General features: G+C 39.0%; 57 protein-coding genes, 2 tRNA genes and 1 pseudogene. 8 read left to right on the top strand and 52 right to left on the bottom strand.

Annotated features, from left to right (window positions below):
* Positions 1-571 precede the first annotated feature (571 nt).
* The 14 genes from secF to EO114_RS07325 form a co-directional block, all read right to left on the bottom strand.
* Positions 572-1468: a protein translocase subunit SecF gene (secF, locus tag EO114_RS07390; protein WP_127062423.1), complete on the bottom strand. Its 897-nt coding sequence runs from the start codon at positions 1466-1468 to the stop codon at positions 572-574.
* On the bottom strand, positions 1465-2727 hold the full coding sequence (gene secD / locus EO114_RS07385; RefSeq protein WP_062401737.1) for a protein translocase subunit SecD: 1263 nt from the start codon (positions 2725-2727) through the stop codon (positions 1465-1467). Before secD ends, secF begins: the two co-directional genes overlap by 4 nt.
* Positions 2724-3308 (bottom strand): 5-formyltetrahydrofolate cyclo-ligase, encoded by a 585-nt coding sequence (locus EO114_RS07380; RefSeq protein WP_127062420.1) that lies wholly within the window; start codon positions 3306-3308, stop codon positions 2724-2726. Before EO114_RS07380 ends, secD begins: the two co-directional genes overlap by 4 nt.
* The gene (gene yajC, locus EO114_RS07375; protein ID WP_009353379.1) at positions 3308-3601 is read right to left on the bottom strand and encodes a preprotein translocase subunit YajC; all 294 of its coding nucleotides are present in this window, start codon (positions 3599-3601) and stop codon (positions 3308-3310) included. Before yajC ends, EO114_RS07380 begins: the two co-directional genes overlap by 1 nt.
* An 8-nt stretch (positions 3602-3609) precedes the next feature.
* Positions 3610-4719, bottom strand: coding sequence for a tRNA guanosine(34) transglycosylase Tgt (gene tgt / locus EO114_RS07370; RefSeq protein ID WP_009353303.1), 1110 nt, complete (start codon positions 4717-4719; stop codon positions 3610-3612).
* Between the two features lie 45 nt (positions 4720-4764).
* Positions 4765-5790, bottom strand: a complete 1026-nt coding sequence (gene queA, locus EO114_RS07365; protein WP_127062418.1) for a tRNA preQ1(34) S-adenosylmethionine ribosyltransferase-isomerase QueA — start codon at positions 5788-5790, stop codon at positions 4765-4767.
* A gap of 11 nt (positions 5791-5801) precedes the next feature.
* Positions 5802-7274 carry a SpoIID/LytB domain-containing protein gene (locus EO114_RS07360; protein ID WP_240629076.1) on the bottom strand — a complete coding sequence of 491 codons (1473 nt, stop codon included), beginning with the start codon at positions 7272-7274 and terminating at the stop codon, positions 5802-5804.
* Positions 7271-8278: a Holliday junction branch migration DNA helicase RuvB gene (ruvB, locus tag EO114_RS07355; RefSeq protein ID WP_009353399.1), complete on the bottom strand. Its 1008-nt coding sequence runs from the start codon at positions 8276-8278 to the stop codon at positions 7271-7273. The genes EO114_RS07360 and ruvB overlap by 4 nt, the downstream gene beginning before the upstream one ends.
* Positions 8279-8280: 2 nt before the next feature.
* The gene (gene ruvA / locus EO114_RS07350) at positions 8281-8892 is read right to left on the bottom strand and encodes a Holliday junction branch migration protein RuvA (RefSeq protein WP_062401725.1); all 612 of its coding nucleotides are present in this window, start codon (positions 8890-8892) and stop codon (positions 8281-8283) included.
* A gap of 7 nt (positions 8893-8899) precedes the next feature.
* Positions 8900-9400, bottom strand: a complete 501-nt coding sequence (gene ruvC / locus EO114_RS07345; RefSeq protein ID WP_009353415.1) for a crossover junction endodeoxyribonuclease RuvC — start codon at positions 9398-9400, stop codon at positions 8900-8902.
* A gap of 69 nt (positions 9401-9469) precedes the next feature.
* Positions 9470-10144 carry a DNA repair protein RadC gene (gene radC, locus EO114_RS07340; protein ID WP_009353338.1) on the bottom strand — a complete coding sequence of 225 codons (675 nt, stop codon included), beginning with the start codon at positions 10142-10144 and terminating at the stop codon, positions 9470-9472.
* Between the two features lie 263 nt (positions 10145-10407).
* A complete protein-coding gene (locus EO114_RS07335) occupies positions 10408-11034 on the bottom strand; it encodes a hypothetical protein (RefSeq protein WP_127062415.1) in 627 nt (208 codons plus the stop codon).
* Positions 11035-11153: 119 nt separating this feature from the next.
* Positions 11154-12368, bottom strand: a complete 1215-nt coding sequence (locus EO114_RS07330) for an acetate/propionate family kinase (RefSeq protein WP_062401717.1) — start codon at positions 12366-12368, stop codon at positions 11154-11156.
* A gap of 3 nt (positions 12369-12371) precedes the next feature.
* Positions 12372-12938 (bottom strand): hypothetical protein, encoded by a 567-nt coding sequence (locus EO114_RS07325; RefSeq protein WP_009353283.1) that lies wholly within the window; start codon positions 12936-12938, stop codon positions 12372-12374.
* Between the two features lie 175 nt (positions 12939-13113).
* Here EO114_RS07325 and EO114_RS07320 point away from each other — a divergent pair, with 175 nt between their 5' ends.
* The gene (locus EO114_RS07320) at positions 13114-14481 is read left to right on the top strand and encodes a nucleotidyltransferase family protein (RefSeq protein ID WP_127062413.1); all 1368 of its coding nucleotides are present in this window, start codon (positions 13114-13116) and stop codon (positions 14479-14481) included.
* 60 nt (positions 14482-14541) lie between these two features.
* On the opposite strand, the gene rimM is transcribed toward EO114_RS07320, so the two are convergent.
* The 7 genes from rimM to EO114_RS07285 form a co-directional block, all read right to left on the bottom strand.
* Complete coding sequence (rimM, locus tag EO114_RS07315; protein WP_062401703.1) at positions 14542-15039, bottom strand: ribosome maturation factor RimM; 498 nt, start codon at positions 15037-15039, stop codon at positions 14542-14544.
* A complete protein-coding gene (locus tag EO114_RS07310; protein WP_127062411.1) occupies positions 15039-15446 on the bottom strand; it encodes a YlqD family protein in 408 nt (135 codons plus the stop codon). Before EO114_RS07310 ends, rimM begins: the two co-directional genes overlap by 1 nt.
* 12 nt (positions 15447-15458) lie before the next feature.
* Positions 15459-15686 carry a KH domain-containing protein gene (locus tag EO114_RS07305; RefSeq protein ID WP_127062408.1) on the bottom strand — a complete coding sequence of 76 codons (228 nt, stop codon included), beginning with the start codon at positions 15684-15686 and terminating at the stop codon, positions 15459-15461.
* A gap of 21 nt (positions 15687-15707) precedes the next feature.
* Positions 15708-15971, bottom strand: a complete 264-nt coding sequence (gene rpsP, locus EO114_RS07300; RefSeq protein ID WP_009353289.1) for a 30S ribosomal protein S16 — start codon at positions 15969-15971, stop codon at positions 15708-15710.
* Between the two features lie 27 nt (positions 15972-15998).
* Positions 15999-17348 carry a signal recognition particle protein gene (gene ffh, locus EO114_RS07295; protein WP_009353265.1) on the bottom strand — a complete coding sequence of 450 codons (1350 nt, stop codon included), beginning with the start codon at positions 17346-17348 and terminating at the stop codon, positions 15999-16001.
* A 1-nt stretch (position 17349) separates the two neighbouring features.
* Positions 17350-17673, bottom strand: coding sequence for a YlxM family DNA-binding protein (gene ylxM / locus EO114_RS07290; protein WP_062401698.1), 324 nt, complete (start codon positions 17671-17673; stop codon positions 17350-17352).
* A gap of 221 nt (positions 17674-17894) precedes the next feature.
* Complete coding sequence (locus EO114_RS07285; RefSeq protein WP_164723800.1) at positions 17895-18716, bottom strand: MerR family transcriptional regulator; 822 nt, start codon at positions 18714-18716, stop codon at positions 17895-17897.
* 528 nt (positions 18717-19244) lie between these two features.
* On the opposite strand from EO114_RS07285, the gene EO114_RS07280 reads away from it, so the two are divergent.
* Positions 19245-19433, top strand: a complete 189-nt coding sequence (locus tag EO114_RS07280; protein WP_009353434.1) for a hypothetical protein — start codon at positions 19245-19247, stop codon at positions 19431-19433.
* Positions 19434-19759: 326 nt separating this feature from the next.
* Here the strand turns inward: EO114_RS07280 and EO114_RS07275 are convergent, their stop codons facing one another.
* The gene (locus EO114_RS07275; RefSeq protein ID WP_127062403.1) at positions 19760-21913 is read right to left on the bottom strand and encodes a cation-translocating P-type ATPase; all 2154 of its coding nucleotides are present in this window, start codon (positions 21911-21913) and stop codon (positions 19760-19762) included.
* A 347-nt stretch (positions 21914-22260) separates the two neighbouring features.
* On the opposite strand from EO114_RS07275, the gene EO114_RS07270 reads away from it, so the two are divergent.
* Positions 22261-22920 carry a YigZ family protein gene (locus tag EO114_RS07270; RefSeq protein WP_127062400.1) on the top strand — a complete coding sequence of 220 codons (660 nt, stop codon included), beginning with the start codon at positions 22261-22263 and terminating at the stop codon, positions 22918-22920.
* 178 nt (positions 22921-23098) lie between these two features.
* Here the strand turns inward: EO114_RS07270 and EO114_RS07885 are convergent, their stop codons facing one another.
* From EO114_RS07885 to rpmG, 13 genes are all read right to left on the bottom strand, one after another.
* On the bottom strand, positions 23099-23269 hold the full coding sequence (locus EO114_RS07885; protein ID WP_156439335.1) for a hypothetical protein: 171 nt from the start codon (positions 23267-23269) through the stop codon (positions 23099-23101).
* A gap of 280 nt (positions 23270-23549) precedes the next feature.
* Positions 23550-23640, bottom strand: a tRNA-Ser gene (locus tag EO114_RS07265).
* A gap of 50 nt (positions 23641-23690) precedes the next feature.
* Positions 23691-24257 carry a carbonic anhydrase gene (locus EO114_RS07260; RefSeq protein WP_127062398.1) on the bottom strand — a complete coding sequence of 189 codons (567 nt, stop codon included), beginning with the start codon at positions 24255-24257 and terminating at the stop codon, positions 23691-23693.
* A gap of 18 nt (positions 24258-24275) precedes the next feature.
* Positions 24276-25388, bottom strand: coding sequence for a [FeFe] hydrogenase H-cluster radical SAM maturase HydE (gene hydE, locus EO114_RS07255; protein WP_127062396.1), 1113 nt, complete (start codon positions 25386-25388; stop codon positions 24276-24278).
* An 87-nt stretch (positions 25389-25475) separates the two neighbouring features.
* Positions 25476-26198 carry a YaaA family protein gene (locus EO114_RS07250; RefSeq protein WP_127062394.1) on the bottom strand — a complete coding sequence of 241 codons (723 nt, stop codon included), beginning with the start codon at positions 26196-26198 and terminating at the stop codon, positions 25476-25478.
* A 256-nt stretch (positions 26199-26454) separates the two neighbouring features.
* Positions 26455-26814, bottom strand: coding sequence for a hypothetical protein (locus EO114_RS07245; protein ID WP_127062392.1), 360 nt, complete (start codon positions 26812-26814; stop codon positions 26455-26457).
* Between the two features lie 112 nt (positions 26815-26926).
* The gene (gene rplL, locus EO114_RS07240) at positions 26927-27298 is read right to left on the bottom strand and encodes a 50S ribosomal protein L7/L12 (RefSeq protein WP_009353354.1); all 372 of its coding nucleotides are present in this window, start codon (positions 27296-27298) and stop codon (positions 26927-26929) included.
* Positions 27299-27350: 52 nt separating this feature from the next.
* A complete protein-coding gene (gene rplJ / locus EO114_RS07235) occupies positions 27351-27854 on the bottom strand; it encodes a 50S ribosomal protein L10 (RefSeq protein ID WP_009353339.1) in 504 nt (167 codons plus the stop codon).
* Positions 27855-28035: 181 nt separating this feature from the next.
* Positions 28036-28746: a 50S ribosomal protein L1 gene (gene rplA, locus EO114_RS07230; protein WP_009353433.1), complete on the bottom strand. Its 711-nt coding sequence runs from the start codon at positions 28744-28746 to the stop codon at positions 28036-28038.
* Between the two features lie 71 nt (positions 28747-28817).
* Complete coding sequence (gene rplK / locus EO114_RS07225) at positions 28818-29243, bottom strand: 50S ribosomal protein L11 (RefSeq protein WP_062401677.1); 426 nt, start codon at positions 29241-29243, stop codon at positions 28818-28820.
* A 105-nt stretch (positions 29244-29348) separates the two neighbouring features.
* Positions 29349-29885: a transcription termination/antitermination protein NusG gene (gene nusG / locus EO114_RS07220; RefSeq protein WP_009353394.1), complete on the bottom strand. Its 537-nt coding sequence runs from the start codon at positions 29883-29885 to the stop codon at positions 29349-29351.
* 12 nt (positions 29886-29897) lie between these two features.
* The gene (secE, locus tag EO114_RS07215) at positions 29898-30122 is read right to left on the bottom strand and encodes a preprotein translocase subunit SecE (protein WP_009353261.1); all 225 of its coding nucleotides are present in this window, start codon (positions 30120-30122) and stop codon (positions 29898-29900) included.
* Between the two features lie 35 nt (positions 30123-30157).
* Positions 30158-30307 (bottom strand): 50S ribosomal protein L33, encoded by a 150-nt coding sequence (rpmG, locus tag EO114_RS07210; protein ID WP_062401675.1) that lies wholly within the window; start codon positions 30305-30307, stop codon positions 30158-30160.
* Positions 30308-30547: 240 nt separating this feature from the next.
* Here rpmG and EO114_RS07205 point away from each other — a divergent pair.
* Positions 30548-30623: transfer RNA gene (locus EO114_RS07205), tRNA-Lys, on the top strand.
* Positions 30624-30678: 55 nt separating this feature from the next.
* Here EO114_RS07205 and EO114_RS07200 read toward each other — a convergent pair.
* The 9 genes from EO114_RS07200 to thiT form a co-directional block, all read right to left on the bottom strand.
* Positions 30679-31980: a Na+/H+ antiporter family protein gene (locus EO114_RS07200; protein ID WP_127062389.1), complete on the bottom strand. Its 1302-nt coding sequence runs from the start codon at positions 31978-31980 to the stop codon at positions 30679-30681.
* Positions 31981-32006: 26 nt separating this feature from the next.
* Positions 32007-35012, bottom strand: coding sequence for an AAA family ATPase (locus tag EO114_RS07195; protein ID WP_127062387.1), 3006 nt, complete (start codon positions 35010-35012; stop codon positions 32007-32009).
* Between the two features lie 30 nt (positions 35013-35042).
* A complete protein-coding gene (locus EO114_RS07190) occupies positions 35043-35666 on the bottom strand; it encodes a cyclodeaminase/cyclohydrolase family protein (protein ID WP_240629075.1) in 624 nt (207 codons plus the stop codon).
* A gap of 5 nt (positions 35667-35671) precedes the next feature.
* A complete protein-coding gene (locus tag EO114_RS07185; RefSeq protein WP_127062384.1) occupies positions 35672-37342 on the bottom strand; it encodes a formate--tetrahydrofolate ligase in 1671 nt (556 codons plus the stop codon).
* A gap of 255 nt (positions 37343-37597) precedes the next feature.
* Positions 37598-38905 carry a dicarboxylate/amino acid:cation symporter gene (locus tag EO114_RS07180; protein WP_009353362.1) on the bottom strand — a complete coding sequence of 436 codons (1308 nt, stop codon included), beginning with the start codon at positions 38903-38905 and terminating at the stop codon, positions 37598-37600.
* 670 nt (positions 38906-39575) lie between these two features.
* A complete protein-coding gene (locus tag EO114_RS07175; protein ID WP_009353408.1) occupies positions 39576-40889 on the bottom strand; it encodes a dicarboxylate/amino acid:cation symporter in 1314 nt (437 codons plus the stop codon).
* 194 nt (positions 40890-41083) lie between these two features.
* Positions 41084-42322 carry a molybdopterin molybdotransferase MoeA gene (locus EO114_RS07170; protein ID WP_009353284.1) on the bottom strand — a complete coding sequence of 413 codons (1239 nt, stop codon included), beginning with the start codon at positions 42320-42322 and terminating at the stop codon, positions 41084-41086.
* Positions 42322-43467: a molybdopterin-guanine dinucleotide biosynthesis protein MobB gene (locus EO114_RS07165; RefSeq protein WP_127062382.1), complete on the bottom strand. Its 1146-nt coding sequence runs from the start codon at positions 43465-43467 to the stop codon at positions 42322-42324. Before EO114_RS07165 ends, EO114_RS07170 begins: the two co-directional genes overlap by 1 nt.
* 25 nt (positions 43468-43492) lie before the next feature.
* Positions 43493-44047 (bottom strand): energy-coupled thiamine transporter ThiT, encoded by a 555-nt coding sequence (gene thiT, locus EO114_RS07160; RefSeq protein ID WP_009353306.1) that lies wholly within the window; start codon positions 44045-44047, stop codon positions 43493-43495.
* A 257-nt stretch (positions 44048-44304) separates the two neighbouring features.
* Here thiT and guaC point away from each other — a divergent pair, with 257 nt between their 5' ends.
* Positions 44305-45291, top strand: a complete 987-nt coding sequence (guaC, locus tag EO114_RS07155; protein WP_062401653.1) for a GMP reductase — start codon at positions 44305-44307, stop codon at positions 45289-45291.
* A 183-nt stretch (positions 45292-45474) separates the two neighbouring features.
* On the opposite strand, the gene EO114_RS07150 is transcribed toward guaC, so the two are convergent.
* The 6 genes and pseudogenes from EO114_RS07150 to istB form a co-directional block, all read right to left on the bottom strand.
* Positions 45475-46260, bottom strand: coding sequence for an enoyl-CoA hydratase (locus EO114_RS07150; RefSeq protein WP_009353363.1), 786 nt, complete (start codon positions 46258-46260; stop codon positions 45475-45477).
* Positions 46261-46267: 7 nt separating this feature from the next.
* Positions 46268-46951: a PepSY domain-containing protein gene (locus EO114_RS07145; RefSeq protein WP_009353293.1), complete on the bottom strand. Its 684-nt coding sequence runs from the start codon at positions 46949-46951 to the stop codon at positions 46268-46270.
* Between the two features lie 181 nt (positions 46952-47132).
* Positions 47133-48674 carry a nitrite/sulfite reductase gene (locus EO114_RS07140; RefSeq protein ID WP_164723799.1) on the bottom strand — a complete coding sequence of 514 codons (1542 nt, stop codon included), beginning with the start codon at positions 48672-48674 and terminating at the stop codon, positions 47133-47135.
* A gap of 156 nt (positions 48675-48830) precedes the next feature.
* Positions 48831-49319, bottom strand: coding sequence for a DnaA ATPase domain-containing protein (locus EO114_RS07135; protein ID WP_127062376.1), 489 nt, complete (start codon positions 49317-49319; stop codon positions 48831-48833).
* A 9-nt stretch (positions 49320-49328) separates the two neighbouring features.
* Positions 49329-50051, bottom strand: coding sequence for a class I SAM-dependent methyltransferase (locus EO114_RS07130; protein WP_164723798.1), 723 nt, complete (start codon positions 50049-50051; stop codon positions 49329-49331).
* Positions 50052-50353: 302 nt separating this feature from the next.
* Positions 50354-50923, bottom strand: a pseudogene (istB, locus tag EO114_RS07125) (IS21-like element helper ATPase IstB); the annotation flags it as partial.
* 1605 nt (positions 50924-52528) lie between these two features.
* On the opposite strand from istB, the gene EO114_RS07115 reads away from it, so the two are divergent.
* The gene (locus EO114_RS07115; protein WP_127062371.1) at positions 52529-53089 is read left to right on the top strand and encodes a hypothetical protein; all 561 of its coding nucleotides are present in this window, start codon (positions 52529-52531) and stop codon (positions 53087-53089) included.
* Here EO114_RS07115 and EO114_RS07110 read toward each other — a convergent pair.
* Positions 53082-53435: a hypothetical protein gene (locus EO114_RS07110; RefSeq protein ID WP_127062369.1), complete on the bottom strand. Its 354-nt coding sequence runs from the start codon at positions 53433-53435 to the stop codon at positions 53082-53084. The genes EO114_RS07115 and EO114_RS07110 overlap by 8 nt on opposite strands.
* Before the next feature lie 803 nt (positions 53436-54238).
* Here EO114_RS07110 and EO114_RS07105 point away from each other — a divergent pair.
* Both EO114_RS07105 and EO114_RS07100 read left to right on the top strand, forming a co-directional pair.
* Complete coding sequence (locus EO114_RS07105; protein WP_127062367.1) at positions 54239-54472, top strand: hypothetical protein; 234 nt, start codon at positions 54239-54241, stop codon at positions 54470-54472.
* A 266-nt stretch (positions 54473-54738) separates the two neighbouring features.
* Positions 54739-54957, top strand: coding sequence for a DUF2513 domain-containing protein (locus EO114_RS07100; RefSeq protein WP_127062365.1), 219 nt, complete (start codon positions 54739-54741; stop codon positions 54955-54957).
* Between the two features lie 101 nt (positions 54958-55058).
* On the opposite strand, the gene EO114_RS07095 is transcribed toward EO114_RS07100, so the two are convergent.
* Complete coding sequence (locus EO114_RS07095) at positions 55059-55277, bottom strand: hypothetical protein (protein ID WP_127062363.1); 219 nt, start codon at positions 55275-55277, stop codon at positions 55059-55061.
* Between the last annotated feature and the right edge of the window lie 203 nt (positions 55278-55480).

Raw genomic sequence — 55480 nt, 5'->3', positions numbered from 1 at the left:
CAACACTGTGTTGTGGCGACTAGATTATAATAACAGATTCACAATATCGTGTCAACAGTTATTTTTAATCTTTTTTATTTTCTTAGTTACTAAGCTGTAAGAAAATTAAAAGTGCTTGTGTCTCAAGCACTGAATGTATTATATGATATTTTTAAACATTTTGCAACCCCTTTCCCAATATTTTTTAAACAAGCATAACCACCGTATAGCTTGAGAAAAAATATATTGCTCGTTTCTAATGACACCACCAAGGAACGCCATCTTTGCGTAGAACGTTTTGCTATATCCTTATTACCTAAATGTCGAAACGCAGAAACGAGCAACATGCTCCAGAGCAAACCTAACCACTGTATCAGTTCGGGAAGGAATATGTTACTTGTTTCCAATGACACCACCAAGGAACGCCATCTTTGCGTAGAACGTTTTGCTATATCCTTATTACCTAAATGCCGAAATGCAGAAACGAGCAACATGTTCCTGAACAAGCATAACCACTGTATAGCTTGAGAAGGAATATGTTGCTCGTTTCCCTTTCACCAATCAAGCATTCTAGCAAAACAGAATAGCTTTATTAGAGACGATTTCGTGCATCTTTTTTATTATTGGATTTCCAAATTGCCCACAAAGATGTAGCTACACAAATGGATGAGTACGCACCACTGACGAAACCTACGATCATACATAGAGCAAAGTTCTTTGTTGTGTCCCCACCAAAGAAGTACAAGGAACAACATGCGAACAATACTGTGGATAATGTATAGCAGGAACGATGGATACTTTGATGGATACTTGCATTCGCAAGATCTGCAAATGTATCGGTACGCTTATGAGTGTGTGTATTTTCACGAATACGGTCAAAGATTACGACAGATTCATTCATAGAGTAACCGATAACTGTCAAAATCGCCGCCAAAAAGGAGGAATCAATTTCTAAATGGAAGAAAGAGAATATCCCCAATACCATGATAAGGTCATGGAAGATAGCTGCCAAACATGACAAGGCCACACGATACTCAAAACGATATGTAATATACAAAGCTAACGCTACGAAAGCAATTAATAAATTCGTCAATGCATGTTCTGTTACTTCGGATCCAATAACAGCGCCTACTGATTCAATACGCTTTACTGTTCCTTCCGCTAGATTTTTATTTAATGCTGCTACCACAGCTTGACTTTCACTAGCCTCAATGTTACGAGTACGAATCATTACCGTTTTACCTTCTGATTCAGTAGCATCTGCACCAGATAATTGGATAACTGCATTTTCTAATTCAAAGGCTTTCAAATTTTCCCGTACAGCAGACACCTGTACTGGTTTGCTAAATTCCACTTCTACAATGGTACCGCCTGTAAAATCGATACCAAAGTTAAATCCATACATAAACATGGAAATAATACTTAGAATAACCGCAATGGAGGAGATACTAAACCACCAACGATGACGTTTTATTACATCAAATGTCATTTTTTCTTATCTCCTTTCTTAAATGCTTCAATTGTAACAGATGGAGATATGTTAGAACCATACCAGAATGGACGATTCGTAATTTGTGCTGCAATAAGCATATGCATTAAGGTACGGCTCATGGATACAGCTGTAAACATAGATACAATAACTCCTAATGCCAAGTTGATGGCAAAACCTTTTACAGGGCCACTACCAAGAACAATGAGGATCACTGCTGTAATCATAACGGATGTATTCGCATCAAAGATTGTATCAAAAGCACGACGGAAACCAGATTCCATGGACATACGCAATGTTTTACCTTCCACCACTTCTTCTTTGAACCGTTCAAAGATTAGGATGTTCGCATCCACGGCAACCCCCATACTGAGGATAATACCAGCTACACCCGGCAAGGTCATGGTCGCATTCAAAGCATGCGGCCCTAAGATTGCTACCAAAATTAACACAAACACCAATAAAGCGATAGTTGCTACGAATCCAGACAATCTGTATAAAACAAGCATAAATACAATGATTAAGGCAATACCAACACCAAAAGCTACGACAGATTTATCTTTAGAGTCTTGACCTAAGGTAGGACCAACGGTACGCACTTCCATAACTTCTACTTTTACAGGCAATGCACCAGAACGTAGTAAAATAGCTAAGCTTTTCGCTTCTTCCAAGTCACGGCTACCAGTAATACGAGCACTACCACCAGTAATTGGTTCGTTGACCACTGGATTTGTCAATTGCTCACCATCCAAATAAATGCCGATGTGACGACCAATATTAGCTGTTGTTAAGGCGCCGAATTTTTTCGCCCCTTCATCTGTTAATTGGATATTAACGGATGCTTGTTTACCTTCTAATTGTTCTTTTGCATCTTTTAAGTCATTACCATCTAAATGGACTTTTCCATTTTCATCACGGAACTCAAGAACCGCCGTTTTACCAACTGTTTCGATGGCTTTTTGCGGATCTTTTTCACCAGGTAATTCGATAATGATACGTTTTTTACCTTCTCGTTGAATGATAGGCTCAGTTAAACCCATTTCATTAATACGACGGCCTAAGATTTGAATAACCCGTTCTACTGCATCATCTGTAACCACGTTAGGGCCAGAATCTTGCGCTTCTAATACAATGTGAGTACCACCTTGTAAATCCAACCCTTGTTTAATGGAGTTAGCAAGTGGTCCAATGAGCCAAATAAATAGGCCTAAAATCACTGCTACTACGCCGAAAAAGCGTAAAGCTGCTTTTGTGTTCAATGGATTCCCTCCTTTTCTTTATAACAATGGATACTCTCTGATGGGGTCACAATGGTATGCATCCACTCATCATGAGGTGCCATGGGTAACATTTCTTCTGAAATTTGATTATCCCAGGCTATACCGATTCGTTTCTCTACAGCAATCTGTTGTAAGTATCGGTCATAATATCCAGCTCCCATTCCCATGCGACCGCCTCTACGATCAAAGGCTAGACCAGGAACGAGAATACAATCCAATATTTGAGGTTCTACAACTACATACGGTTCTTTGGGAATCCGTATTCCCAAAGCTCCCCTATCAAGGTCCTCTAAACTCTGTATGCGAACTCCTACCATATCTGTCTTCGTCACACACACAGGCACATATACATATTTACCCTGTTGCAACGCTTCTGTAATAAACATATCTACATTGGCTTCTTTAGGCATAGCCAAGTACGCCATAATATGTTCTGCACCAGATATTGTAGGAATAGACCAAAGTCGATCATCTAATTGTTGAGACCAAATTGCAACCTCTTGAACTTGTACATTGCGACGACGTTCTAAAAACTTCTTACGCAATGCCGTTTTATCCATTACTTCTGTTCCTTTCCAAGAACTTGAGCTATGGCTGTACGAGCAAATTTCATTTCCACTTTTTCAGACACTTGTAACACTAATGTATCTTCTGTTAAGGAAACAATTTCACCATAAATACCACCAACAGTCAATACTTTTTGACCTTTTTTAAGGCTGTTCAATAACACTTGACGTTGTTTTTGTTGTTTCTTTTGCGGACGATATAACAAGAAGTAAAAAATTACGACCATAATCAACAATGGTAAAATCGCTTGCCCTGTTTGTCCTTGGAAAAATTCTAAGAAATCCATAAGTCCTCCTATTTAGTAAAATACTGCCAGAACTCTTCGCGGAATGCTACAAAGCGATCCTCTAGGATAGCTTTACGCATTTGACGCATAAATTCTAGTAAAAAATATAAATTATGATACGACACCAATCGGAAAGCCAAAATTTCTTCTGCCTTATATAGATGTCGAATATAAGCTCTTGAATAGTTTTGGCATGCATAACAGCCGCAACCTTCTTCAATCGGACCCCAGTCACGCATGAAAGAAGCATTGCGTAAATTCAATCGCCCTTTCCATGTCATGGCCATACCATTCCGCGCTACTCGTGTTGGATATACACAGTCAAACATATCTACTCCACGAGCTACCCCTTCCACTAAGCAGTCAGCAGTACCAACACCCATCAAATAACGAGCTTTATTAGTAGGCAACAATGGTGTTGTATATTCTAGTACTTCATACATCAAATCATGTGGTTCCCCTACCGAAAGGCCACCAATGCTATAGCCTTCAAAGTCCATATCCACTAACTCTTTAGCACTTCTTTCACGAAGGTCTTTATACATACCACCTTGAACGATACCAAACATGCCTTGATTCTTAGAACGACGTGCTTCTTGGCAACGTTCTGCCCAACGTGTGGTCCGTGCTGTTGATGCATCAGCATATCGATGATCCGCAGGGTATGGAATACACTCATCGAATGCCATCATAATATCAGAACCTAATTGTTCTTGTACCTTAGTGGCCACTTCAGGAGAGAGAAATTTTTTCGACCCATCTAAATGGGATCTAAAATTAACTCCTTCTTCAGTAATCTTGCGCAGCTTTCCTAAACTGAACACTTGGAACCCGCCACTATCAGTTAAGATGGCTTGGTCCCAGTTCATGAACTTATGCAATCCGCCCGCTTCTTCCACTAGGTCAGCGCCTGGACGCAAGAATAAATGATAGGTATTACTCAAGATAACTTGAGAGCCCATCGCTTTCAGCTCCTCTGGGGCCAATGTTTTTACCGTTGCCTGTGTCCCTACGGGCATAAACATCGGTGTTTCATAGGTTCCATGAGGAGTATGCAATAACCCTGCCCGTGCACCTGTGTGGGGACATTGTTTTTGCAATTCATATCTAATCGCCATATACACACTCCTTTATTACTTCTGTATTATAACACAACTTTCAACTTATCGAATGAACATTGCGTCACCGAAGCTGAAAAATCTATACTTTTCTCGGACTGCCTCTTCATAGGCGGTCAAACAATGCTCTCTACCAGCGAGGGCACTAATAAGCATGAGTAAGGTAGACTGTGGCAGATGAAAGTTGGTAATCAATGCATCTACCACCTTGTACTCATAGCCAGGATAAATAAAGATTTGAGTCCAATCGGATCCACTCCTTACATGACCTACCTTAGTCGCTGCTGATTCTAATGTACGCACCGATGTAGTTCCTACGGCAATCACTCTTCGTCCTTCCGCTTTGGCACGATTCACCAGCTCTGCAGTTTCTTCCGACACGTGATAAAACTCTTTATGCATATCATGGTCTTCAATGGATTCTGCCGACACAGGGCGGAATGTACCTAACCCTACATGCAATGTAACAAATCCAACTTGTACCCCTTTGCGCTGAATTTCATCCAATAATTCCGGTGTAAAATGTAAGCCTGCTGTGGGGGCTGCTGCGGATCCTTTTTCTTTGGCATATACCGTTTGGTATCTATCTTTGTCTTCTAGTTTTTCATGGATATACGGAGGTAATGGCATTTCCCCAATATCATTAATAATCTCATCAAAATTACCGTTCGGCTTAAATTGAATCAGTCGACCGCCAAAATCTGTATGGTCTATAACCTCAGCCTCTAGATTAGGACCAAAGGATAAGAGTTGCCCCTTTAGACATTTTTTCCCTGGCTTTACCAGACACTCCCAAAGATGTTCTCCTTTGGGCGTTAACAGTAGTACTTCTACCTTACCACCTGTCCCTTTACGTTCTCCATACAAACGAGCAGGGATAACCTTAGTGTTATTAAAGATTAACACATCCCCTTCAGATAGTTCATCTAGAATGGAGTGAAAGGATGCTTTATGGCATATCTCTCCACTTACCTTGTCTAAGGTCATCAATCGCGACGTATCCCGTGGTTCTACCGGATGTTGTGCAATGAGTTCCTCAGGTAAATCATAATTAAAATCAGATACTTTCATACTATTCCTCATTAATTGTACAGTTTCGTAAGTGCCGTACCTTGGTAATAATGTTGTAAAATCACTTTATAATAATCAGGCTGACTTGCCTCTTTTCGGCTAGCCATTTCCGCCGCTCCCCACTGTGAAAGTCCCAAACCATGTCCCCAACCATATCCATGAATTGTCACAGTCTGATTCGCTTTACTAAACGTATGGTTAGCTTTTACAGAAGACCCCTGAATCCGACTCGGCGGTGTTTGTCCTACATAAAAATCAAATAAGGTGGACTTTAAGCCAAATATCCCTTGCACCTGTTCTCCTGTAAGCGATATAGAGCCCTTTTCACCTACAAATTTCATTGTTTTTACACGTCCTGAAACCCCTCGATCTTGTACTTTCATAGGTCGATCTGCCAATGGAGATAATTCAATTTTCTGTAAGTACCCTACCGATTTGCTAGCTGCTGCTAATTTTTGTTCTATACTTTGACGGCTGGTAATGACATTCCATACGGTTGTACCCTCATGATTCGAGTAATCTTGCACCCCTTTTAAGTAGGGCAAATCATTACCCCATAGGTTCACGCTATCCTCTGTATAGCCACCTCCATCGGAATGAAAAAGAGCATTAATCGGTTGGCCCTGATACGTGAGAACCATGCCATGTGTACGCTTTACCGCTGTATTTGTGCTTACAAACTCACTACTTTTCCCTCCATATACTTGGTCAGCTGTAGTAGTTCCAATATCATACATACTATTTTGTTTGCTCTTCATGGAGTGCAAGGCATAGGTCCTAGCTGCCACTGCTTGTGCTTCTAAGGCCGGCGTAGGCCAACTAGGTACCACTTCTTCTGGTACTACACCTTGTACATATTGTTCTAACCCCAGTACATTAATAACACTCATGGATCCTGATGTATTAGCATGTACTGTCACAGCGCCTCGATAGGTTTTTCCTAATGTTTGCAATTCAGATCCATATCTACCTTGTGTATTTTGAATAGTAATTGACTTATCAATACTATGTCCATTTATATGTACTGAACCGCCTCCACTCGAAACTGTCACAGTCTGATTTTCTTTGATAGTTTGCACTTGATGTCCACGGCTATCTAGAACAACCATAGGCATAGCACTACTAATGGAAAAAGATTGTGATCTATGCCCAAGCAACACTCGTATCACAGGCTCTCCACTAGAACCTTTCTTGACCTCTTGTACAACATTAGATACTCTTGCTTGTTTGTCAGTATTTTCTTGCACTCTGATTGTTTCTTGAGGTGTTGTTTTCGTCGCTTTCGTCACTTTAATAGCAGGCTTAAAAACCACCCGTTTTGATGCTGCCGAATCTTTTCTTTCATTCGGTTTCACAAAAGTAGCTTTCACTGTTGTACGTTTCGGCACTTCCTTTTGCGATGCTGCTGCGCCTACAAAAGGTGCACTTCCTAATACAGCTGTTATAACCGCTATCGCCACATAGCGATATCCTACCTTTCTCATGCATCCACCTTTCTAGGGATTCCCAAGTGGTCATAGGCAGCAGGAGTAACGATACGTCCACGATTTGTGCGCGCCAACAAACCAAGTTGCATCAAATATGGTTCATACACATCTTCAACACTTTCACGTTCCTCACTCACAGAGGCTGCAATTGTATCCACCCCTACAGGCCCACCATCGAATTTTTCAATGATAGTGCTTAAAATGCGTCTATCTATACGGTCTAGACCTAGCTTATCAATATCTAATCGCTGTAAGGCCTGATCTGCAATTTCTTTTGTAATCACACCATCACCCAATACTTGTGCTACATCACGGACACGTTTCAACAAGCGATTCGCGATACGAGGGGTTCCTCTAGAACGACGAGCGATTTCACTAGCCCCTTCTGGATCCATATGAATATCTAAAATATCAGCAGAACGGCTCACAATAAACTCTAGCTCATTTTGCTTGTAATATTCTAAACGGCTAATCACACCAAAGCGATCACGTAGCGGTGCCGCCAAAGACCCCGCTCGTGTTGTGGCACCAATCAGCGTGAATTTAGGCAATTCAATGCGCACTGATCTAGCACTCGGACCTTTACCAATAATGATATCTAAAGCATAATCTTCCATAGCAGAATATAGCACTTCTTCTACAGAGCGAGATAAACGATGGATTTCATCGATAAACAATACATCTCCCGGTTGCAAATTGCTCAATAAAGCTGCCAAATCGCCAGCTCGTTCTATGGCTGGTCCAGAGGTAACTCGGAAGTTTACTCCCAATTCATTGGCTACGATTCCTGCCAAAGTGGTTTTCCCTAACCCTGGAGGTCCATAGAGTAAAACATGGTCCAAGGTATCTCCTCGCAGCTTGGCCGCTTCAATAAAAATATGAAGATTCTCCTTTGCCTGTGTTTGTCCAATATATTCTTTTAAATAGCGAGGACGAAGACTAAATTGCCAATTGTCTTCCTCCCGTTCTTGCATGGTTACAATTCGATTTTCTTGATCCATTCTTATCGCCCTTTACCCAATGCCGCTAATACTTGTTTTAATAAGACTGGTACTTCTTGTGTGCCATCGTAAACTTCTTGGATTACCGGCTGCACTTCTTGTGCGCTGTATCCTAATGCCATAAGTGCTTCTAGCACTTCTTCGGTAGTACCTACAGGCACTTGTTCTACTGGTGAAATTCTTCCCGTTGGTGTGAAAGTTCCTGCAATACCGAGGCTTTCAATTTTATCTTTTAACTCTAGCACCAATCGCTCTGCTGATTTTTTACCAATACCCGGCAATTTCTGAAGACCTTTTGTATCACCACTAATGATGAGTCCTACAAAATGTTCTGGACTTATGGCCGATAAAATGCCAAGACCCAATTTAGGTCCCACTCCTGATACGGAGATGAGCAGTAAAAACAACTCATAATCTTCCATCGTCAAAAAGCCATATAACTGAATAGCATCTTCACGAACATTAGTATACGTGAATAAACAAGTTTCTTCACCTACTTGCAACTGACTTTGCACTGAACTAGGTACGTACACACGATAGCCCACATCATGGACATTCACGTACACCGAATCTAGCAATCGATGGGTGACAACCCCTTTTATATATGCAATCATAAACTCCTCACAATTGTAAAATTTGCTTCAATGTATCTGTATGGGAACTATGGGCTGTACATATAGCAATCGCTAAGGCATCAGCCGCATCATCAGGCTTAATTTTTTCACGAATCCCCAATAAGTTCATTGTCATATACGTGACCTGCTCTTTTGTAGCTTTTCCATAGCCCACCACAGATTGTTTCACCTGCAATGGTGTATATTCGTAAATTGGTAAGTCTTGTTGACTCGCCGCCAATAAGGTAACACCTCTTGCTTGTGCTACGCCGATACCCGTCGTTACATTGCGGGCAAAGTACAATTTTTCTATACCAAACTTTTGAGGGCGAAATTCTTCTAAAATATCGCTTAGTTCATTAAATATAATTTCTAACCGGCTTGCTTCTGGCGTTTTTGCCTCTGTGGTTATCACTCCATAGGTAACAGGTTTTAAAGAGCTTCCTATGACATCGATGATACCATATCCACAAATCGCATAGCCTGGATCTATTCCAATAATTCGCACGCTATAACCTCTGATTTCTTTTCATTGTTCCAATCATTTAATTATAGCAAATTTATAGAACATCTGCACCTATAGTATCCCTTTTTCTAATAAGCTTACATAGATGCCATCACCAATAATGATATGATCCAACACAGGGATACCCATCACTTCTCCAGCTCTAGCAAAAATTTTAGTCACCCGTACATCATCACTACTCTCGGTAGGATCTCCTGATGGGTGATTATGCATCAAAATAATAGCCGCCGCATTGGCATCGATAGCTTGACGGAATACTGCTCGTTGCTCCGCCGTACTACTAGTTAACCCTCCTTTAGAAATCAGAACAGGCTTAATCAATTTATTTTTTACCGTCAATAATAAGACATAAAAGTGTTCTTCTGTTTTATGACGAAGACGTTCCATCATGTAATTAGCTGCCGCCTCCGGAGTGCTAAAATCTTCCCAATCTCGTTTCACTTTCATCTGTCCTAGACGTCTGCCCAGTTCGATAGCCGCACAAATAGTCACCGCCTTGTCTTGCCCAATGCCATCAATTTCTCGCAAAGCATCTATCGTAACATTGTTCAAGCCTCCTACCAATCCTTCCATGCGTTTCACCACTTCATGAGCCACTTCTAAGACGGTGGAACCTTTGCATCCTGTACGCAATAAAATGGCTAATAATTCTTCCAATTCTAACGCTTCAGCTCCTAAGGCAATGAATTTTTCTCGTGGCATTTGATATGATTGTAAATCCAACATAATTCCTCCAACATTTGAAAGTACATCCTTTAGCCCTATAAACGACAACACGCCACACTCCAAAGAGTGTGACGCATCACTATGTACCCATCGTGGGCACTTATATATCTTTCTTTATACTATAAATTCGCTATAGATTAGAAAAATCCTTTTATTTTGTTCAAACTTTATCCAACTTCTCCCACAGATTCCACCTCAGTCGAGGTCTAATGATAACAATCTGCTTAGGGTAAACTCCCTTTCTAACCTATACTAAGAAAAGCTTATTCTTTCACATCCTCTGCACCCGCTTGACCTTGCCCATATACATTGGCTGCATAGATCGCAAAATCTTCTCCATGTTTGAAAGCATCTTCTCTTAGATACGCATGAAAGACAACTTGGTCTTCTTTCACCTGTATCAAATTCGGTACATGCTGCGCTAAAGCATCAAACAACTCTTGTTCTGCTTTTAATAACACACGGCCATGTTTTAACTTTTTCCCTTCTACCACTGAGTAAGCTAAGGCCCATACAGGGCGATCATCAGTGGACGATAATTTACGATATTTATAGCGAAATTTCAATGGGGGCATCATGGATTGTTTAAATTGGTAGACCCCGTTGATCATTGCATACGGAATGATCATTCGTTTCTTTCCTAATAAGCCTACCTCATCAATGATGAGATCCGATTCGGTCAACCTAAATGTATAGGTCCCCACTGCCTGCGATACAAGGACAAATAGAATCATTCCTTCTATTAATATTTCCGCTAAGGCTATACTACCTAACTCCACATAGCGCCATACACTATATGCCAACGCACCCAATGCTATCACAATAAATACAGTAACTAATGCAATGCCAGCTTTGGATCGTTTCGATTGTTCTTGATATTGTATAGACATGATCTCATCCTTTCATCAACAGTATCATCATCCTACTGTTAGAATAACAACCGATGAAAGCATTTGTCAACAAAAAAGAGCCCCCTCATAGAGGAGACTCTTTCACAAGTAATCAAAGATTACCAGTTTTTCATCACTAATGGAGCTGTAATACGTTTTGTATCACGAGCGATCATGATTTCTTCATTTGTAGGGATTGCAAAGATTTTAACTTTGGAACCTTCTGCACTGATTTCCGCTTCTTTACCACGAACATTGTTGCGTTCAGGGTCAATACGAGTACCTAAGTATTCTAAACCATTGCAGATTGCGTCACGGTTGCCAATACCATTTTCACCGATACCAGCTGTGAATACGATAGCATCAACGCCACCCATAACAGCCACGTAAGCACCGATTGTAGCACGTACTTTGTAATGGAACATATCCAATGCTAATTGCGCACGTTTATTGCCTTCTTCAGCAGCTTCTTCGATAACGCGGAAGTCATTGGAAACGCCAGAAATACCAAATACACCAGATTTTTTATTCATGATAGCATCGATTTCATGGTATGTCATATCCCATTTTTCCATCAAGTAAGGTACGATAGCTGGGTCAATATCACCACAACGAGTACCCATGATTAAACCGGACAATGGAGTGAAACCCATGGAAGTATCGATGGAACGACCACCTTTGATTGCAGTAACAGAAGAACCATTACCTAAGTGACAGGATACGATACGAAGATCGGACATGTGTTTACCCATCAATTCAGCTACACGTTGTGCCACATATTTGTGGGAAGTACCATGGAAACCATAACGGCGAACACCTAAATCAGTGTATGCTTCGTATGGAAGACCATATAAGAATGCCTCAGCTGGCATTGTTTGATGGAATGCTGTATCAAATACACCAACTTGTGGTACATTTGGCATAATTTTTTGGCATGCTTCGATACCTTGGATATTTGGAGGATTGTGAAGTGGAGCGATTTTTGCGCATTCTTCCAAAGCTTCCATCACTGCTGGTGTAATTAATACGGAATCAGCAAATTTTTCAGCACCATGTACTACACGATGACCTACAGCGTCGATTTCATCCATGGAACCAATCACGCCATGTTCTGGATCAACTAAAATATCCAATAAGACTTGTAACGCCACTTTGTGGTCAGCTACTGGTTCGATGCGTTCTAATTTGTCAGCATCTGGACGGCGATGAGTGAAAATAGCATCATCGGAACCGATTTTTTCAAATTGACCTTTCGCCAATACAACTTCATGCTCCATATCAATTAATTGATACTTCAAGGAGGAGCTACCGCAGTTTACAACTAAAACGTTCATGTCTTATCCCTCTTTCTTAGTAACTTGAATGTGCCCATTCACACGTTGATTGATTTCTTCTCCTTGTGGGGAACTATCACTGTATGAATAGCGTATATTCCACAGTACACCTTTATTAATGAAAGTATACTGAGTAAACCTAATTTTTTGTCCATTAGCACCTGCTAGCATCGTAGATTTCACAGCCTGTACGCCGTCCACCTGCACTTGCTCTTGGTCCCATGGTATATTAGCACCCGTTTGGCCTAATTCTTTCACCAAAGCTTGTTGTCCTAATTTTGCGCCCTCTTCTAGCGTTGGCAATGGTGCTCCTGTAGAAGCCTGTGTAGCACTTACATAGACACCATAATTTTTATCTAGTCCTGCATAGATGGTCAAAGGTTGTCCCTTTTCATTAGCTGTAATTCTATCCAACTGACCGAAGTCAAAAGGAGAATCCACAATCACTTCAGATTGACCTACATTGATAACTTTCTGACCAAAACTATAGGTATCGATGGCTTGTTGACTACCACAGCCACCCAAGAACAACACCATCCCTAAACCAAGGGCTATGATATATTGTTTCATATAATTACCTCTAATAGACACATTTTCTACACCCAATTATAACATTAAATTCACGTTTTTTTCTACCCTTTTTTACGACTTCTTCCATGCATAGCACTTCTATCGCATATAACTATTGCGCATATCAATCAAATAGATAGTCTGTTATACTATACATAAGAGGAGGTACTAAACCATGAATACCATCGGAATTATTGCAGAATATAATCCCTTTCATAAAGGACATGCACACCAACTAGAAGGTTTACGACAAAAGTATCCAGAAGCAACTTTACTCGTTGTGATGAGTGGCGACTTTGTGCAACGGGGGACACCTGCCATATTTTCTAAATTTCACCGCGCCCAATGGGCTGTTATGGGCGGTGCTGATATCGTCTTTGAACTACCTTCTATGTTCGCCGTTAGTTCTGCAGAATATTTTGCATCCAGTGGTGTCAGATTATTACATGCCCTAGGGTGTGACGCTATCTCATTTGGTGCCAACCATACACAAGTAGAGGAACTTGTATCCATCGCCAAAGCTCTCGATCATCCTAGCACGCAAAAATCGTTGGGTACTCTTTTAGGGCAAGGGTACTCTTATGGCACAGCTCTTCGTAAAGCAGTGCAAGGACTTCACTTAGAAATCAATGGATTAGAAACCTCAAACGATATGTCTATATTAGACTCTGACCCTAATACTATCCTAGGTATTGAATACATACGCGCCTTACATCGCTATCACATCGAGTTAGACATCATTCCCGTGAAACGGACTAGTTCCCATCACAATCCAACCTTAGATGATTCGTTTCCATCTGGCACAGCCTTACGAAACGCTATTTATTCCTCTAAGCAAACCTCTTCTAGTCTATTCCGTTCTCAGGACAAGCAGCAAGTATTGGATACTGCCTACCCACCTTATGCCTCATTAGGAATTGATTCATCTATCTCATTAGATGAATTAGGTATCGATACCTCTTCTTTAGAAGAAGACACTTTCAAGTGGCATCACTACTTGCCCCCTATGGTAGCACCTCTCGCTATGGACATTGTAGAATCCAACTATTACACTAACTTAGAGCGCTATTATGACATGATTCATTTCGCTAGCCGTGTATCAAGCAAAGAAGATTTGCAAACTCTACAGGATATGAGCGACGGTTTAGAGGAGGCATGGCTCACTGCGAGTGCCCTCGCCTCTTGGGAGCAAGCCCGTGAAAGTTTAAAATCAAAACGCTACACCTATGCTCGTCTCGATCGCATCGCTACCTACAGCCTCTTCCGCCGCACCAAAAAGATGTTCCAAGAGTGCCATCAACAAGGACCTACCTATGGACGGCTGCTCGCTTTCAACGACAGAGGCCGTCAATACTTAAAAGAAAAACGTTCCTCCATTCCAGTCGTCCAAAAATGGGCTCCTTTTTGCCAAAGTGCAACAGGTACTACTAAAGTACTGTGTGAGCAAGATCAACTAGCTAGTAAACTATGGCGAATGACTGTAGATAATCCTAATTATCGAGGTAGTCATTATGATTTCACCACCAGTCCCATATATGTATAAAACCACAAAAAGTCCCCTGTACTGAATGCATCATTGCACTCAGTACAAGGGACTTTTCTATTACAACCATTCTGGAGGATCTACGATCATCTTACCACCTTCAATATCAATGGTTAATACCACTGTTTTCAAAGCTGGTAATAATAAATCTGGCTCCCCCTCTTTAGCGACTACGTACACATCGTTTGCACCAGGTTGTAGTACTTCTTTTACAATGCCTAAATCATTACCTTCTGTATCTTCTACGGCAAGGCCTTCGATTTCAAAGATATAATATCTATCTTCTGGCAATTCCACCAAATCTTTTCTTGGCACTTTAATTTCTTGCTTACCTAAACGCTCCACAGCTGTGCGATCAGGTAACTCTTTAAAGGTAGCCAAGATAAACTGTTTATGAAATTTTGCAGATGTAATATGGTATAGTTGACCATTGATGTAGCATTCATCCATTTTCATAAACCGCTCAGGAAAATCTGTTCTCGGTAATATACGAACATCGCCCCGCACACCGTGCGGAGCGACGATCACACCGATGGTAATCAGTTCTTGTGTATCCATTATTGACGGAATGCCACAACTTTGCCATCTTCTAGCAAAATTTCAGATCCCATAAGAGCATCTAAATTATCACCGATTTTCACAGTAATAGTTTGCTCCATTTGACCTTGGGCAATTTCAGAACCAATTTCAAGCTTTTCTGCTTCTTTCAAACGCTCTGCTACTTGAGTTTTGAAAGCTACGCGTTGTTGCTTTTCTTCCTCGATTTGTTGACGCAATTGGATTAAACCTTGTGCATCAATTTTTGCTTGTTCACTTAACAAACGTTTAGCTTGGAATTCGATTTGTTGTAAATCTTGATCTACCATATCCATTTGTTGTTGTAAATCAGCAATAATTTTGTTTTTTAAAGTGTCCGTAACCTTAGACTTAATTGCCACGGGTACGCGTAATGTCATTTCTTCCATGTTACCACCCTTTTAGACAATATCAACGGATATCTTCTTGTTCTCTTTAATAGCCGCTGCTTTAGCCACAGCGCGAATCGCTTTCGCAATCTTACCTTGCTTTCCAATTACTTTACCCATATCATCAGGAGCGACACGGATTTCATAGACTTCCACTTGAGCGCGAACTTCCATAGTAACAGAAACGGCTTCAGGTTGCTTAACTAATGATTGAACAATTAATGTAATTAATTCTTGCATCACAGTACGCCTCTCTATTAATTATTTTTTAGCGTCAGCAAATTTTTGCATAACACCATGTTTTTTGAACAAGGAGCGAACAGTATCAGTAGGTTGTGCACCTTTACCCAACCATTCTAATGCTTTCTCTTCGTCAATATTAACGATTGCTGGGTTTTTAGTAGCATCGTATTGACCTACTGTATCAACTGGACGACCTTCGCGTGGAGCGCGGGAGTCAGCAACAACGATACGATAGAAAGGAGCTTTTTTAGCACCTAAACGAGTTAAACGGATTTTTAACATTCTTCTTTCACCTCCTTAAATAGAATATTATCCCATGAACGGTAATTTAGGGAACATCCCCTTCTTACCTTTGCTCATAGACTGCATCTGCTTCATAAACTTACGAGCATCCTCGAACTGTTTAATCAGTTGATTTACTCGCTGCACTGTAGTGCCAGATCCTGCCGCAATACGTTTGCGCCGAGATCCATTCAATATATTAGGATTCGTACGTTCTGCCATCGTCATAGATTTGATGATAGCTTCAATTTGACGCACTTCTTTATTATCTAAATCAAAACCTGCTAATTGGTCCTTCAATTTCCCCATACCTGGTAACATGCCTAAGATATTTTGCAAGGGCCCCAATTTGCGTATTTGGTTCATTTGCGCTAAGAAATCATCTAAAGTAAAGCTATTTTTGGCCATTTTCTCTGCCATTTTTTTCGCTTCTTCTTCATCGATAGAACTTTGCACATTTTCAATCAACGTTTTGAAATCGCCTAAATCAAGAATACGAGATGCCATACGATCTGGATGGAATACTTCTAAACCATCCATTTTTTCGCTAGTACCGGTAAACTTAATTGGCGTACCTGTGACAGCTTTAATAGAAAGTGCTGCACCACCACGGGCATCGCCATCCATTTTTGTTAGAATGACACCATCAAGGCCTAGGTAATTATTAAATGCTTCGGCTGTGCCTACTGCATCTTGCCCAATCATGGCATCCACCACTAGCAAGATTTCATGCGGTTTTACTTCACCCTTGATATTAGCTAGTTCATCCATCAAGGTTTCATCAATGGCTAAGCGACCTGCTGTATCGATGATAACAATGTCTTTGAATAAGCGTTTTGCCTCTTCAATACCCGCTTTAGCAATCTCCACAGGATTCGCACCTGGCGTTTCATTCGCAAATACAGGAACATCGATTTGAGCTCCCACTACTTGCAATTGCTTAATCGCTGCTGGACGATACACATCGGCTGCTACTAGCATTGGATTCTTACCTTGTTTACGAAGATGTACAGACAACTTACCAGCCGTAGTCGTTTTACCTGCCCCTTGTAAACCTACCAACATAATGATTGTGGGAGGTTTCGGAGAAATCATAATACGACTTTCAGTGCCACCTAATAACTCGGTTAATTCGTCATTCACAATTTTAATGACCGTTTGTGCTGGGTTCAAGGAACCAAACACTTCCTCACCCAAGGCTTTATCCTTGATACGGGCAATGAAATCTTTCGCTACTCCAAAGTTTACGTCAGCTTCTAACAAAGCAAACCGAACTTGTCGTAACGCTAGGTTAACATCTTCTTCAGAAATTTTACCTTTTCCTTTTAAGGATGCAAAGGCTTCTTGTAATTTATGTGTTAAATTTTCAAAAGCCATACTAGCCCTCCAATTGTGTTAATAATGATTGAATCGATTCAGATGTAATGGCAGCAGATACCAGCTCTTCTCTAATCTGTTTCACAATCTTTCGCCGTAGTAAATATTGTTCAATGAGGTGTAACTTTTGTTCATACCCCTCCATACTAGCTTTTGCTCGTTCAATATTATCATGAACAGCTTGCCTAGAGATATGCATTTCTTCTGCAATTTCACCTAGCGACATATCATCTTCATGATGTAAGGCATAACACTCTCGTTGTCGCTCCGTCAGCAAGGATCCATAAAAATCTAACAACAAACTAATTGTCATTCGTTCTTCCATGGTTCCTCCTTCTAAGCGTTTTGAAAGCATTATCTGTCAAGCAAAAAATATTTACACCCTATATTACCAATATTTACCTAACTTGTCAATAGTTGTAAAGTGAATTGCCTTTACACACAAAATAATCTATACCACAACATCTTATATTTTGTATTGCATCGCGTCTTATGGTAACTCATTTTTTATATTCTGTTTCCAATTTTCCAGCATACATGTTTCACCTATTCCTCAACAGGTACTGTAATTTTAGATAAATAGTCTTCACGTTTTGTCTCTGTCCAATAATTCCGTACTGGTTCTATATATACAGAACCTGCAATTTGTAATCCCTCATAAGATAAATAATTACTTACTTTATCGTACATCCACTGAGCCTGTTCTTCATAAAGACCCGTATAAAACATTTCTAGATACATCCCTCTAGGACGAGTAACAATCTCCATGTCTCCTTCATAATCAAACCCTACATCTGTACAATAATGGCTGTACTTGATGATATCTCCCTGTTCATAGTCTTCTCCATCGATAGCCATACCAATTTGAATAGCTTTAAAAGGCACTTCCTCTATAAGCCTAGCTTGATGTTCTAATAAAGTAAACAACTTTTTCTTTCCTTTTTCTGTTGCATCATAAGGAGTTAGTGCATAGAAAGATTCTTCTTTCATACCAAAGAACAATCGATTTTTAGGTATTTTTAAATATCGTTCTAAGTTAAATAAGGTTCTCTCTAAATTCATTTTATTTGTATATAAATCATTAATCTCTCGATCAAAGCCATAGCGTGCATCTTCTAATAAAGTTTTCAACATATGTGAACCTCGATGTTCCACATAATCTTGAATATCTTTCAAGGATAGATTTAGTTTTTTTAGGGTCAAAATAATCTCTAATCGATAGCACTCTTCTAATGTGTAATAGCGGTATCCATTATCTTCAATTTTTGCTGGCAGAAATAGTCCTAATTTTTCATAGTATAAGATCGTTTGTTTTGATATGCCATAAATTTTCGACACATCTCCAATCGTCATATAAATATTTCGCATAGATACTATCCTTTCTACTGTATTTCCAAGAGGCATTTAGGTCTTCTAACAGATTTAATACATGTAACGCCTTTAATCCTCTTAATACTTGTATTGCTTATAATACATTTACAATATTTGCAATCTCTGTATTATCTGTAATCTTTATAATACTTCTTTTATTTCATTTCCTGTAATACATAAGTATTTTGCCAAAACTAAACTATGGGTATATAGTTTTAACTACACCTATACTATAGCATAACTATGGGCTTTTTAATATATTGAGTTTCATTCATATATTTTCATCTATTATTAAATTAACTCTCATAAAAAAGTCTAGTCCAGAACCTTTTAAGTTCTATAAACCTTATGCTATCAATGGTTGATGATAGATATGAAAAATTTTAAAAATAATTCTTTTTATTTGTTGACTCTACCACAACCATATACTTTATTATAATAACAGAGGACAGGTACTAGATGTACAGGAGTTCTCAATGAGCAAGTTAATAAGTATAAACTATATTGTAAAAGGAGGCTATCCCTATGGCATGTGGACACAAAGGTCGTGAATTTTACGCGAACGATCCAGAAAAATTAGCACGCTACGATATGGCAATGCGTCATATTGAAGCAGCTCGTGAAGAAGGTCAATCTTCCGAGGAAATCCATGCTATGTTCAACCGCATTATGAGCGGCAACACGGCTGGTAAATGTAAGCACAAAAAAGGTTGATTCAAATACGTACGCCCATACTATTAGAATATACCCCAACCTTTGAGTGAAATAGATAGGACGATGTCCGAAACAAAACCCCAACTCTTCTTCCCTTGAGTTGGGGTTCTATTTTTGTGTTAAAACTATTACTGACCACTCTTATATACATGATTCCAGCATTTTGTATAACATCCACAAAAAGGACTATAGCAAATCGTACCTAGTTCGTATTTGTTATAGTCCTTTTCTATTGTATGGCATACGGTGAATGTTCATGTAAGCCCTATTACATAGATATTACAATAAAGTTATGAACTTCTCCGGATCATCATATAGGCCGATGATTACACTTTTGCACGTTTTAACCGCAATGCATTACTTACCACAGTAACAGAGCTAAATGCCATGGCGGTTCCGGCAATGATAGGGCTCAAATACCCTATGGCTGCCAATGGAATACCAATGCAGTTAAAGATCAATGCCCAGAATAAATTTTGTTTAATATTTGTCATCGTTTTACGACTAATCGTCACGGCTTGTACTAAGGTGCGCAAATCATTTCGCACTAATACGATATCTGCCGCCTCAATGGCTACGTCCGTACCATGACCGATACCAAATCCAATATCTGCTAGCGCTAAAGCTGGCGCATCATTGATACCATCTCCCACCATGCCAACGGATTTTCCTTGACTTTGTAATGTGGCGATGGTATTTGCTTTATCTTGTGGCAGCACTTCCGCTACTACGTGAGTAATTCCTGCTTGGGCAGCTATATAGTTCGCTGTACGCGCATTGTCTCCTGTGACCATCCACACATCGATGCCTTGCTCTTGTAAAGCCTTTACAACCTCAGGAGTTTCTGGACGCAATGTATCTGCTACAGCCCAAATACCGTGTACTGTGCCGTCTACTAACAAGACGGATACAGAATTGCCTTGTTCTTCCAGACTGTGGATCTCCGCTTGCCATGGCGTGATATCAATACCTAGTTCTTGCATCCAGCGAGTATGACCAACCCGAATCAATTTATCCGCTATACGTCCTTCCAATCCTTTTCCTGGAATATCTTGGAAGTCTTTCACGATCATTTGTGGCACGCCTTTGCTAGCACCGTATTTAGCAATGGCTTGTGCAATAGGGTGAGTAGAACCTTTTTCAAGATTCACTGTGAAAGCTAAGTTATACATTTCATCACCTGCTGTATATATCACTTTCGTAACAGATAGCTTTCCTTCTGTTAAAGTCCCAGTTTTATCCATAATGATCGCATTGATATGACCTGCTTTTTCTAAAAATTCTGCGCTTTTAATAAGCACACCATGTTCTGCCCCAAGGCCTGAACCTACCATGATGGATGTGGGTGTCGCCAAGCCCAAGGCGCACGGGCAGGCAATTACAAGCACAGCTGTGCCATATAATAAAGCTTCTCCTACCGTAGATCCTAATGCAAAATACCAAATAATCATGGTAAGAATAGCAATACCGATGACTACCGGCACAAAATAGGATGCTACCACATCCGCGATACGCTGAATGCTCGCTTTAGATGCTTGCGCTTGTTCCACTACTTTGATGATTTGGGATAACATAGTTTCCTCCCCAATAGCAGTGGCTTTCATAATAAATGTGCCCGACATGTTAACTGTAGCGCCTATAACTTGACTAGACTGACCTTTTTCTACAGGTACGCTTTCACCTGTCAACATAGCCTCATCCACTGTGGAATGACCTTCTAAAATAATTCCATCTACTGGCACTTTTTCGCCGGCCCGCACTTGGATCTTGTCACCTAGGACAATCTCCTTCGTAGGAATGTCCATCCACTCCCCATTGCGTTCCACATGGGCCACGCTAGGTTGTAATGCCACTAATTTTTGAATGGCCTCAGACGTACGACCCTTAGCAATATCTTCTAATAGTTTGCCCAATAATATAAAAGTAATTAACCATGCCGAAGTTTCAAAATATACATCGTGATTCCCCACTGCCATTTGGTAAATGCTAAATCCATAGGCTACGGAAGTTCCCAATGCGACTAGCACATCCATGGTAAGTGTACCACTGCGAATGGCTGCAAATGCGCTAGTGTAAAAAATCCAGCCCGCTCCAAACTGAGCAATCGTCGCTAAGACTAATTCGATTTCATGAGATAACATCGGCCAATGCCATAAATAGTGCCCCATCATGGATACCATCATCGGAATAGCCATGAGAGCTGCCACGCCTAAGCGGATATATTGCCCTTTATGAGATGGTTTTTCTACCTTCATATCCGCATCAGTAGCAATATGTGCTTCAAATCCAATTTTTTCAATGGCAGCGATGACTTCTGTAGCACCAATCGTGCTATCATCTGTATACGCTACCGTTCCTTTATTGGTGAGCAAGTTGACTTTTACATCAGCCACACCTTCTAACTTACTGACCACTTTTTCTACACGCCCTACACAAGCTGCACAGTGCATGCCGATAATAGAAAATTCTTCTTTACGCATGATTCCTCCTAATGATATATGATTCTATATGAAAGATATTTAAATTTCTCAATATAAATATATTAACATATATCCAACCTATTTCATAGTACATGGACTATACAAATCTAACTGTATATACCTTATACAAATCTTGCAGTATATGGCTTACACCGATTTAATAGCTATCGATTGTCTAACCCACCGTGTTTACACAAACTATTGTATCCTGTCCATATTACGCTGTCCGATTATACAGATCTAACACTCTATATTTCGTATAGCAACAGTGTTCCACTAACTTATGTTATACTATAGATATATAAGGATTGTAAACTAATATTTATTATTCATATACAGGAGTTCCTATGTCAGACATCCCTCAATCTTATATCACCATAGCTAATGAATTTAGAACTGAATATATCATAGAAAAGTCACGTTTCATTTCTACTATCGCTCCTGTTACTACTGAAGCAGAAGCACAAATATTTATCCAACGTATATCCAAAGAATTTTGGGATGCTACTCACAACTGCACCGCCTATGCTATCGGCCCTCGCCAAGAACAACAGCGTTCCTCTGACAATGGAGAGCCCTCAGGGACGGCAGGAAAACCGATGCTAGAAGTATTAAAAAAAACAGGCATTACAAACGTAGCTGTCGTAGTTACTCGTTATTTCGGAGGTATTAAGTTAGGTGCAGGAGGACTCATTCGTGCGTACTCTCATAGTGCAGCTAAGGCTGTCCAAGAAGGGGCTAAACTACTTATTGCACCTCGCCAAATTGTGAGTATCTCCATAGATTATTCTAACTTTGGAGCCATAGAGCGCCAACTACAAACTCTAGCGCTTCACTATACAGCATCGTTTACAGATCTAGTATCTATTGAAATCTATGTAGAACCAGAAGCTGTGGCCTCCTTAGAAGCTGATTTGACGAATCTAACTGGTGGTAACTTAACTTGGCAATTGCAAGATGTTCGTATGGTAGAATTGCCCTATACCACAAATATATCTGAAGAGTAAGGGTTACATCTCACATATACACGACAGGTAATCATCAAATAAGACTTCTGATTTAAACCTTTTAACTAAAGGATACTCAGTTTCTAACATAAGCAACAAAAAACCACGGTGTCTTCCTTCACCGTGGTTTTTTGTGCTTCTTGTTGGAGTCCTCTATATAAAGGGAAAGTACGCTAAATTAATGGCTGCAGCATTCTGCTACAAACACTTCTACAACTTCTTCATCTTGTAATTCAGAAGTCCAAGGATGTGGCCAGCCTTTAATGCTATTATCTTTACATTGACTTGCTTCACATGCTTCTAAACGATGTTTTTTTAAGTTTTCTATCCATGCTGTTACTAAACTCATATTAGTTACTTCCTTCCTTGTGATAACACTCTACTCTTCCTGTTAAGTGTACTCTTATTGCATGTCTGTAGTATACAAGAGTCCAGAACATTTGTGAAATGACAGATAGTTATTATCTCATAAACTATTTTTTATAACACTTTTTATAGTATTTTTATTAAATCAAATTTAATCATAACTAACAAGCATGTTAGATATAACTTTTTGACGTTTATTTGACGATTTTTGATAAAATAAAAAACAAAAAGCACACATGTATAACATATGTGCTCTTGTCCTGTGGCGGAGGATTAGGGATTCGAACCCTAGCGCCGGTAACCCGACCTAACGATTTAGCAAACCGTCCTCTTCAGCCTCTTGAGTAATCCTCCATGATACCTACTAAGAATACCATAGATAGATTCAATTTGTCAATTCTTTTTTAAAGTTCATAGCCAACTTCTACAACTTCTACTTCTCCAGAGTTTGGATGCATCATTAGTCCATGAACTGCCACATCTTTGGGAATCAACGGATTCATCCGAAGCATGCTCACCGTTTCTTGTACATTATCTACTGGGTGAGAAAATCCATCAGCCCAATGCTCTAATTCATGATGCACCATTTGAATTGCCTCAGGTGCTACACCACGCGATAACATAGCTGTAGTCAAACTTTCAGAAGTAGTTTTCGCCATACCGCACTCATAATGACCGATCACAAAAATTTCAGATACTCCTAGCTCATAGATGCAAACTAACAAACTACGTACCACGCTATCAAACATACCTGAAATGGAGTTGCCCGCCGATTTAATCACCTTTGCATGGCCCCGTTCAATGCCGAGAGCTTTCTCCATAAAGTTCACTAATCTCGTATCCATACACGTCAAAATCGCAATTTCACGAGTTGGCACCTTACTTACTGTTGGTGGCTCATCCCCATGTTCTTTGGTCGTACTATCTAGAAATTCTCGATTATGTCGTAATATTTCATTTAATAAATTCATCAGTCACCTCACATAAAATTATCGAATTCGTTTTTTATAATGTTGTGAATTGCCTTGCTGTTTCCAACCTACACGATCACCAATAGACATAACGCGACGAGTTAAACACTCTTTACATTGGTCTGCATTATCATCCACACATGGCTTATTATCATATAATAAATACTTCGCACGATGTTCTGGTACTGTAATGATAGGCATTAAGATATTCGCTCCAGCCGCCAATCCTTTTTCACGACCTAGTTTATCTAAAGCTTGTAACGCTGTGGTAGCCGCAATATTGACATCTTTCAAAAATAATCTTGTAAGAGCAATCATTTTCAAACCTAACTGCACTCGTTCTAATTTACCCTCTTGTGAATCTATGCCTAGCTCCAAAGCACGTTGCCCTAAAGGAGTATCATGGTGTACCACATACGGTCCCATACCAATCATATCGATATCCATATCACGATAGAATAAAATGTCGTTGACAAGATCATCTAGTGTTTGTCCTGGTAAACCAATCATAACCCCTGTACCTACTTGAAATCCTACCTTGCGCAAAGACTGTAAGCAATTCACACGTGTCTCAAAGGAGTGTAAGGCATCCTTTGGATGGATCATCTCAAATAAGTCTTTGTTCGTTGTTTCAATACGAAGAAGGTAGCGGTCTGCACCAGCCTCACGCATTCGGCGATAGGCTTCTTCCGACTGCTCACCGACGCACATAGTGATACCTAACTCATTGTTGCTTAACTTTTTAATATCTCGAATTAAATCCACCACATAATCTACAAAGGCATCATCTGTGCGCTCGCCAGACTGCAATGTCAAGGACCCGTATTCATGGTCATAGGCCCATTGTGCCATCTTCAATACATCATCACGGGACATATCGAAGCGTTCTGTTTTACTATTTTCATGGCGAATACCACAATATAAACAGTTTTTAATACAACGATTGGAAAACTCAATCAGCCCACGATAATAGGCTACCTTATCTACATAAGCAGCTTTCACCTCGTAGGCTTTTTTATATATTTTTTGTAATTCTCCCTCATCGGTAATGGTCATGAGGAATCGTAATTCCTCCTCTGTTAACCACTCGTCGCCGACAAGGTCTTTTTGTAAAATACTATCTACTGTCATAATTCCTCTATTGTCACATCTCACCTAAAAATGTCTATTTTTTATGTACAACATGTACCCTAAAACCCTAGGACACTCCATACCCATTTAAACTTGCTTACGATAAGCAATGGTAAAAGATGTATCCATATCTTCTGGCAAAGGATCTAGCACAAATCCTTTTAATTCCTTTGGTAACTCTGAAAGTTCTCTAACTTGGTTTTCGCATATATAATTTGCCAAAGAACCACGCATCTGTTTTGATGACGTACTTAGCTGCTTCCACACACCATTACGATGTTCCAAAAACTCTACGGTCACCATCTTCGAATGGTTAATCCATTTAGAATACTCCTTCGAGGCCAAATTTAGAATCCAATCTTCCTTAGCCACAGCAGCATCAATCAAGGGTTGCCACCACATATAAAGGTTCGTTTTTTCCTCTTTCAATACAGGATCAATTAAATCCAGCCGATACCCTTTAATACCACTATTAGGCGCCACTAATCCATACAAGGCAGACCCTATCCATACATGGGTATTGGCGAATGTTTTTCCTTCCTCTGAAAGTCCATCATAGTCAAAATTTTTAAATGACAACCCATCATAACTGAGCGCTGCCATCCCTTCTACTTCTTTGTCATAATTTTGATAAAAATCATATACTTCATCTAAGACTGTATCTTTTATTTTTAAAGCCTTCCCTAGACCTTCTTTTGATGCACCTTGCATGTGTTTCACAATTTGTTCTGTCATATGTGATGCAAACATAGGTCCACTAGGAGTGCCTTTTATATCTTTTGTTTTACTAGGGGATATAATAATTTTCATAATATACCTCTACTTAATTAACATTATTAGCATTATATATAAAATACCTATCAAGAGTACAGTACGTCCATGCAATAGCGCTTGTATCCTACAGTCTTCACAATAGATTCTGTGATTATATCATTTTTATTAAGTATACCATATATCGAAGAGTTTTAATATAAAAAGACGGGCTAATTTGCCCGTCATTCATCATTTTTGTTATATAAGCTACCTTTAAACTTGCTACTAGTTCTCTATGCTTTTTATTTACAATCTAAATTTGTTCATGACAATGTTTACATTTTGTAGCAACTTTAAGTACTGTTTCTCCACAATATGGGCAGGACTTATATTTGTCTGGATCTGCCTTAACCTTATCAGAAGACATCATAATAGAATGTATAATAGCAACTATCCATAACAATATTCCGTAAATAGCAAATAAACTAAACGATCTACCTTTTCTATGAGCAATATTCGCTGGAATTAACATCATCATAGATGAAAAAATATCTAGTGCCAAATATTCAGAAAAGTGAGTAACGCGATATACACCTTGATAAAATTGATCTAGTAAAACCCCATTAAATATAAACGCAACAATAAACCAAATGATATTTAATAATATTACCATTTAATTCCCTCCCTATAATTTTCTACAACTTGGAATTATATCTAACAAGTGTATTATAGCATAAAAACCCCTCGAACACGAATGTTCAAGGGGCTTATAACTAGCGAACCAATTATTTCAATTCGATTGTTGCGCCAGCTTCTTCTAATTTAGCTTTTAAAGCTTCAGCGTCAGCAGCAGCTACGCCTTCTTTAACAGCAGCAGGAGCGCCGTCAACGATAGCTTTAGCTTCTTTCAAGCCTAAACCAGTAGCTTCACGTACAACTTTGATTACGTTGATTTTGGAAGCACCAGCGTCTTTAAGAATTACGTCGAATTCGGATTTAGCGTCAGCACCGCCAGCAGCAGCACCAGCAGCAGCTACAGCTACAGGAGCAGCAGCAGTTACGCCGAATTTGTCTTCGATTGCTTTTACAAGATCATTAAGTTCTAAAATAGTTGCAGTTTCTAATTCAGCAACGATGTTTTCGATGTTCAATGCCATGATTGATATCCTCCATTTTTGATATATGTTTTCTTAGTTAATTGTGTTGCTATTATGCAACAGTTTCGTCTTTTGCTTCCGCAACAGCTTTTACTGCGTAAGCTACATTGCGAACTGGAGCTTGAAGCACGGAAAGAAGCATGGAAAGCATACCTTCGCGGTTCGGCAAGTTTGCAATTTCTTGTACTTTTGCAGCGTCAAGAACTTCACCTTCCACAATACCAGCTTTAACAGTTAAAGCTTCAGTTTTTGTGTCTTTAATGAAGTTTTCAAGAATACGAGCTGGAGCTACAGCGTCTGTGCTAGAAGTTGCTAATGCAGTAGGACCTTCTAAATGCTCAGAGAAAGCTTCGTAACCTAATTCGTTAGCAGCGATGCGAGTCAAAGTATTTTTGATTACTTTGTATTCTACACCTTCAGCCAAGAATTTACGACGAAGATCTGTTACTTGAGCAACAGTCAAACCGCTATAACCAACTAATACAGCACCTTTCGCTTCAGAAAGAGTTTCTTTCATTTGAGCTACAACTGCTTGTTTTTGTTGAGTGACAGCCATTAGAATACCTCCTTGTAGATTTTTGGTGATTTTCTATGTACTATCTTAGCGTAAAAACGACCTCAACGAAGACGTTGAGGTCGAGAACCATTCCATAATAGATTGGATTCAGCCTCAGCGGGCGAGTTTCCTCATTAAATCAAATGATGCCAGCCGTCTACAGCTAAGAGAACATATATAATTATTGTTCCTTGCTAGTGCTTGTTAATTTAAACACGTTCATAGGAACGCCAGGACCCATAGTGGAGCTAAGTGTCACAGTTTTAATGTATTGACCTTTAGCTGCTGCAGGTTTAGCTTTAACAATAGTATCAACGATTGTACGGAAATTGTCAAGTAATTTCGCATCATCAAAAGATGCTTTACCGATAGGACAAGCAATGATACCAGCTTTGTCTGTACGGTATTCGATTTTACCTGCTTTAATTTCGCTAACAGCACGAGCTACGTCAGGTGTTACAGTACCAACTTTAGGGTTTGGCATTAAGCCTTTAGGACCTAAAATTTTACCTAAACGACCAACTTGGCCCATCATGTCAGGAGTAGCTACAACAACGTCGAAGTCGCTGAAACCACCTTGTACTTTTGCTACTAATTCTTCGGAACCAACGATATCTGCGCCAGCATCCTCAGCTTCTTTAATTTTGTCGCCTTTCGCAAATACGAGTACGCGTTGAGTTTTACCTGTACCATGTGGTAATACAACGGCACCACGAACTTGTTGATCAGCGTATTTAGGATCGACGTTCAAATTGAAAGCGATTTCGATTGTTTCGTCGAATTTTGCAGTGGCAGTTTTCTTAACTAATTCAATACCTTCTACTGGTTCGTAGAATTTATCTGCTTCGATAAGTTTTACTGCTTCAGCATATTTCTTACCTACTTTTGCCATTTTTATTCCTCCTTATGTGGTGTAACGGGATGTCCCTCCCACCGATATGTGAGTCACATACCGTACGCTAATTAATCAACGATTTCAATGCCCATGCTGCGTGCAGTACCTTCTACCATACGCATAGCTTGCTCAACAGTGTTAGCATTTAAGTCAGGCATTTTAAGTTCAGCGATTTCACGAACTTTATCGCGACCAACTTTAGCTACTTTATCACGGTTAGGTACTCCAGATCCTTTTGGGATACCTGCTGCTTTTTTCAATAAAACTGCAGCTGGTGGAGTTTTTGTGATGAAAGTGAAGCTTCTATCTTCGTATACAGTAATAACAACTGGGATGATAAGACCAGCTTGTTGAGCTGTTCTTTCGTTAAATTCTTTAACGAAGCCCATGATGTTAACACCTGCTTGACCCAAAGCTGGACCAATCGGTGGCGCTGGACTCGCTTTACCAGCCTCGCACTGTAATTTCACAACTTTACTAACTTTTTTAGCCATGGTGATTACACCTCCTTGCGTCAAAATGTGGTGGTAACGGAGCGAAATTGCCCCTCCCACTGGCAACCTCCCGGCCGCCTAAAAAGGTTAGAGTTATATAATATATTAAAGAATTTTCTCAACTTGAGAATATTCTACCTCTACTGGGGTTTCACGATTAAACATCTCTACATTTAAACGTAGTTTTGCATGATCGTGATTGATTTCAGTAATAACGCCTGTTCTATCTTCAAAGGCACCGGATGTAATTCGGACAGTTTCTCCTACTTCAACATCAAGAGTTTGTACTGGTTCTTGATCCAAACCTTGAGACTTCAAGATATAGGCTACTTCAGAATCAGATAGTGGCACTGGTTTTGTTACAGAACCAACAAATCCTGTAACACCTGGTGTATTACGCACCACATACCAAGATTCGTCATTTACTTCCATTTCTACCAGCACATAGCCTGGAAAGACTTTGCGTTTTACTACTTTTTTTACGCCATCTTTTTCGTCGATTTCATCTTCCATTGGAATTAAGATGCGTGAAATCACATCTTCCATTCCCATAGCTTGAACTTTCAACTCCAAAGTGGTTTTAACTTTATTTTCGTAGCCTGAGTAAGTATGTAAGACATACCACTTTTTATCTGTTCCCATTAAAAAAGCCTCCTACTTTACAGCACTCTTTAACAACTTAAAAAGTTCTGCAAATACTGTGTCAACGATACCAATAATAACAGAAATTAAAATTACTGCTATAAATACGGCAATCGTATAGTTCACAAGCTCTTTTTTTGTAGGCCAGACTACTTTCTTGAGCTCAGATCGCACTTCACGAACGAATTTACCGTTACCATTTTGTTGTGCTTGAGCTTTTGAATTAGTTCCTGCCATGATATCACATCCTCACGTCAACAAATAATTAACAATTATTTTGTTTCACGGTGTAACGTGTGTTTACCACAGAATTTACAGAATTTATTCATTTCAATACGATCTGGGTTATTTTTTTTGTTTTTGTTTGTCTGATAGTTACGTTGCTTGCATTCAGTACAAGCCATTGTTACTGCGTTACGCATCAGTTTACACCTCTCTTTAAAGTGCCTAGACGGCTATTACTTCATAAACATACTAATATAGACTACCACAAGTGGAAGCCTATGTCAAATGCAATCTAAAAAAGCCAGGTTTTTCCTGACCTCTATATTATTACATAGAACATCTTAAATAGCAAGTAGTTTCCTATGTTATTTATAAATTTTTCATTTACAAAATTTAATGATAGGACTATAATAAAACCATAATTTACCATCTTGCATGGAACACTAGCTCAGTTGGCAGAGCATCTGACTCTTAATCAGAGGGTCCAGGGTTCGAACCCCTGGTGTTCCACCACAGTTAGAACCGCACAACAGTGCGGTTCTTTTGTTATATAGACAGTCTTTTTACTTTATAACAGCAATGCCCCTACGACACCACCCACAAGTAAGGTAATGTCATAGAATATAAATGTGGGCACACAAGTATCCCATATATGATTGTGTTGTCCATCTGCATTGAGTCCTGATGTAGGCCCTAATGTAGAATCCGATGCAGGTGATCCCGCATCTCCTAAGGCTGCTGCAATACCGATTAATAAGATGATAGCCGGTACTGAAAAGCCTAAATGCAAACCCATAGGAATATATATGGATGCAATCACTGGAATGGTACCAAAGGAAGTACCTATTCCCATAGTAATTAACAATCCCACAATAAGCATCACGATAGCCCCTATTAACTTAGAATCAATAATAGACACTGTAGCATTTACTAACTGTTCCACAGAGTTCGTTTCTCGTAGTACATTCGCATAGCCTGCGGCAATTAACATGACAAATGCTATGGTCCCCATCATGCGAATACCACCATCCACATCTTCATCCATTTTTGACCATTTGATGAGGCCTGTAGCAAAGAATACTGCCAATCCTGCTAACGCTCCTATGGGCAAAGATTTAAAATACAGCTGTGCCACAAAAGCCACTGCTGCCCCTGCTAATCCTTTCCAACAATCTCGCGTCATACGAGTTGTATGCTCTGTAGATTCTTCTTGCACCACCGCAATATCTTCATAGACACGGTTTCGACTATAGTACGCAATGGCAAGGAGTAATCCCACAATCATGGATACCCCACCGATCCACATAACGGAAGCAATATCCGAGATAGACACATTCACTCCATTAGCTACCATTTGGTCTTTTATAATCGTCATAAACAACAAGCCAAATCCAACTGGTAACGACACATAGGGTGCTTTCAGACCAAATGTTAAGGCACAAGCCACGGCCCGACGATCCAATTTCATGCGATTCATAACCACCAACAAAGGGGGAATCAAGATCGGAATGAAGGCAATGTGCACAGGAATTAAATTCTGCGAAAAACAAGATACAAAGGCGATGAGCAAGGTAAATGCCACTTTCTTTGTGCCCACAATGTTGGTAATCTTCTTCGTCACCACCGTAGCAAGTCCTGAGCGACCTATGACAATGGCCAAAGCCCCCAATAAAATATAGCTGAAAGCTGTTTCCGAGTTACCACCCATACCACCGATTAAGGATTCGATAGTGGTGGTCACCGTCATCCCTCCGGCTAGGCCCGCCACTAGGGATGCTACGATAACCGATAATAACACATTGAATCGCAGCAAACACAGGATTGACATAGCAATCACCGATAAGACGATAGGATTCATTATAATATCCATCTAGGATCTCCTTCTTTTTGTACTTACTAGGCTTGGAGCAACTGCTCAAGGTACGTTCGCTCCCATACATCTCCATAGCCCTTTAATTGTTGCAATGCTATTGTACCATACGTGTCCAGACTTTCTGGAAACGCTCTCTCTATGTCCTCATTGGAATACGTCGCTTTTAGGAACGCAATCACCCAATGCAAACGCCCCACCTCTTGGTTGTGCGTGGTTGCCATCGCATGAGTGCGCGCCGATTCCAAATACCCGAGGGCTTCCGCCGTCTGTTTTTGTTGTTGCGCTAGTATAGCCAGATAGGCTTCAATGGTAGGTCGTCTTCGACTGATCGTATATTGTAAACACAATTCATAGGACTTGTGAAAGTACTCTGACGCTAACTCATACCGTTGCAAAGCAAAGGCAGTCATGCCCGCATTGGTAGCAAAGACGATCCAAGAACTGTATAGTTCTCCCTTGTCGCAATAATGGAGGGCTTTTTTATACATAGCGAGGGCCCTCTCTAAATTCATGCGGCTTCTTGCAATATCTCCTAAATAATTGTAAGCCGCCGCAATATTGATGGCATACCGACGAGCCACCGTTTGGGTCACCGAGAACAATCGAATGGATTCTTTCAAGAGTGGAATCGCCTGTATCGATTGCCCTTCCATGATGAAAGCCAGCGCTTTCAAACGCAGTATAATGCCAATTTCCTTTTTAAAGTGGTACTGCTCCGCCAATGCCAGAGCCTTCGTTGTATACTGATGAATTTCCAAGATATGGCGCATTTGCAAATGATAATAAATGAGCTCTTTATAGGCCTTTAATTGGTAGTTCGATGCGTCTTGGAGGGTACTTTCATCTAGCAATTCTTGAAAGTATCGCACACCGCGCTCGTGATCACCTACGCTCATATGGTATTTACCAGCCCCGTACAAATAAGGCAATTCTAAGGCCCGCACCTCTGGCACATCTCCATACAATGTGTACACATGGGCCAACTCATCTTCTATTTCCTGCAAGGCTTTACCCGTTACTTCTCCCATAAAATACCCTGCATAGACAGAGGATAATTCCCCTACCCCAAGTTCTGGAGAGGCATCTTTATTAAAGTTTAAATAATGCATAAAAGATTTTAATTTATACATTAAAGCTTTTTGGTATTGTCCTGCTTCACGGAAATGAAATTCTAGTTGCTTATAGCGAATCATATCTTCCTTAGAGTGTGTTAACCGTTTTTCCCAGGCTTCCCCCAAATAGGCATGCAAAATTTGACGGCGATCGATAGCCATTTGATCTCGTAAATACTCTTTGCACTTGAATTGCTTTAAACTATATTGCACTTCACCATGTTGTGTACGGTAATCAATGAATCCTTTTCTTTCCAACTCCTCTAAAGTTTGCAACAGACGTAGTTTATCCAAACCCATATATTGTTCAATCATCCCTAATGGTGCTTCATTATAGAATAAACTGATAAACTCCGCCAATTTACGTTCTTCTTCAGATAAAGTATCGCATTTCTTGCTATAGAGCAGTTCCATATCTTTAGTCAAACCATAAATGGAACCATACTCTTTCCATAGTTGCATACTTTCTATCAGTACTAACAGATTGCCTCGACTGACTTCCACTAATTGATCCACTATATCTGTGTCCTGTAACGTAGGTTCTCGGTCTAAGATAAAAGCTCGCATCCGTTCATCTGGTAAAGGCAACAAGGAAATACTTTGCAATGCTTTCTGCTGTTCTAAACTTTGCAAGGTTCGTTGATGCATGCATTTTACTTCCTCTACGTCAGTGACAATGATCATAAGACGTTCAGACCTATGATGTAACAGCAATAAACTCAATAAAGAAAAACTTAAGGAGTCCATCCATTGCACATCCTCAAAAATCAATGTAAAAGGAATTTCTTCCGACACCTGTTCTAGCAGATTTGATACTGCTTGGTACACTACATCAAAAGGCAATGCTTCCGTTACTTCTAAAAAGCCCAAGTCTCGAGCCATACGTCGATCTAACTGTGGAAAGATTTCATAAATACGCCGTAATTCGATGTTTTCCAGACCTTGTAATTCTATTTCTTCAAGTATCTTTCCCACAATAGGAATCCACGCATGCAATAGCAAGCCTTGTTCCTCTTCATAACATTGGCTATCTAACACACATCGGTAGGGCTCTACTTTATCTCGTATATATTCTACGAGGCTCGTTTTACCGCTTCCCGTATCTCCTGTGATACGCAAAGCTAAGGAAGTATCTTCAAAGAAGTGCAAATACTTCTGCACCTCTCCTGCTTCTGCATCACGGCCCTTCAACATCGTATGTTCTACAAAGGACACTGCCTCTTGCTTTTGTACTTTTGATAAATGCATGGCTTCTCGAAGAGAGTTAGGTACACTTTCATCTAAATCATCTGCGTAAATACATTGTAGTTGATGGTATAACTGTTTCCCCATGGTCGTGAAACCTTGGCTCATAATCAGTTCCAAAATCGCACTAAACCGCTCTTCGTTATAGGGGTCATAGGACAATAGGACAGGAATATATCGCTCAATACAGGCGATATTTTTTTCCTCAATCCCTGCATCCACTAAATCATAGACCGCCTCCATGTACATAGATTTAAGACGACTTCGTTCCCCTAAATACCAATCTTCATAAGCCACTGCATCTTTTACATAAAATCCTTGTAAAAATTCCCCTTTGTAAATATCTATATATTGTTTAGGGTTCCTTTGAAATTGATGTACATCCACATAGATTTGTGCCGTAGGATTCCATTGTAATACAGCGTTCCTCGGTGATACAAATACATCTGCCCCCAATAGCTTTTTTGCCTCATAAATGGCATTTCTTAAGTTTTTTCTGGCATTGACCTCCGATTTTTCCGGCCACAATAAACCGCTAATTTCATCCCGGAGGGCTACTCCTTTTACCACCATATAATAAATGAGCGCTTGTACTTTTCCATAGGTAAAAAAGATATCTTTCCCATCTACTTGTATCCGTGGTGTCCCTAATAAATGAATTTCTATCCCCATATGATTTCCTTCATTCCATTATGATGGGTCTTATACCTTAGCAAGACCTAACAATCGTTGTTCCTCTGCATCTAACACAGCTTCTATCTCTTCCATGCTATCTGCCAATTGTTTCACAAACTCTGCATCTTGTATAGATCCTAAATTGATTTTCACATTTAAAAAGGCACTCTTTACAGCAGCTCTTGCATTAATTGTAGCAATCATCCCATCCGTAATGGCATTGGTATTTCCTTTTACAATGACTGTTTCCGTCAAGGGTAATAAAGTATATGCTAATTTACCAATTTCATAAGGCACTAAGGCTGCTTGTTTCGTGGTACGTTGTATTTCAGCTTTACGAAATACTTTTTCTTCATCTGTTTCTTTTGGTAATTTGAAAGCTCCCATTAACTCCATAAAAGCAGCACTATCTTTATTAATATAGTGAACAAAGTCTTCTTTGACTTGGCTTACTTCTTTCTGAATAGCCTTCATCTCCTCATGGACCGCTTCGTATTTTGCATTCCCAATTGTTAAATTCGCTACCATTTCAATTAAAGCGGCTGCCATAGCGCCATTCATCGCCGCCACACTGCCACCTCCTGGGGCTGGTGCACTAGAACCAAGGTCACGAATAAACTCTAATACAGATGCGTTATGTAATTCCATCATTCCTCCTAAAACAATCCTTTAATAGTCCCTTCTGCTGTTACATCCATACCAAGAGCGGCTGGTTGTTTCGGTAATCCTGGCATGACCATAATATTACTTGTTTGACACACAATAAATCCAGCCCCATTGGCAATTCGTACATCTTGCACAGTAATCGTAAAGTCTGTAGGAGCTCCTAGTAACTCCGGATTATCACTTAAGGAATATTGTGTTTTTGCCACACATACCGGTAAGTCTGCCAATCCCCATGCTTCCAATTGAGCAATTTGCTTTTTCGCTGCACTGGTAAATTCTACACCATTGCCACCATAAATTTCTTTTACAATAGCCGTTAACTTATTAGGAATACTATCTTTCACATCGTATAAAGCAGTTGGCTTGATATCTGTTCCTTCCAGCATACCCATCACTTGTTTTGCCATATCAATACCGCCGGCTCCACCTTTTTCCCAGCATTCATTAAGGCTTACATCTACACCGTAATGATCACATAATTGCAATAATGCATCAATTTCAGCTGGTGTATCCGTAGCAAATTTATTAATACTCACTAATACTGGTAACCCAAAGGCTCTCATATTGGCGATTTGTTTCCCTAAATTCACAAAGCCCCGTTCTAGTGCTTTTACATTTTCTTTGGTCAACTCTGATTTTGGCACTCCTCCATGCATTTTTAAGGCACGGATAGTGGCTACGATGACCACTGCATCAGGGAAGATGTCTCCATAATGACACTTAATATGTAAGAATTTCTCTGCTCCTAAATCCGCCCCAAATCCCGCTTCTGTAATGACTACATCGCCTAATTTTAATCCTAGCTTGGTAGCAATGATAGAGTTACATCCATGGGCAATATTCGCAAATGGACCACCATGGATCAATACTGGTGTATGTTCTAACGTTTGTACTAAGTTAGGTTTGATAGCATCTTTCATGAGTAACGCCATCGCTCCTTCACAACCTAATTGATGAACAAATACAGGATCTCCAGATAGATTTGTACCAATTACAATACGACCAAATCGTGCTTTTAAATCTTCTAAATCACGAGCCAAGCATAAAATAGCCATGATTTCAGAGGCTACTGTAATCATGAAATGATCTTCCCTTGGTACACCACTCATAGGGCCACCCATGCCAATGACCACATTACGTAAAGCACGATCATTCATATCTAATACGCGTTTCCAACTAATACGACGCACATCGATTTGTAGTGCATTACCTTGGAAAATATGATTATCAATCATTGCTGATAACAAGTTATTAGCCGCGGTTATGGCATGCATATCCCCTGTAAAATGAAGATTAATATCTTCCATTGGCACTACCTGCGCATAACCACCGCCAGCAGCACCACCTTTGACACCGAATACTGGTCCTAAGGATGGTTCGCGCAATACAGCAATACTATTCACACCAATTTGTTGTAAAGCTTGCGTCAATCCAATAGTAGTGGTAGACTTGCCTTCTCCTGCTGGTGTAGGTGTGATGGCTGTAACTAGTACCAGCTTACCATTCGGCGTATCCTGTAAGCGTTCCATCGCATCAAAGGACACTTTTGCTTTATATTTTCCATATAATTCTAATTCATCTTCTGCTAAATTGCATCGTTTTGCAATTTCCACAATAGGTTCCATTTGTGCCTGTTGGGCAATTTCAATATCACTTAACATGAGTCTCCCTCCTTATACATCGCTATGCACTTGCATAACCATAACGCAGGTTACAGCAATTCTTTACTATTCAAGAATTCCAACACTTTTCACTAGTACTATAGTAAAGAAATAGTCTATTACGAACATCATACAACGATTTACCATATTTCGTCTATCAATAATTACACTTAAAGCACTTTCCTTTTCTATAACAAGTTATAAAAAAACACCATATATCCAGAACTGGTATATATGGTGTTTATTTACATTCTATTATGCATGCGCATCTGCCATAGCTTCCAAATGTTTTTGTTCTAGAGCCGATACTTCTTCATCTGTTAGTGGGTGATCTATATATCGTTTTAAATCTTCTGCAGATACTTCTTGTTCCCATCGCCCCACAATAGCTGCAGCGATGCAATTACCTAACAAGTTACATACGGTACGACCCATATCTAACACACGGTCTATCCCCAAAATTAAAGCTAAGCCTTCCACTGGCAGTCCAAAGGCTGCACTTGTAGCTGCCACCACAATTAAGGAGCCGCCTGGTACCCCTGCAATTCCTTTAGTGGACAACATCAACGTAATCATCATTAAAATTTGTTGATCAATCGGAAATGGAACTCCATAGACTTGTGCAATAAAGACAACCGCCAATGCAGAGTACAGCGTAGAGCCATCTAAGTTAAATGTATATCCCAAGGGAAGTACGAAGCTTACAATATGATTGGGAATCCCCATCTTTTTCAATTTCTCCATAGCAATTGGTAATGCTGCCTCTGATGCGGCTGTGGTAAACGCTAAGATAGTAGGCTCTTTCAATGCGATGAATAATTTAAATAAGTTCACTTTTGTTAAAGCCGATGCGATACCCAATACGATGGCAAGGAACACAATTAGCCCCGCATATAAAGTAAATACTAATTTTAATAATGGAATCAGCATTTCAATCCCAAAGGCACCAACTGTATACGCAATAGCACCAAAAATACCGATAGGAGAAATATACATGACATAATGAGTTACTCTAAACATGATGTGGGCTATACTTTTTGATAAGTCTACAATTTGTTTTCCCTCTTTACCCAAACTTGCTGCTGCAATAGCAAACATACAGCTAAAGAAGATAATTTGTAACATATCTCCACGAGCCATGGCGTCAATAATATTTGTTGGAATAATATTCACTAACATTTGCACATGGTCCATTTGACCTTTAGAGGCTGCTTTGTTAACGATATCCGTAGCGCCACCACTAGCTGTCAAATTCACACCCACTCCGGGTTCTACTACATTCACAGCAAACAATGCAATAAATAACGCCAACGTAGTAGCTAATTCAAACCATAGAATCGCTTTTCCCCCAAGACGACCTAATTTTTTAAAATCCCCTGTCCCAGCGATACCCATTACTAGGGAGCTAAAAATTAAAGGGACTACAATCATTTTAATCATGCGAATAAATACATCACCTAAAGGTTTTAATTGTTTCGCAAAATCTGGTGCCACTGCACCTACTAGCACACCAGCCAAAAGACCAATGCCTATCCACCCGGACAGTCCAATTTTCTTTAACATAGTATAGAATCTCCTTTTTACATACCAATACTTGCTTAGGTTATATAAAAAGAGGCGATGGTGTACAAGTACAGAATGTCTCTTTCAGAACCTATTCTAAAATTCTATAGAAAGCATTATAACAAATCCTTTACAGAGATACAATAGTACAATTAATGTATACAAAAAATATAAAAATCTTTTTTCAAAAAATTTTAAATAAAAAGTTTTATATTTTGACATTCTTTTGACGCTTCTAGTTTATACTACACATAAAGAGTAGCAACACTATGATACTCTCTTTCTTGTGAAGTGATGTACGTATATTATAAACTCCTCAACTCCTTTATAGGGCCTAATAATATATGTATGCGACATAACCAGCTACCTCTACCATGCTACCTCTACGGTATGTCGCACATAAATACACATCCTTCATTCACATCTTTAGGTCTTCTCCTCTACTCTTCCCTACAGATGGCCTAAAGAACTCTATCAACGAATACCATGAGCATCTATTAGATGTACATGGTATTTTTTCTTTTTTGCTGCACTTATACTATTATATAATCTTAAGTATTTTGGCAACATTGTTACTCTCATCACCGTATAGTAAAACACAAAAAAAAGACTGCTTACATAGTAAATGTAAACAGTCTTTTTTGTATTGCAACGATCTCAGTATAACTAATTATGCTTGTTGTCCACCTACGTGTTCAAAGCTTGCTTGTTCTAAGGCTTCCACTTCTTCATCAGTCAAAGGATGTTCCATTAATTCTGACAAACGCTCCGCAGATACTTCGTTTTCCCAACGCCCTACCACAGCAGCTGCTAAACAGTTACCAGATAAGTTACATACAGTACGCGCCATATCTAATATACGGTCTACACCAAGGATTAATGCTAAGCCTTCTACTGGCAATCCAAAGGCCGCTGCTGTACCAGCAATAACAATCAATGATGCTCCTGGCACTGCTGCAATCCCTTTCGTGGATAACATCAACGTTAATACCATTAATAATTGCTGTTCTAATGGAAATGGCACACCGTACACTTGAGAAATAAATACTACCGCTAAGGAAGAGTACAACGTGGAACCATCCAAGTTAAATGTATATCCCAAAGGTAGTACGAAACTTACGACTTGGTTAGGAATACCAACCTTTTTCAATTTTTCCATGGCAATTGGCAATGCTGCTTCAGACGCCGCTGTAGAGAAAGCCAACACGATTGGTTCTTTCAATACTTTACCTAGTTTAAATAAGTTTACTTTTGTAAAGAAAGAAGCGATAGCAATGATAAGGATTAAGAATAACGCCAAACCACCGTATAAGGTGAATACTAACTTCATCAATGGCACTAGCATACCCAAGCCAAAGTTACCTACTGTATATGCAATGGCACCAAAGATACCGATAGGAGACACATACATGACATAGTGCGTCACTTTGAACATAATATGAGCCAAGTCTTTGGACAGTTCAACAATTTGTTTTCCTTCTTTACCAATACTTGCTGCTGCAATAGCAAACATACAGCTAAAGAAGATAATTTGCAACATATCACCACGAGCCATAGCGTCTACAATGTTCGTTGGAATGATATTTACCAACATTTGTACGTGGTCCATCTCGCCTTTTGCTGCTGCTTTATTAGCAATGTCTACGGCATTACCTGTAGCTGTTAAGTTCACTCCTACGCCCGGTTCAAATACATTAACTACGAATAACCCTACAAATAATGCCAGTGTAGTAGCAACTTCAAACCATAGAATAGCTTTGCCCCCTAAACGGCCTAATTTTTTAAAGTCCCCCGTACCAGCGATGCCCATGACAAGGGAACTGAAAATCAATGGTACTACGATCATCTTAATCATGCGAATAAATACATCGCCTAATGGTTTTAATTGTTTTGCAAAATCTGGGGCTACTGAACCTACTAATACACCTGCTAATAAGCCAATGACAATCCAGCCAGATAAGCCAAGTCTTTTTAATACTGCCATAAAATCTCCTTTTTCATAAATACTACCCTTTAAAGTCCATATAAAAAGAGGCACAGGGTACATGTACGATGTGTCTCTTTGTAGACCTTACTTATAAAATTCTATAGAATTATTATAGCAGATTTTTTCTAATTCTACAAGATTAACCCCCATAAAACAGGGTATTTATTCATATTTTTGTTTCTTTATTCTTTTTATCGAGTAAACGGCAACACTTTTACTAATGTTCCTCTCTCTAATCGATCACTATTACCTGGAATTTTAATTAAACCATTAGCTACCGATAAAGATTTTAAACCTCCCGATGTCATCCCTAAGTTAGGGTATGCCCAGCAGGACCCTGCTTCGTACCTAATATGTCCTTGATAATAGCGGTCAAGAGGGTGTTTTCTATCTGCCACTTCACCTAGGTAACATTCTATCCACCTAGTCATTACTGTCTGTCCAGATAACCGCTCTAACACAGGCAGCACCAATAAATAGAACTGATTCATCGCAGCCGTAGGATTACCAGATAAGCCCATGCACCATATACTATGGTCATCAATCGTAATGATACCACCGAAGGATGCAGCACCTGGGCGCATATGTAACCGTCGATACAATGTATTAGCCCCTAATCGTTCGTACAATTCAGGCATAGTATCATAGTCACCTACAGATACACCTCCGGTGCTGATAATCATATCTACCGGTCCCAATGTATCCAGCATATGTTGTACGGTAGCAATATTGTCATCTACTGTACCTGGCGCATCCGATAGATGGGCTACTCCCACTACATCAACACCTAAAGCATGTAAGGTGCCTTCTAGTAAATACCGATTAGAGTTATAAATATGCCCCACTCGTAGTGGCTCTGATGGATCTTGTACTTCACGCCCTGTGGTGAGCACAATAACTCTTGGCTTACGATACACTGAGACTTCACTATATCCTTGCCCCGCTAAAGTTCCAACTTGTTCCGCTTCCAATACAGTACCAGCAGGCAATAATTCTTGACCGATTTGTATATCTTCCCCTTCGAGGATAATATGTTGCCCCCGTTCTATGCGACTAGGTACAGTCACCTCTATATCGTTATTCCAAGTAAGAGCTTCTTTTACCACCACCGTATCTGCAGTGTCTGGTACCATGGCACCCGTCATAATGTGAATCCCTTCACCAGGCTCTAATTGACCTTGAAAGACTTCACCTGCGCCAATAGTCTCTAGTATACGATATGTCCTTGTATCTTCTGCATATCGAATGGCAATACCATCCATAGCCGAACGCCTAAAAGGAGGATAATTCATCTTAGCTAAAGCCGTCGTTCCTAGCACTCTACCATAGGAGTGTCCAATGGATACAGATTCCCTCTCTATTTTATATCTATTTTGGGTAAAAGGAGTTTCTAGCAACTGTAAGCCTTCTTCTACTGTTACTACTTGCATTATAACAACTCCTTCAATATCCAATCTGCTAATCGATCCATATCTTCATCGCTGAAACTAAATTGCTCGCAAATGGTATTCCCATCTAATGTATCATCTATATCTGTAACTACTGCCACAATATCTTCTAATTGCTGTAACCGTGTATCATTGTGATTGGCACGGACCACTTCAATAATAGGTGCCACCCCATGACTTCTACTTTCTAAGAGCACCAAATCTACTGGCATTTCATTGGCCAAACGAATGAGTTGCTGTTGTCGTTGCATACTTTCACCATGTACTACCATGGCATATCCATTGGGTCCAGCTATCGCCACCGCTTTAGCCCCTGCTTGACTAGCCTTCCATGTATCGGTACCTTCCTGATCCATACTAAATCCATGACCGTCACTTTTCACCATCCCCACCACGATGCCTCGTTGTGAAAGGCGATTGATGAGAGACGTAGCCACCGCCGTTTTGCCCGACTTAGATTGGCTCGCACTAATGGTCACAATGGGAACAGAACGTTCACGATTGGCAGATTTAGCTTTTGCCAATTTATAGGATAATCTAGTATTCACATTGCTATATAGCTCTGCTTCTTCAATCATATCCATTTCCATATAAGGAATCTTATCTAATACTCCGTGCATAGACACATCTTCACCTTCTAGGGATTCTTGAATCGTATCCAGCACAGATCGTTTATAAATGGCCGCCAATGGCTCGTATTCCTGTAATCCTACATAGGGAACCATAGCTAATAATTCGCCTTGTAAAAATGCATCTATATGCACTTCCCAAGACGGCAACCAGTGAAAGGAAAACCATGGCATATCTGCAGACACTACGATATAGGCTTCTCGAGTACCTACTGAAAGGGCTGATTGCAGTCCACTAAGAGGGCCTTTCCTAGCAATTGTATCTGGCACTAATTGAATATGTCGACCAAAAGAACGTGCCTCTTCAATAATATGTGCCTCTGATTCTTCTAATTCTCGATTAATGGAGACTAAAATTTCTCCACATTCTGTGAGGACCGCCTTACGGAGCATTTCCCCTAATAAAGTGGTGCTGCCCCATGGCAATCTCGTTTTATCCGTTCCCATACGGGTGCTAAGTCCACCCGCTAACACAATAATTCCTAATTCAGAAATCATAGATATCTCCTGTCTAGATATTTTCTTATTTATGGCTTGGTGTCACACGACCTAGTCCACGCATCACTGGCACATACAGCAATGCCAATACTACAAGATTAATCACCATATCTGGCAACATATATGTTGCATTATACGTTAAGGAGTAAATCCAAGGACTTATCCCTTCTGGTGCATACGAACCAAACACAACCACACCACTAATGGCAGACATGGCAAAGCGTGTTAAGATTGCATAAATTGCCCCAAAGAAGGCTTTCACAGTACTAGAACCACCAAAGAATCCTGCCATACCTATGGCACCATACGCCAAAATATAATCCAAAATAATGCTCATGTAATGAATGGAAAATTTAAATCCCACTAAAAAATGGACAATCCCATAGGCAACTCCCGTTAGCATGCCAGCACGACCACCCCAACGATACGCATAAATTAAAAGAGGTACTAAATTAGCTGCTTTCACAGCACCACCTTGCGGCATTTGGTAAATCACATACATGCTCAGAATTTGTGCCATAGCGATGACTAGACCGCCTTCTACTAGCATTTTTGTTTTTCTTGAACTTGTATAACTCATATCTATCTCCTTTTCACACTATAATACATTGAAATATATTATCAAATTCTCTATTATGTTTCTTTTTATTGTATCACTTTTAATCTATTTTTATCTATATATTTTTTCACAAAATACAGGTTTCCTTTAGTACAAATTAGCATATCAAAAATGACTAAGTATATCCTTCCTATTGTTGCCAAGATAAGAGGTCTTATGTATAATAGATAAGGATTATGTCGTAATCCTAATTCTGTCTATTTAGGGGGCAATAAATAATGATCAATACTACAAACATTTTCGATTATGAAGACGTGCAATTGATACCGAATAAGTGTATCGTATCCAGCCGTAGCGAATGTGACACAACCGTGAAACTGGGAAATCATACATTCCGCTTACCAGTTGTGCCAGCTAATATGCAAACCATCATCGATGAAAAATTAGCAAAACAATTAGCGGCTGAAAACTATTTCTACATCATGCACCGCTTCCAACCAGAAAAACGTTTGGACTTTGTAAAAGACATGCATGAGGCAGGTTTATTTGCATCTATTTCCATCGGTGTAAAACCAGAGGAATTTGAATTCGTTAAGGAATTAAAAGAAGCAAATCTATGCCCAGAATATATTACTATCGATATCGCTCACGGTCATTCCAACAGCGTTATCGACATGATTCAACACATTAAACGTGAGCTTCCTGAAAGCTTTGTTATCGCTGGTAACGTAGGTACTCCAGAGGCCGTTCGTGAACTAGAAAATGCTGGTGCTGATGCTACTAAAGTAGGCATCGGACCTGGTAAAGTATGTATCACAAAACTAAAAACTGGTTTTGGTACTGGTGGTTGGCAATTATCTGCTGTTCGTTGGTGTGCAAAAGCAGCCACAAAACCTATCATCGCAGACGGCGGTATCCGTGATCACGGTGACATTGCAAAATCCATCCGCTTCGGCGCTTCCTTTGTTATGATTGGCTCTTTATTCGCTGGTCATATCGAATCTCCAGGTAAAGAAGTGACTATTGACGGTGTAGCTTATAAAGAATACTTCGGTAGTGCTTCTGAACACCAAAAAGGGGAACGGAAAAATGTAGAAGGCAAAAAAATCACAATCCAATCCAAAGGCAGTATCTTCGACACATTGACTGAAATGGAACAAGATTTGCAATCTTCTATCTCCTACGCTGGTGGTACTACACTACAAGCCATCAAAAAAGTTGATTATGTCATTGTTAAAAACTCTATCTTTAACGGCGACCGGTAATCACATATACACGAGGACTCTTCTCTAGGAGGGTCCTCTTTGTATTGGAATACTTTTGAACCATGCATCTTATTTTATATACGAACAGAATATCCCTTACGAGATGTACCTTCTCCAATGCAAAAAGAGCTATTATCGACCTTATTTAGTCGTAATAGCTCTTTTTTCACATCCTCAGATGCACTATTTAAATTTAGGTCGTCTTCCTTCAGCAAAAGCACGCACACCTTCACGAAAGTCTTCTGTTTCTCCTAAGGAATTTTGGATTTTCACTTCTAATTCCGCATATTCCTCAAAATTTGTAAAGAAACTAGCCCACATCATTTGTTTCATCGCTCGGAAAGATTGAACTGGCCCTTTCGCCAAGCGTTGCACTAAACGATTCGTTGTGCGTTCCAAAATCTCTGGTTCACACACTTTATAGACAAAGCCATATTCCTTACCTTTTTCAGCTGTTACCGCTTCTCCTGTCATAGCCAGTTGCATAGCTCTGTTGATACCTACAGCACGACTCAACAAATACATACCACCTGCATCAGGTGCTAGTCCCACATTGACAAAGGCTTGAATGAAACGACTATTTGTTGAAGCTACGCACATATCTGCTGCCAACACCATATTGAAAGCCGCCCCTGCCACAGCACCATCAGTACACATAACAACAGGTTTTGGCAAATGCTTCATAGCTAAAGAAATTTCCATCACCAAGTGAGTAATCTCAAACAAGGACTCAGTATCATCTTCTTCTACAGCTCGTTTCATTTCTGTTAAGTCACCACCTACAGAAAAGACCTTACCTTCTGCTTTAAAGACTAATACACGGGCCTCATCAGTTTCCTTTACCACACGGATAGCATCCAGAATTTCTTGGCACATAGGCACATTAAAACCATTTTGTACTTCTGGACGATTAAATGTTATGGTCGCCACATTACCTTCGATGCTAAATATAATATTTTGATACGTCATACTTCACCTATTTTAATGTTTTCGTAGGATCTGCATCTACATCTTCTGGTTCTTCTTGTAATGTAAATGGTTTACCTACCCCATCATTACGCAAGCGATCTGCTTTAATTTTTGCCCAGTCGATAGGTTCTCCTTTTTCTAAGGCTTGACCTGTCACAGCATCTACTTTTACACTATATTCTTTTTCATCTTTATCTTGTGTGCGCACCATATAATGCACTTCATTATTTTCCGCTTTAATTTCCCATCCTCTAGTGAAAGAACCTTCTCCTACCAAAGCACGAGCTGCTACTTCTGCTTCTTTCGGGGAAATGACTTTCAATGGATTAAAGACTTTAGACGCTACATCTTTTGCTTTGCTAGAACGGAATTCACGCACTACTTTACCAGTAATTACGTCTACATCAATGGTAATTTTTTGTTTCGGTGTATACCCTACCACCACATACTGATAATTACCTTTTGATGGATCCAGTGTAATAGAGCTAACGGCTGCTTTTACATAACGGCCCACAAAGATACCTGCTACTTCACGCATGGACAATACCATGGATTGACCAGGTTGGCGCACCACCACTGTTTTATCATTTAAGTTAGAATATTCATTGATTTCAGCATGTGCTTGTGGCGCTACTGCAAAGGTTGTAGCAAATGCCATAGCTCCTACTAAGGCTAATGTACTTTTTTTCATTGGACTCTCCTATATATACAATTCTATGAACAAAACTTACATGACTATACTCCACGAAGTTTACATTCTCAATCTTGAGATATCTCTTTCATTATACCGTATCTATGCAATTTCTTCAATATAATACATAGTTACTCAAAGTAAAAACGCTCCTACTTAAGTAAGAACGTTTTTATATACATTATAGATATTTACTAATTACTGCTTGGAATGCTTCTGGTTGTTGATCTTTCCATGTGTCAAAATCTTGTCCTGCTACTTCCAGCGCTTTCACAAGGTCAATGAAGAAATGAGGAATGTCTTCCACTGTGACTACACCCACTTCATCAGACATACGTGGGCCTTCTAATTCACCATTACCGTTGATGAACACTTTAAAAGCTGGTTGCGGTTTACTATCCACTAGTTTAGTAAAACCATGAAGCCCTAAGGAGCCTACTTGATGTGTACCACAAGAAGATAAACATCCAGATACATGTAATTGTGGCAAACGATCGGTAGATAAACCGGCACCTTCCACTGCTTCTTTGATGACTTTCACAAGTCCAGAAGAATCTTGGAAACCGATTTGACAAATGGTTGCACCTACACAAGATACAGTGTGCTCAAATTTATTTTTTGCGTGAGTATCAGCAATAATAGCTGCCACTGCATCTGCTTCTTCGCCAGTTAAGTTCACAATATATACAGATTCATCACCACAGATGCGAATTTCAGTTTCTTCTAAGCCACCTACGTAATCAAATAGTTTCACAAATACATCCATAGGTGGTGTACCTACTAATGGCTTGTATTGAATATAGTATAAACCTTTTTGTTTTTGAGGCTTTGCTAAGGCTGTTGTTGGAGTAGTCGTACCCACTTTGTTCACTGTATATGGTTCAATAGATAATGTTAAATCATGAGCCGCTTTAGATTTTTCTAAGTACTCATAGTACGCTTTACGGAACTCCTCTTCCCCTAAGCGTTGTGCAATGAAACGAGAACGAGCGGCACCACGGTTATTAAACTCACCTAATTCATGATACAAATGCATCATACCTTCCACATGATGTAATGTTTCTTTTGGATCTACATTTTCTGCTACTAACACGCCGAATGCAGAACCACCACCCATGCCACCACCAGCATAGACATCAAAGGTACCATTTTCTTTTGCCAAGAATCCTAAATCTTTAAAGTTTGCATGACCCTCATTGTCTACCACGGAGAAACCAATTTTATATTTACGTGGTAATGCTAATGTACCAATTAAGGATACCGCATATTCGCTCGCTGCTTGTAAATATGGAGTCACGGCGAATGGCTCTTCAGGATGCACTCCATGTAATGGGCTTGCCGTTACATTACGCAAATTATCTCCACCAGTACCACGATTATAGATGTCATGTTCAAAACAGTCTTTATATAATTCTAAGATTTGTTCACCTTGTAATTGATGGAATTGAATACATTGACCTGTTGTGAAATGTACATATTTCAAATTATATTTTTTTACAGAATCTACTAGAAATTTCATTTGGTAAGGAAGAATACGAGAACCCATGAAACGCAAACGCAACATTGCGCTTTCAAATCCGCGTTCCGCATAACTACCAAATCCTCCACCAATACCTTTAAAATCTTTAGGAGCAATCTCTTTCGCAAAGAAACCCTCAATTCCTTTTTGAAACTTTTCAAACTCTCCTGCAAATCGTTGTCGTACTTCTTCTGAAATAGCCATTATACTTTCTCCTCTCCTGAGCACTCGCTCAATAGAAAACTCTTCTTCCCAAGTATAACAGATATTAAGGCGGATTTCTATAGATTGAAATCCGCCTCTTTTCATAGGTTATATCACTTAGTTATACAGTGTAATAACCGCCTTCTATTCATTTTTCTATTCGATGAAAGCCACAACTCCATCAGTCAATTCATTCTGCAATTCATTAGAACGATCTTCAGAGTCGAACGTATCATCAAACGTCACCGCCATACGACGAGCTTTTGCTTTCATGCCTTGTACAAGACGCATAAACATCTTTTTAGCTCCTTCATCATCGCTATACACAATATCCTGAACATCATCCACTAACAATAAATGTAGCTTACAGTATTCTTCCATATAATCTGCCACTTCTCCATAGGTCACGCTGTCATTGTATTCTTTAATGAATTGCGCTCCTGTCACATAACGAACACGGATAGCAGCATTCTGTTTCACTGCCTCTTCTTCCATAGCCTTCAATAGATGCGTTTTACCCACATCAGCTTGGCCAAATAGAAATAGTACTGGCTCAAAGCACTTTGTAAAATCAGTCATCGCCAACGCAGAAGCCATAGCGAATTTATTTTTCTCTGTTACCTTGAAAGTTTCAAATGTTTGCATAATTACTCCTTATTTCCTAGCCACAATGGAAAAGAGTGGCACTGGATTGTATAATTCATCTTCTTCATCATAGATACGGCTACTCACTGCCATATCTAGATACACTCTGGAAAAACCTGCTTTCCGAATCATATGCACATCCCAATGGGGGCGATCCATACGACTGATAGATAGTCCTTCCGTAATAGCAATGCATTCTTGCATAGTCTCATTCGATACGGTCTCATGAATATGGTGCTGTGCCACCACAGGCACTTTGAGTTCTACTCCATAATCACCATCGATATTGATAAGCACACCTTTCGGCGCAAGTACACGGTACCATTCCTTATAGGCTGCTTCCACATCCGGCAAAGTCCACGTCAAATTCCGGGCCAGAATCACATCAAAGGATTGATCCGGAAAGTCCAGTTGCATCGCATCCATACAGTGAAAGTCTACCTGACCTGTTAATGTATCCTGTAATTCTATGGCTTGTTCTTTTGCTACATCAATCATTTCTTTCGTTAAATCTACGCCAGTCACAGAATAGCCCTTCTGCGCCAACAAAAAAGCAAAAAATCCGGTCCCCGTGCCCAAATCTAAAATCCGTTGGTGGGTATCCTTAATATGCGGAGTAATCTCTCGCAACCATCGTGGTGCTAGATTCGATTGTAATTCCTTCATGCGCAGTGCTCCAAAATCATCGCTTCGCCCTTTCCAATAGGCCATAATTCTATCTCGTATCTGCATATACCCTCCTTGCATCGTATCGTATTATACCATGAGGAACATAGTTTTGTATGTATCTTGAGTCACGAACAGAACCAGGATAACTCATCGATACCTATTACGATGGACAAGATACTATCAAATGTCTATTAAAATACCTTGAGGTTCCCCACAAGGAACGCAGTTAGACGTAGCAAGCTTATGGCGGTTCTTATTGATTACCAGCACAAACACAAAAGCCCGTGTAAATATCAATATAAGAATGTACAATTTTGGCGATATAAAATGTACAATTACTCCATCATTTGCATATGATAACGTAATCAGTAAGAATCTCCAGTTATGCTAATGACATGAGCATGATGAAGTAGTCTATCGACGATGGCGCTAACTACTCGCTCATCCTGTAATATAGGTGCCCATTCATCGAAATTAATATTAGAGGTAACTATTGTACTTCTTTGTTCATACCTCCTATCAATAATTTGAAAGAGCAAATTAGCATCTCCATCTTGTAGTGGCAAGTAACCAATTTCATCAATAATTAGAAGTTGCTACCTTGCATAATGTTTTAAACGAGTTTCTAGACGGCCTTCTTCACGTGCCTTTTTTAGGTTTTCTATCAAATCATGACATTTAATGAAGTACGTACTTCGTATATTCTGAGCACTTTCAACCCCTAAGAAAGTCGCTAAATGCGTTTTTCTAATACCACTAGAGCCTAGAAATATAATATTTTCAGCTTGATCCATAAAATTTAGGAAAGCTAAATTTTTAATCTGCGGCTCATTAATTTGTGGCTGAAAGGTAAAATCAAAGTCCTTTAAGCTCTTTAAATGAGGAAATTTACTAATTTTTACCATATGGTGGATGACATTTTCTCGCTTTAAATCTACCTCATAATCATTTAACTTTAATAACTACTCAATATGAGAGATATTTTATGTATTAGCTAATTCAATCATCTCATCTAAGTGCAGCAAACATTGTTTTAATTTTAAATACTCTAGATTGTCCTGTAATTACTTGTAATTAGTAGTCTTTGTACTCATAGATAGCTCCTATCTTTTCTAAATTAGATCTAGCCTTTTCTTTCACCTGATCGGCGGACAAATTAGGGATAATTCTTCCAATGTATGTTGATTTGGATGTGAGTGTAGTCTATGGTTCTTTAAGCGCAAGTATTCAATTATTCCATCATAGCGTTTTACCAAACATTGTACTTCTTGTCTCCTTGTATGATGCCGCCTAGCTGCTTCATCATTATTTTTATATTTAATAGCACATTCGCGAATTAGTTTACGAAAGTGTAATTCTTCAGTTATACTAGATGACATAAGGAGGTCTCCCCTTTAAAATAATGATTCGGTTTTGTAACTTTCTTTATAACAGAGTACATTCTTATTTTTTATTTTTTTGTCACAAATATATTATGCCCTTACATATCCCCTTTATCAACTCCTAAATATTGACATGCATCGCAATGTTCCATACTTATAGAGCCTTTAGCCTGTCTATAAATAATGTAGGCATGGCTTTTTTTCTTCATTACAGATTGCACAATATGGTTTATTCATTTAATTCGCTCCATAATGTTTCCCCTTACCGCTTCCATTGTTGGTAAATTCCCTTCTCGTATTGGACCATTACTTGTAATACGAATATTCCATCCATCTTGTTTCTGATGTAAGAATATTACTCGTCCGTTTCCTAATATTGTGAAATTCAGTAGACACCCTTTTATGCTATATGCAATTGATATAATCTTTAATCTTAGATTTTCAATTTCTTCATTCCTAAACTTTAGACACTTTCCTAATAGTGTTAATCCTCTTTTTTGTATTCATTTATCATCACCTCTTTTAGTGTACTTAGTAGGATTATTATTGTTCCTGTTAATGCCATCAATAACATATTCAGCATAATATCCCATCCATCTAAAACTCTATGCCTCCACATAGTTCTACAATAAGCACCCATAGATCCAACTGTATAATAGTGATAAATTCCATTTTTATTTTCATCTTTATGCCTCCCTTAGCCACTTCATATGTTGGCCTTTCATCCATGCTTCAAATTTATCTACCTGTACCAGCGTTTGTTATGATCCTAGTTGCATACAGATTTCACTGAATCTACCTTCATTACGAATTATATCTACTCTTCTGTAAATATACATTCTGCTGCGTCCTCATATCTTAGCTAGTGTGCTAATAGGAGCATATTCAGGTTGAACCCTTTTCATTTTTACTCCTTACCTTTCTTTATTTATCAGATAAATAAACTACATCAACTTTAATTCCTAATTGTTCTAACTATACAAGTGCAAGCTCTATTTCTCTCTTAGCATTAGATGCTCTCTCATAATCTATCATAAATTTATCGCCTGTCATTTTCTTCATAGGACCTTCTATTTGAATTGTTAGCATAAATAATTTTCCTTTCTATTTCATCTGTTTTTTATAATTGGTATAATCACCTTGAAAGGAGGTGAAATTATGTCAATACACAATGATGCATTATCTCTTTTGAAAAAAATCTATGATGCTCAAAATTCTTATGGAGCATTCAATATAGTAAGAGATACATTTTATAATCTATCTTCTAAAGAAAGACAGTTATTAGAACAACAAGTACAGTATTTAAAAGATTCTTACTATGTTAAAAACCATACACCTTGTAGTGGTTTGCCAATATCCTTAGTGCTTACCGCTCATGGCATTCAACAAGTAGAGAATGTTCAAACTAATACTTCTAGTTCTAACATCAATATAATGGGATCTAATTATGGTATTGTCGGTGATAATAATTCATCTAACATCATCAATAACAACTGCTCATTTTCTGATGTTCAAGAACTTGTAAACTCTTCAAAGTTTTCCGAAGAAGACAAGGCATTAGTATTAAAAGAATTAAAATCTTTATATGATCGTATTGAAATGAAAGCCCCAATTGAGCAAGGTATGCTTTCCTCAATAGCTGATAAAATTAAAGATTATCAACCTTTACTTGGTGCAGTATTAAGTTCTCTTACTACTTTCTTAACAACATCTAAATAATGTTCAGATTTTTCCCAATTCCAAATGCCTTTATTACAGCCATTGTAATAAGGGCATTTTCTACTTCATCCCCAAATGCTTTCGTGTACCACGTATCTTCAATTACCACTCTGTCCACAATGTTTTTCATTTGAATAAATATTTTTACTAATTTATTTATAGCCTCATTAATAGATAATCTATTGTCATTTTCTAATAAATTGTTATCTATCACTAGGTTAAATCCATCACTTCTTACTGCTTCAATAGCATTTAACAAACCTTGATTTTTGTCTCCCATCTTTTCCATATGTGCTTTTAGTTTTGGATTTATTTTAATTTCTAATTTACCTTTAATTTCTTTCATTTATTCGCCCTCTTTATCTCTTCTCTTAGTACTATAATGACCTTAAAAAGAAGTGTATTTATGAATATTGGTGAGCGTGAGATTAAGTCTAATTGATCTAAAGCACTAAGGCAACTTAGTATTTCTCCTGAAATGAATAGTTTTATCGACTATGTTGCAAAAGGCCAATTTTCTAATGCTAAAACTGAATTAAAACTAATACTTAAAAAATCTATATCTAAATATACCTACCAATCTCTTAACGATTTAGATTAGATCTTTTTGATCAAATCATTTATTGGCTTGCTCTTCTTTCATATAGTCATCTATCATTATGATTAAGCTGATATATACTTTTACCACATGTGAACTCAATTGTTCATCTACATCATATTTATGTGGGAGGGTTAATACCTCTTTTAGTCTGTTTTTATTAGTTCTTTAATTTCTTTCCTCTGTATTTCCTCTGTATCGGTTATATCTAAAAGCATTAAGAAAAGCTTTTTCTCTTGAGCCGTTCAATGAAAAATTTATGACCCTTACATTCAGCTAAATCACAATTGTATTGTTTTCTTTAACACCCAACAATCACATACTTCTTTTAATTTCGCCCCACAATGTTCACAGAAGTTTCCATTCCGCACTTCTACATTACATTTGAGGCATTTTACTTTTTTCTTTCATTTGACTTCACCTCGTTTACCTTTTTATTTTCTTTTTATTATTCCCTCATGTATAATATGCTTGATAGGATAATGACATATGCTGAACTACTTGGTAACAAGTAGATGTAAAGGATAAAAAGCCTTTACGATAACATCTTGGTGGTTCAACCACAATTAGAAGTTCTTAAAAATACAAATAAAGTTAATTCTATGTTTGAATCTTCTGCAAACAATCTATTTGCAAAAGCTTTTACCCTTAATTCTCAAACGCAAGGATCTTTAGCATTAGCTCAAAATGTAGCTAATAACCCAATGCTTCAATTAGCGAAATCCTTTGGTATCGCTCAATTACGTGATTTTGGTTTAAGAAAGGATGTTTACACGTCCCATTAGTAAGTAATTACTAATTGCAAAATTGGGTGAATTCAAGGAATCTCCTGCTGCAACAGGACAACCTTGAGCCAAGACAAAGTAAATGCCTTGTATGCTTTGTAAGGTGCAACGCATAGATGGTGAGGAGCATTACCAATAATCCATCCACGAGCGCCCAATATCCTATCTATTGCCACTAACTTTTGTTAGTGGCTTTTATTTTCTTTCATTTGTATCACCTCCATATCTCCTTTTTAGTGCTATAAACACATTGAAAGAAGGTGTTAATGATGAAATGTAACTTAGATTTAATTCGAAATATATTGTTTACTATTGAAAACTCTAACTCTATTGATGCCGCTTTGACTTTAAATAGCCTTTCAAAACTACATCAAAACCAAGAGCTTATCCTTTATTATATTTTTCTTTTAGATGATGCAGAATTTATTATTGGTATAATTGATGAAGCTGCTCCTTATATTGCTATTGCTAGATTAACTAATTAAGATCATGATTATTTAGATACTATTCGTGATGATTTTTTGGAAGCAAACAAAAAGCATACTCGGTAAAATAAGTGGATCTGCATCTCTTGAAGTTGTTAAAACTATTGCCTCAAAGCTTGCATTGACGTTTCTTGGACTTCAAGTTCATCCATAATTACTTCATTAATCATGTTAACTATCGTTTTATATTTTGATTTTTTACTCGGATCATAATGTATTACTTCTTTGATAATCGTCTTCGCTTCAATTAATTTAATAATTCGCTTTTGACTAATATCTATTTGCATTTCGTTTATAAATACTCTACTGTCTTCTTCCATTTGATTTTACCACTTCCAACTTATTCACATTCTTATTTTTGAGACTTTCCAGGTAAAAAATAGAATAAGCTTTCGTATCGGTTAATGAAAGTATATCTTTTATTCGTAATGCTTTTTCTATTGTAAAATTTTTTACATTTTTTCAAGTCTTTGATAAAACGTGCTTCTATCAATACTTACTTTGCCTGAAAATTCTACAATAT

Source organism: Veillonella sp. 3627, assembly GCF_003992195.1.
Taxonomy (GTDB): domain Bacteria; phylum Bacillota; class Negativicutes; order Veillonellales; family Veillonellaceae; genus F0422.
The sequence above is the reverse complement of the archived record's forward strand: the minus strand, read 5'-3'. Positions and strand labels throughout refer to the sequence as shown.

Coding starts and splice junctions, on each gene's coding strand:
- secF (WP_127062423.1), bottom strand. CDS start 1,468: ATGACATTTGATGTAATAAAACGTCATCGTTGGTGGTTTAGTATCTCC.
- EO114_RS07380 (WP_127062420.1), bottom strand. CDS start 3,308: ATGGATAAAACGGCATTGCGTAAGAAGTTTTTAGAACGTCGTCGCAAT.
- yajC (WP_009353379.1), bottom strand. CDS start 3,601: ATGGATTTCTTAGAATTTTTCCAAGGACAAACAGGGCAAGCGATTTTA.
- tgt (WP_009353303.1), bottom strand. CDS start 4,719: ATGGCGATTAGATATGAATTGCAAAAACAATGTCCCCACACAGGTGCA.
- queA (WP_127062418.1), bottom strand. CDS start 5,790: ATGAAAGTATCTGATTTTAATTATGATTTACCTGAGGAACTCATTGCA.
- EO114_RS07360 (WP_240629076.1), bottom strand. CDS start 7,274: ATGAGAAAGGTAGGATATCGCTATGTGGCGATAGCGGTTATAACAGCT.
- ruvB (WP_009353399.1), bottom strand. CDS start 8,278: ATGGATCAAGAAAATCGAATTGTAACCATGCAAGAACGGGAGGAAGAC.
- ruvA (WP_062401725.1), bottom strand. CDS start 8,892: ATGATTGCATATATAAAAGGGGTTGTCACCCATCGATTGCTAGATTCG.
- radC (WP_009353338.1), bottom strand. CDS start 10,144: ATGTTGGATTTACAATCATATCAAATGCCACGAGAAAAATTCATTGCC.
- EO114_RS07335 (WP_127062415.1), bottom strand. CDS start 11,034: ATGTCTATACAATATCAAGAACAATCGAAACGATCCAAAGCTGGCATT.
- EO114_RS07330 (WP_062401717.1), bottom strand. CDS start 12,368: ATGAACGTTTTAGTTGTAAACTGCGGTAGCTCCTCCTTGAAGTATCAA.
- EO114_RS07325 (WP_009353283.1), bottom strand. CDS start 12,938: ATGAAACAATATATCATAGCCCTTGGTTTAGGGATGGTGTTGTTCTTG.
- EO114_RS07320 (WP_127062413.1), top strand. CDS start 13,114: ATGAATACCATCGGAATTATTGCAGAATATAATCCCTTTCATAAAGGA.
- rimM (WP_062401703.1), bottom strand. CDS start 15,039: ATGGATACACAAGAACTGATTACCATCGGTGTGATCGTCGCTCCGCAC.
- EO114_RS07310 (WP_127062411.1), bottom strand. CDS start 15,446: ATGGAAGAAATGACATTACGCGTACCCGTGGCAATTAAGTCTAAGGTT.
- EO114_RS07305 (WP_127062408.1), bottom strand. CDS start 15,686: ATGCAAGAATTAATTACATTAATTGTTCAATCATTAGTTAAGCAACCT.
- rpsP (WP_009353289.1), bottom strand. CDS start 15,971: ATGTTAAAAATCCGTTTAACTCGTTTAGGTGCTAAAAAAGCTCCTTTC.
- ffh (WP_009353265.1), bottom strand. CDS start 17,348: ATGGCTTTTGAAAATTTAACACATAAATTACAAGAAGCCTTTGCATCC.
- ylxM (WP_062401698.1), bottom strand. CDS start 17,673: ATGGAAGAACGAATGACAATTAGTTTGTTGTTAGATTTTTATGGATCC.
- EO114_RS07285 (WP_164723800.1), bottom strand. CDS start 18,716: ATGCGAAATATTTATATGACGATTGGAGATGTGTCGAAAATTTATGGC.
- EO114_RS07280 (WP_009353434.1), top strand. CDS start 19,245: ATGGCATGTGGACACAAAGGTCGTGAATTTTACGCGAACGATCCAGAA.
- EO114_RS07275 (WP_127062403.1), bottom strand. CDS start 21,913: ATGCGTAAAGAAGAATTTTCTATTATCGGCATGCACTGTGCAGCTTGT.
- EO114_RS07270 (WP_127062400.1), top strand. CDS start 22,261: ATGTCAGACATCCCTCAATCTTATATCACCATAGCTAATGAATTTAGA.
- EO114_RS07885 (WP_156439335.1), bottom strand. CDS start 23,269: ATGAGTTTAGTAACAGCATGGATAGAAAACTTAAAAAAACATCGTTTA.
- EO114_RS07260 (WP_127062398.1), bottom strand. CDS start 24,257: ATGAATTTATTAAATGAAATATTACGACATAATCGAGAATTTCTAGAT.
- hydE (WP_127062396.1), bottom strand. CDS start 25,388: ATGACAGTAGATAGTATTTTACAAAAAGACCTTGTCGGCGACGAGTGG.
- EO114_RS07250 (WP_127062394.1), bottom strand. CDS start 26,198: ATGAAAATTATTATATCCCCTAGTAAAACAAAAGATATAAAAGGCACT.
- EO114_RS07245 (WP_127062392.1), bottom strand. CDS start 26,814: ATGGTAATATTATTAAATATCATTTGGTTTATTGTTGCGTTTATATTT.
- rplL (WP_009353354.1), bottom strand. CDS start 27,298: ATGGCATTGAACATCGAAAACATCGTTGCTGAATTAGAAACTGCAACT.
- rplJ (WP_009353339.1), bottom strand. CDS start 27,854: ATGGCTGTCACTCAACAAAAACAAGCAGTTGTAGCTCAAATGAAAGAA.
- rplA (WP_009353433.1), bottom strand. CDS start 28,746: ATGGCAAAAGTAGGTAAGAAATATGCTGAAGCAGTAAAACTTATCGAA.
- rplK (WP_062401677.1), bottom strand. CDS start 29,243: ATGGCTAAAAAAGTTAGTAAAGTTGTGAAATTACAGTGCGAGGCTGGT.
- nusG (WP_009353394.1), bottom strand. CDS start 29,885: ATGGGAACAGATAAAAAGTGGTATGTCTTACATACTTACTCAGGCTAC.
- secE (WP_009353261.1), bottom strand. CDS start 30,122: ATGGCAGGAACTAATTCAAAAGCTCAAGCACAACAAAATGGTAACGGT.
- rpmG (WP_062401675.1), bottom strand. CDS start 30,307: ATGCGTAACGCAGTAACAATGGCTTGTACTGAATGCAAGCAACGTAAC.
- EO114_RS07200 (WP_127062389.1), bottom strand. CDS start 31,980: ATGGATATTATAATGAATCCTATCGTCTTATCGGTGATTGCTATGTCA.
- EO114_RS07195 (WP_127062387.1), bottom strand. CDS start 35,012: ATGGGGATAGAAATTCATTTATTAGGGACACCACGGATACAAGTAGAT.
- EO114_RS07190 (WP_240629075.1), bottom strand. CDS start 35,666: ATGATGGAATTACATAACGCATCTGTATTAGAGTTTATTCGTGACCTT.
- EO114_RS07185 (WP_127062384.1), bottom strand. CDS start 37,342: ATGTTAAGTGATATTGAAATTGCCCAACAGGCACAAATGGAACCTATT.
- EO114_RS07180 (WP_009353362.1), bottom strand. CDS start 38,905: ATGTTAAAGAAAATTGGACTGTCCGGGTGGATAGGCATTGGTCTTTTG.
- EO114_RS07175 (WP_009353408.1), bottom strand. CDS start 40,889: ATGGCAGTATTAAAAAGACTTGGCTTATCTGGCTGGATTGTCATTGGC.
- EO114_RS07170 (WP_009353284.1), bottom strand. CDS start 42,322: ATGCAAGTAGTAACAGTAGAAGAAGGCTTACAGTTGCTAGAAACTCCT.
- EO114_RS07165 (WP_127062382.1), bottom strand. CDS start 43,467: ATGATTTCTGAATTAGGAATTATTGTGTTAGCGGGTGGACTTAGCACC.
- thiT (WP_009353306.1), bottom strand. CDS start 44,047: ATGAGTTATACAAGTTCAAGAAAAACAAAAATGCTAGTAGAAGGCGGT.
- guaC (WP_062401653.1), top strand. CDS start 44,305: ATGATCAATACTACAAACATTTTCGATTATGAAGACGTGCAATTGATA.
- EO114_RS07150 (WP_009353363.1), bottom strand. CDS start 46,260: ATGACGTATCAAAATATTATATTTAGCATCGAAGGTAATGTGGCGACC.
- EO114_RS07145 (WP_009353293.1), bottom strand. CDS start 46,951: ATGAAAAAAAGTACATTAGCCTTAGTAGGAGCTATGGCATTTGCTACA.
- EO114_RS07140 (WP_164723799.1), bottom strand. CDS start 48,674: ATGGCTATTTCAGAAGAAGTACGACAACGATTTGCAGGAGAGTTTGAA.
- EO114_RS07135 (WP_127062376.1), bottom strand. CDS start 49,319: ATGCAAACATTTGAAACTTTCAAGGTAACAGAGAAAAATAAATTCGCT.
- EO114_RS07130 (WP_164723798.1), bottom strand. CDS start 50,051: ATGCAGATACGAGATAGAATTATGGCCTATTGGAAAGGGCGAAGCGAT.
- EO114_RS07115 (WP_127062371.1), top strand. CDS start 52,529: ATGTCAATACACAATGATGCATTATCTCTTTTGAAAAAAATCTATGAT.
- EO114_RS07110 (WP_127062369.1), bottom strand. CDS start 53,435: ATGAAAGAAATTAAAGGTAAATTAGAAATTAAAATAAATCCAAAACTA.
- EO114_RS07100 (WP_127062365.1), top strand. CDS start 54,739: ATGATGAAATGTAACTTAGATTTAATTCGAAATATATTGTTTACTATT.
- EO114_RS07095 (WP_127062363.1), bottom strand. CDS start 55,277: ATGGAAGAAGACAGTAGAGTATTTATAAACGAAATGCAAATAGATATT.